Source organism: Streptomyces sp. NPDC050121 (genome assembly GCF_044460385.1).
Lineage (GTDB): Bacteria > Actinomycetota > Actinomycetes > Streptomycetales > Streptomycetaceae > Streptomyces > Streptomyces soliscabiei.
Window position 1 is genome coordinate 67,443 of the sequence record NZ_JBITJV010000027.1, and the last position, 56,938, is coordinate 124,380.

Below are 56,938 nucleotides of genomic sequence, written 5' to 3' on the forward strand. Positions count from 1 at the left end.
AAGACAAAACAACCAAAAAAAACCAACCCCAAAAAAAACCCCCCCCCCCCCCCCCCCCCCCGCCGGCCCCCCCCCCCCCCCCCCCCCCCCCCCCGCGGCTGAGTGACGTCATGCAGGCTCGCGGGTCAGCGCGTCGCCGCCGCACGCAGTCGTACGTCCGCGCGGCGCTCGGCGGCGGCGTCGCCCTCCGCCTTCGCGCGCTCGAGCTCGCGCTCCACGCGCTGGACGTCGATCTCGTCCGACAGCTCGGCGATCTCGGCCAGCAGCGACAGCTTGTTGTCCGCGAACGAGATGAAACCGCCGTGCACCGCGGCGACGACCGTTCCACCATCACTCGTACGGATGGTCACCGGGCCCGACTCCAGCACACCGAGCAGCGGCTGGTGACCGGGCATGACGCCGATGTCGCCGGACGTGGTGCGCGCGACGACCAGGGTGGCCTCGCCGGACCAGACCTCTCGGTCGGCCGCAACCAGCGCGACGTGCAGCTCAGCAGCCAAGGTGGCTCCTCGGGTCACCACCCGGCGGGTCTTGCCGGGTGTTGGTTACAAGTCTAAGGGGCGTGCGTGAGGGGGCGGGACGCGCCCGCCCCCTCACCAGAACTCAGGGAGTTCAGGAGACGCCCAGCTCCTTGGCGTTGGCCTTCAGGTCCTCGATACCGCCACAGAGGAAGAACGCCTGCTCGGGGAAGTGGTCGTACTCGCCGTCGATGATCGCGTTGAACGCGGTGATCGACTCGTCCAGCGGGACGTCCGACCCGTCGACGCCGGTGAACTGCTTGGCGACGTGGGTGTTCTGGGACAGGAAGCGCTCCACGCGACGGGCACGGTGGACGGTGAGCTTGTCCTCCTCGCCCAGCTCGTCGATACCGAGGATCGCGATGATGTCCTGGAGGTCCTTGTACTTCTGCAGCACCGTCTTGACGCGCATCGCGGTGTTGTAGTGGTCCGCCGCGATGTAGCGCGGGTCCAGGATGCGGGACGTGGAGTCCAGCGGGTCCACGGCCGGGTAGATGCCCTTCTCCGAGATCGGACGGGAGAGCACCGTCGTCGCGTCGAGGTGGGCGAACGTGGTGGCCGGAGCCGGGTCGGTCAGGTCGTCCGCGGGGACGTAGATCGCCTGCATCGAGGTGATCGAGTGACCACGGGTCGAGGTGATGCGCTCCTGGAGGAGACCCATCTCGTCGGCCAGGTTCGGCTGGTAACCCACCGCGGAGGGCATCCGGCCGAGCAGGGTCGACACCTCGGAACCGGCCTGCGTGAAGCGGAAGATGTTGTCGATGAAGAACAGCACGTCCTGCTTCTGCACATCGCGGAAGTACTCCGCCATGGTCAGACCGGCCAGGGCCACGCGCAGACGGGTGCCCGGGGGCTCGTCCATCTGGCCGAAGACCAGGGCGGTCTTGTCGATGACGCCCGAGTCGGCCATCTCCTCGATGAGGTCGTTGCCCTCACGGGTGCGCTCACCGACACCGGCGAACACGGAGACACCGTCGTGGTTGTTGGCGACGCGGTAGATCATCTCCTGGATGAGCACCGTCTTGCCGACGCCGGCACCGCCGAACAGACCGATCTTGCCGCCCTTGACGTACGGGGTCAGCAGGTCGATGACCTTGACGCCGGTCTCGAACATCTCGGTCTTCGACTCGAGCTCGTCGAAGCGCGGGGCCTTGCGGTGGATGGACCAGCGCTCGCCCTCGTAGGTCTCGTCGACGTTCAGCACCTCACCGAGGGTGTTGAACACCTTGCCCTTGGTGAAGTCGCCGACCGGGACGGTGATGCCCGTACCCGTGTCGGTGACCGCGGCCTGGCGGACCAGACCGTCGGTGGGCTGCATCGAGATGGTGCGGACCAGGCCGTCACCCAGGTGCTGGGCGACCTCCAGGGTCAGCGTCTTCTTCTCGCCGGCGAGGGCCGGGTCGGCCACCTCGACGTGAAGGGCGTTGTAGATCTCCGGCATGGCGTCGACGGGGAATTCCACGTCGACGACCGGGCCGATGACCCGGGCGACGCGGCCCGTGGCAACGGCCGTCTCAACTGTCGTCGTCATTACCTGTCACTCCCCGCGGTCGCGTCGGCCAAGGCTGCGGAGCCACCGACGATCTCGCTGATTTCCTGGGTGATTTCGGCCTGGCGGGCCGCGTTGGCGAGGCGGGAGAGCGTCTCGATGAGCTCTCCGGCGTTGTCGGTCGCCGACTTCATCGCGCGCCGCGTGGCGGCGTGCTTCGAAGCTGCCGACTGGAGGAGAGCGTTGTAGACGCGGCTCTCCACATAGCGCGGCAGAAGGGCGTCGAGGACGTCCTCCGCCGAGGGCTCGAAGTCGTACAGCGGAAGGATCTCGCCCTTCGGCGCCGCGGACTCCGTGGCCACCTCGTCGAGGCTGAGCGGCAGCAGACGGTCGTCGAGCGCCGTCTGCGTCATCATCGAGACGAACTCGGTGAAGACGATGTGGATCTCGTCCACGCCGCCGTCCGCCGTGTCCTTCTCGATGGCCTCGATCAGGGGGGCCGCGACCTTCTTGGCGTCCGCGTACGACGGCTCGTCCGTGAAGCCCGACCACGACGACGCGACCTTGCGCTCGCGGAAGTTGTAGTGCGCGAGACCACGTCGGCCGACGATGTACGTGTCGACCTGCCTGCCCTCGGCCTCGAGGCGCGCCGTCAGCTGCTCCGCGGCCTTGATGGCGTTGGAGTTGAAGGCGCCGGCGAGACCACGGTCGCTCGTCAGGAGCAGCACCGCGGACCGCACGACCGTCTCGGCCTGCGTGGTCAGCGCGTGCTTCGTGTTCGAGCCGGTACCGACCGCCGTGACCGCGCGGGTGAGCTCGGTCGCGTACGGCGCGGAGGCCGCCACCTTGCGCTGCGCCTTGACGACACGCGAGGCGGCGATCATCTCCATCGCCTTGGTGATCTTCTTGGTCGCGGTGACGGATCGGATGCGACGCTTGTAGACCCGGAGCTGGGCTCCCATGAGTCAGGTCCCTTCCTTACGTCACTTGGCCGCGGCCGGGGCGTCCTCGCCGAGAAGCTTGCCGTCCGAGGTCTCGAACTGCTTCTTGAACTCGGCGATCGCGTCGGCAACAGCGATGAGGGTGTCGTCCGACATCTTGGCGCCCTCCTTGATGGAGGTCATGAGGCCCTGCTCCTTGCGGTGCAGGTACTCCAGCAGCTCCGTCTCGAAGCGGCGGATGTCGGCGACCGGAACGTCGTCCATCTTGCCGGTGGTGCCGGCCCACACGGAGACGACCTGGTCCTCGGTCCGCATCGGCTGGTACTGCGGCTGCTTGAGCAGCTCGACCAGGCGCTGGCCACGCTCCAGCTGGGACTTCGACGCGGCGTCCAGGTCGGAACCGAAGGCGGCGAAGGCCTCCAGCTCACGGTACTGGGCGAGGTCGAGGCGCAGTCGGCCGGACACCTGGCGCATCGCCTTGTGCTGGGCGGAGCCGCCGACGCGGGACACCGAGATACCGACGTTCAGGGCCGGACGCTGGCCGGCGTTGAACAGGTCGGACTCCAGGAAGCACTGGCCGTCGGTGATGGAGATGACGTTGGTCGGGATGAACGCCGAGACGTCGTTGGCCTTCGTCTCGACGATCGGCAGACCGGTCATCGAGCCGGCGCCCAGGTCGTCGGAGAGCTTCGCGCAGCGCTCCAGCAGACGGGAGTGCAGGTAGAAGACGTCACCCGGGTAGGCCTCACGGCCCGGCGGGCGGCGCAGCAGCAGCGACACGGCGCGGTAGGCGTCGGCCTGCTTCGAGAGGTCGTCGAAGATGATGAGGACGTGCTTGCCCTCGTACATCCACTGCTGACCGATGGCCGAACCGGTGTACGGCGCCAGGTACTTGAAGCCGGCCGGGTCGGACGCCGGGGCGGCGACGATGGTCGTGTACTCCAGCGCGCCGGCCTCTTCGAGGGCGCCACGCACGGAGGCGATGGTCGAGCCCTTCTGGCCGATGGCGACGTAGACGCAGCGGACCTGCTTCTTCACGTCACCGGAGCGCCAGTTGTCACGCTGGTTGATGATCGTGTCGACGGCCAGGGCGGTCTTGCCGGTCTGGCGGTCACCGATGATCAGCTGACGCTGACCACGGCCGATCGGGGTCATCGCGTCGACGGCCTTGTAGCCGGTCTCCATCGGCTCGTGCACCGACTTACGGGCCATGACACCCGGAGCCTGGAGCTCCAGGGCACGGCGGCCGGACGTCTCGATCTCGCCGAGGCCGTCGATCGGGTTGCCGAGCGGGTCGACGACGCGGCCGAGGTAGCCCTCGCCCACCGCGACCGACAGGACCTCACCGGTACGGGTGACCGGCTGGCCCTCCTCGATACCGCTGAACTCACCGAGGACGACGGCGCCGATCTCGCGCTCTTCCAGGTTGAGCGCGAGGCCGAGGGTGCCGTCCTCGAACTTCAGCAGTTCGTTGGCCATGGCCGAGGGCAGGCCCTCGACCTTCGCGATGCCGTCGCCGGCAAGGGTGACCGTACCGACCTCCTCGCGCGAGGCCGCGTCCGGCTTGTACGACTGGACAAAGTTCTCCAGCGCGTCCCGGATCTCCTCCGGCCGGATCGTGAGCTCCGCCATCTGGGTTCCCTGCTCTCCTTGTTGGGCCCGAAGTTTCACTTTGGGGGGATGGGGACTCCCCCCTGAAAGAGGTGAATCCTCTGCACGGCCCAACCAGGGCCGCCATCAGTTCGTACTGCGGTCTTGAGTTGCTGCTAGCTCGCCATGCGGCGGGCGGCGTCCTCGATGCGGTCCGCGAGGGAGCCGTTGATCACCTCGTCGCCGACCTGCACCCGGATCCCGCCGAGGACCTCGGGGTCCACGTCGAGGTTGAGGTGCATCGGGCGGCCGTAGAGCTTCGCGAGGGCGGCGCCGAGGCGCTGCTTCTGCGGGTCGCTCAGCGGCAGTGCCGAGGTGACGACGGCGACCATGCGGTCCCGGCGCTCCGCGGCGAGCTTGGACAGGGCCTCGAGGCCCGCTTCCAGGCTACGTCCCCGGGGCGCGGTCACGAGGCGCGTCACCAGTCGCTCGGTGGCCGCGTCGGCCCGGCCGCCGAGCAGGCTGCTCAGCAGCTCGCTCTTGGCCGAGACGGTGGCCTTCCGGTCGGTCAGTGCGGCGCGCAGCCCGGTGCTGGAGGAGACGATCCGCCCGAAGCGGAACAGCTCGTCCTCGACGTCGTCGAGCGTGCCGGCCTGCTGTGCGGCGGTGAGGTCGGCGATGTTCGCCAGCTCCTCCAGCACGTCCACCAGGTCGCGGGACTGCGACCAGCGGGAACGCACCGTGCCGGACACCAGATCGGCGGTGGTGGCGCTGATCTGGGCGCCGAGGAGGCGCTGGACCAGGTCGGCCTTGGCGTCGCCCGCCTGCGCCGGGTCGGTGAAGACCCTGCGCAGGCCGACCTCGCGGTCGAGCAGCGCGGTGACGGCCGCCAGCTCGCCGGCCAGCTGCGCCGCGTCCACGGACGTGGAGTCCGTGAGCGCGTCGAGACGCTCACGGGCTGCTGCGAATGCCTCGCGGCTCGCTCCGTGTGCGGTCATCGAGACGCCTCGGCCTTCTCCTCGAGCTCGTCGAGGAAGCGGTCGATGACGCGGCTCTGGCGGGCGTGGTCCTCGAGGGACTCGCCGACGAGCTTGCCGGCCAGTTCAGTGGCGAGCTTGCCGACGTCCTGACGCAGCGCGGACGCGGCGGCCTTGCGGTCCGCCTCGATCTGGCTGTGTCCGGCGGCGACGATCTCCTCGCGCTGGCGCTGGCCTTCCGCGCGCATCTCTGTGATGAGCGCGGCGCCCTGCTCCTGTGCCTCCTGGCGCAGTCGCGCGGCCTCGTGACGGGCCTCGGCAAGCTGTGCCTTGTACTGCTCCAGAACGCTCTGAGCCTCGGTCCGAGCAATCTCGGCCTGTTCGATCCCGCCCTCGATGGCGTCGCGGCGCTCTTCCAGAACCTTGTTGATGTTCGGAAGGAGCTTCTTGCCCAGGACGAAGAACACGATCGCGAACGCGATCAGACCGATGACGAGCTCGGGGATCTCCGGGATCAGAGGATTCTGGGACTCCTCCTCAGCCGCGATTTGCAGCAAGGGCGAGATCACATCAGTTCCTTCCGTGGAATTCTCTCGTCGGCCGAGACCGTCAGGCAGACGGGTAGACGAAGCCCATGACCAGACCGATCAGGGCGAGCGCCTCACAGAGCACGAAGCCGAGGATCTGGTTCTGGCGGATGAGGCCGGCGGCCTCGGGCTGGCGGGCCAGCGCCTGGGTGCCGTTACCGAAGATGATGCCAACGCCGACGCCGGGGCCGATGGCCGCGAGACCGTAGCCGATGGCAGCGAGGTTGCCCTTGATTTCGACCGCGGCGAGGGTGTCGAGAGCGGACATGCCGTAACTTCCTTCTCTTTACACAGGCCGGTGGGGGTTGGCCACCGGAAGTTCAGGGGATGGTGATCAGCGTGCTCAGTGGTGCTCGGCGAGCGCGCCCTGGATGTAGCTGGAGGACAGGAGGATGAAGACGTAGGCCTGGAGGGCCTGGATGAACAGCTCGAAGACCGTCATCACGAGCACCATCAGGAACGAGACCGCCGAGTAGGCGATGCCGATGCCGTTGAGCAGGTACCAGGTTCCGATGGTGAAGATCAGGATCAGCACGTGGCCGGCGAACATGTTGGCGAAGAGCCGGACGGCGTGCGTGAAGGGCCGGATGAACACGTTCGAGAGGAACTCGAAGAACATGACCATCGGGAACACGGGGCCGAGCGAACGGTCGTAGCCGGTGATGTTCTTGAAGCCGCCGACGAAGCCGTGGCGCTTGAACGTGATGCTCATCCACACGATGTAGACGAGCGCGGCGAGACCGGCCGGGAAGGCGATGACCGCCGTGGCCGGGAACTGGGCGACCGGGACGATCGACCAGAGGTTCATGATCCAGATGAAGAAGAACAGCGAGAACATCAGCGGGACGTACTTCTCGCCCTCGCGCTTGCCGATCGTCTCGTAGACGACCCCGCGGCGTACGAAGTCGTAGCCGGCCTCGCCGATCATCTGGAGCTTGCCCGGAACCAGCTTCGGCTTGTTGAAGGCGGCCCAGAAGAATCCGATGACGAGGACGGTGCTCACCAGCGAGAGCAGCATCGGCTTGTTGAATTCGATGCCGCCGACGGTGAAGAGCGGCTCGAACATGAACGAGTGCAGGCCGGGGGTCGGGAAACCGCACCCGTCGAAAATATGACAGTCGGTCTCGAAGGCGAGCGTCTTGGCGTTACTCACCGCGAGCTCCTTCAGCGTGGCGCATGGGTACGGCAACCTCGATGTGTCGGCGCGGCCTGCGACCGCGGGACGGCACTGGACTGGACTTGCGGATAAGGGGGCGGCGACTGGGCTCCGAACCGTGAGACGTCACAGGCACGCTTGCCGCCCGCGCCAGCTCTGCCGCAGTTGTGGCGAGACCATAGCAAAAGAGCGGAAGTCCCTTTACACCGGCCCTACAGGTCACGACGACGTCCGAGCGGAATCCGGCTCGACGTAGAGGATCTTGGCTTTCATGTGCGAGCGCACCTGGGCCGCCATCCACACCAGGGTGGACGCGAGCAGCGTGAAGGCGAAGCATTTCGGGTTGAAGGCCGAGGTCCCCTTGAACGTGATCAGCACGATCATCAGCAGCAGGATCTGGGTGGTGTAGAGCAACAGCCCCATCGACTGGAACAGATGAGGAAGTTGGCGCGCGGTGCGCAGCAGCACCACCAGTCCGCCGCCCATGAACAGCAGCACGAGTACCGCGCCGAGGACGGCGCCGAGCGCTCCCTTGCCGCCGGCAACGGCGGCGCTCACCGCGACTCCCGCCGCACCCGCGAGCGCGGTGGGCAGGGCACAGTGCAGGAGCGTTCGTACGTCGTTGGACTGCATGGCGGCAACTCCGCATTCAAGGGGGGCAGGTGTCGTCATGGACGAGCGTAGTCCCGGCCCGAGGGGCGAGAGACCTCACGCCACCTCGCTCCGAAAGACCGTCGCACTGAGGCCTTTCGGCTCTATCCGGGGGTTCTCGTGAACCGTATCACAAACTATTTGATGAGGTCTTTACCTGGAAGGTGTGCTCGGCGTCACACATGAGAGTGACAGTGCGCGTCTGTGCAGGAACCGGGGGAGGTTGTCTGGTAATGGGGGACTTTGCCCCCTCCCGCTTCTCCCACGAGTTGGCAATGCTCTAGTCAGATTCTTACCTTGGAGCTGCGGCGGCCACCGATCGCGGTCGCCCCGTTGACCCTCGCCACACCCACCCCGACCGGCGTCTGCGGCTCCTCGGCGACGGCGGCCGGACAGAGCGCGGGCTGCTCCTGCGCGGCGGCCACGGCGGCACGACGGCGTCGGTAGCGCGGCGGGACGAAGGCCTCGGCCCAACGCGGCGCACGCGGCGTGAAGCGCGGAAGCAGAAGCAGCGCCAGCCCGATCGCACTGAGGAACACCACACCCAGCACGATCCACATGGAAGCCGAGTTGACCGAATAGGCGAGCGCCCCGAACCCGATCAACGCCGACCAGAAGTACATGATCAGCACCGCGCGGCTGTGCGAGTGGCCGATCTCCAGCAGCCGGTGGTGCAGATGCCCGCGGTCCGCCGCGAACGGCGACTTGCCGCGCCAGGTGCGGCGCACGATCGCCAGGATCAGGTCGGCGGCCGGGATCGCGATGATCGTCAGCGGCATCAGCAGCGGGATGTAGACCGGCACCATCTGGTGGACCGCGTTGCGCTCGGACCCGGAGAACAGCTTCATCACATCGGGGTCGACCTGGCCCGTCACGGAGATCGCGCCCGCGGCCAGCACCAGCCCGATCAGCATCGAGCCCGAGTCACCCATGAAGATCCGCGCCGGATGCATGTTGTGCGGCAGGAAGCCCAGACACATCCCCATCAGGATCGCCGCGAACAGCGTCGCCGGGGCGGCGGCCTCGATGCCGTACGAGTACCAGATGCGGTAGGCGTACATGAAGAACGCGGCCGCCGCGATGCACACCATGCCGGCGGCGAGACCGTCGAGGCCGTCGACGAAGTTGACCGCGTTGATGGTGATGACGACCAGGGCCACCGTGAGCAGGGTGCCCTGCCACTGGGTCAGCGCGACCGTGCCCACGGTCGGGATGGGCAGCCACAGGATCGTCAGACCCTGCATCACCATCACACCCGCGGCGATCATCTGCGCGCCCAGCTTGATCAGGGCGTCGATCTCGAACTTGTCGTCCAGGACGCCGATCAGCCAGATCAGCGCGGCTCCCGAGAGCAGGGCGCGCGGCTCGTTCGACTTCTCGAAGACCTCGTTGAGGTTGGTGAGATGGTCGGCGACCAGCAGACCGGCGCACAGGCCGAAGAACATGGCGATCCCGCCGAGTCGCGGAGTCGGTTCCCGGTGCACGTCACGGGCCCTGATCTCCGGCATCGCTCCGGCCACGATCGCGAACTTCCGTACCGGCCCGGTCAGCAGATACGTCACCGCGGCCGTGATGCAGAGCGTCAGCAGGTATTCACGCACAGGCTTCCCCACAGGTCTCGCTGGCCATCTCAGTCCCACACCCTAGCGATCGACTCCTACACGGCGCATATGTGTGAGGACTTCCGGGTAGTGACGATGGTTTCACGTGAGGCTGTGCGAAGCGGCGTACGGGGGGTGCGCCCCAGGGTGTGCACGGGGCGCGCCTACCCCGGTTCAGCCCGGATACGGCGGAAACGCCAGGCTCAGCTCGCGCACCTCGTCGCGGGCCTTCTTCGCCTCGATCTCCTCCCGCAGCACCCCCGCCAGCAGCGCCGCGACCCGGGTCATCTCCTGCTCCCCCATGCCCTGCGTGGTCACCGCGGCGGTGCCCAGACGCAGGCCACGGGCGTGATCGTGCGGCAGCGCGCAGCAGTCCAGGACCATTCCGGCGGCCGCGAGCAGACCCCGCGCCACGCGCCCGTCGACCCCGAGGGGCGCCGGGTCGGCGGTGATGAGATGGGTGTCGGTACCGCCGGTCGTGACGACCAGCCCCTCCCCCTCCAGGGCGGCCGCGAGAACCCTCGCGTTGGCGACGACCTGATGGGCGTACGCCGAGAACGCCGGGGTTGCCGCCTCGCCGAACGCGACCGCCTTCGCGGCGATCGTGTGCATCTGCGCGCCGCCCTGCGTGAACGGGAACACGGCCCGGTCGACCCGTTCGGCGAGTTCGCTCCCGCAGAGGATCATCCCGCCGCGCGGCCCCCGCAGGACCTTGTGCGTGGTGGCGCACACGATGTCGGCGTACGGCACCGGGCTGGGCGCCGCTCCCCCGGCGACCAGGCCGATGGGGTGGGCGGCGTCGGCGATGAGATAGGCGCCGACCTCGTCGGCCACCTCCCGGAAGAAGGCGTGGTCGAGATGGCGCGGGTAGGCGATGGAGCCGCACACGATCGCCTTGGGCCGATGGCTGCGGGCCAGCGTCCGCACCTGGTCGTGGTCGATGAGCCCGGTCTCCGCGTCCACCCCGTAGGGCACGAAGTCGAACCAGCGCCCGGAGAAGTTCGCCGGCGAACCGTGCGTGAGATGACCGCCGTAGGGCAGCCCGAGCGCGAGGACGGTGTCGCCGGGCCGCAGCAGCGCCGCGTAGGCGGCCAGCATGGCGGACGATCCCGAGTGGGCCTGGACGTTGGCGTGTTCGGCGCCGAACAGCGCCTTGGCGCGGTCCACGGCGATGCGCTCGGCGACGTCCACGATCTCGCAGCCGCCGTGGTAGCGGGCCCCCGGATACCCTTCCGCGTACTTGTTGGCGAGGGGCGAGCCGAGAGCGGCCAGCACGGCGGGCGAGCTGAAGTTCTCCGCGGCGACCAACTGCAGCGTCGTCGCCTGCCGCTCCCGTTCCCCGAGCAGGATCTCGGCCAGCTCGGGGTCCTGCCGGCGCAGGACATCGGCCTCGGGGGCATGGGTGACCGACATATGACACTCCGGGCGTCGACGGTGACGTACGTCCAATGTAGGCCCGGGGAGGGTGAGGTGCGCGGCTTGTTGCACCCAAGCGCGCACCGCGCCCCCTGTCGTCACCGCCGGGTGCCCTCCCCGCCCCCCGTCAGGTCCGCGCCGGCACTCCCGTGAGTGCTGTCACCACCGGGATCCATCCCCGAACGCACCCCTCGCACCGCTCGGCCCCTGCGGGCCTCCCGGGCAGCGGGCCGCTGCGGCGGCCTCCGACCGCCGGCTCCACCCGCCCGCCTCAGGTCCGCGCCGGCACTCCCGTGAGTGCTGTCACCACCGGGTCCAGGGCCTGGTGTATTTCGTCGCCGATCGAGCGGAAGAAGGGGAGGGGGGCGCCGTAGGGGTCGTAGACCTCGTCCGCTTCCAGGGTGGGGGCCAGGAGCCACCCGCGTAGCGCGGCCGCCGCGCGGACCAGGGCACGGGCGCGCATCACCACGCCCTCGTCGAGCGGGGGCAGCGTGGCGGGGTCGATGGCGTTCACCAGGCGGGTGAACTCCTTGAGGGTGAAGGTGCGCAGGCCCGCCGAGTGGCCCATGGAGATGACCTGGGCGCGGTGGTCACGAGTCGCCGTCAGGACCAGATCGGCCATGATGACGTGCTCGTCGAGGAGCTCGCGGCCGGTGAACCCGGTCGCGTCCGCGCCGAAGTCGGCCAGCACGGTCTCCGCGTTGGCCTCCATCGGCGCGCCCTCGTGGCCCCAGGTGCCCGCACTCTCCACGATCAGCCCGCCGCCCAGCACCCCGAGTCGCTGCGACACGAAATGCCTGGTCAGCCGCTCGGTGATCGGCGAGCGGCAGACGTTGCCGGTGCTGACGTGGAGGATGCGGAAGGTGTCGCGCGGAAACCCGAACGTCGTCGTCTGTTCCGCGGCACGTTCCCCGTTGCCTATGCCACGCCCCGCGTCAGGGGCTGTCAATTCGCCACCTCGAGGTCGGGTACGACCTTGCGCAGCTCGTCCGCGGAGATCGCGCCCGCACGCAGCAGCAGCGGCACCTCACGGCTGACGTCGACGATCGACGACGGGACGTTGCCGGGGGTCGGGCCGCCGTCGAGGTACACGGAGACCGAGTCGCCGAGCATCTCCTGCGCGTAGTCGCAGTTCTCCGGCGCCGGGTGGCCGGTGAGGTTGGCGGAGGACACCGCCATCGGGCCGACCTCCGTCAGCAGCTCGATGGCGACCGGGTGCAGCGGCATGCGCACGGCGACCGTGCCACGGGTGTCGCCGAGGTCCCACTGCAGGGACGGCTGGTGCTTGGCGACGAGCGTCAAGGCGCCCGGCCAGAACGCGTCGACCAGCTCCCAGGCCAGCTCGGAGAAGTCCGTGACGAGACCGTGCAGCGTGTTCGGGGAGCCGATGAGGACGGGGGTGGGCATGTTGCGGCCCCGGCCCTTGGCCTCCAGCAGGTCGGCGACGGCCTCCGAGGAGAACGCGTCGGCGCCGATGCCGTACACCGTGTCGGTCGGGAGGACCACGAGCTCGCCACGGCGGACGGCGGAGGCTGCCTCGCGCAGACCGGTCACGCGGTCGGTCGCGTCGTTGGTGTCGTATCGCCGTGCCATTTAGCGAGCCTCCTCGTACACGTACTGCTGCGGGTCGAACGTATGGGGCGCGCTCACGGCATCGCCCTGCGGGCGGTGGCGAAGCGCGGACGGTTGTTGAGGTCGGGGTGGTCGGCCGCGTCGGCCCAGCCCCGCTCCTCGGTGAAGATCCACGGCACCTGGCCGCCCTGTGTGTCGGCGTGCTCGATGACGACGACGCCGCCCGGACGCAGCAGCCGGTGCGCGGTGCGCTCGATGCCGCGGATCAGGTCGAGGCCGTCCTCGCCCGAGAACAGGGCGAGTTCGGGATCGTAGTCCCGGGCCTCCGGCGCCACGTACTCCCACTCCGTGAGCGGGATGTACGGCGGGTTGGAAATGACCAGGTCGACCTGGCCGTCGAGGTCGTGGAAGGCGTCCAGGGCGTCTCCCTGACGCAGGTCGACCCTGGACCCCTCCATGTTCTTCCGCGTCCAGCGCAGGGCGTCCTCGGACAGCTCCACGGCGTGCACACGCGAGCGCGGCACCTCCTGGGCGAGGGCGAGCGCGATGGCGCCGCTGCCGGTGCACAGGTCGACGATGCGGGGCTCGACGACGTCCATGGCGCGTACGGCGTCTATGGCCCAGCCGACCACGGACTCGGTCTCGGGGCGCGGCACGAAGACCCCGGGCCCGACCTGGAGCTCCAGATACCGGAAGAAGGCCCGCCCGGTGATGTGCTGCAGCGGCTCGCGCTGCTCACGCCGGGCGATGACCTCCCAGTAACGGGCGTCGAAGTCGGAGTTCTTCACGGAGTGGAGTTCACCGCGCTTCACGCCGTGCACGAACGCGGCGAGCTCCTCCGCGTCGTTGCGCGGCGAGGGCACGCCGGCGTCGGCCAGCCGCTGGGTGGCCTGGGCCACCTCTGCGAGCAGCAGGTTCACGCAAGTCCTCCGTGTCGTACTCGTCGTGCGTACGTCCTACAACGCTTACGCGGCTGCGAGCTTGGCGGCCGAGTCCGCGTCGACGCAGGCCTGGATCACCGCGTCGAGATCGCCGTCCAGGACCTGGTCCAGGTTGTACGACTTGAAGCCGACCCGGTGGTCCGAGATGCGGTTCTCCGGGAAGTTGTACGTGCGGATCTTCTCGGAGCGGTCGACCGTGCGGACCTGGCTGCGGCGGGCGTCGGCGGCCTCCCGCTCCGCTTCCTCCTGCGCCGCCGCGAGCAGCCTGGAGCGCAGGATACGCATCGCCTGCTCCTTGTTCTGCAGCTGACTCTTCTCGTTCTGACAGGAGGCGACGACTCCGGTCGGAATGTGCGTGATGCGCACGGCGGAGTCGGTGGTGTTGACGGACTGCCCGCCGGGGCCGGAGGACCGGTAGACGTCGATGCGCAGGTCGTTGGCATTGATCTCGACGTCGACCTCCTCGGCCTCGGGCGTCACGAGCACACCGGCGGCGGAGGTGTGGATCCGGCCCTGGGACTCGGTCGCGGGCACCCGCTGCACCCGGTGCACGCCGCCCTCGTACTTCAGCCGTGCCCACACGCCCTGTCCGGGCTCGGTCGCGCCCTGACCGCCCTTGGTCTTCACGGCGACCTGGACGTCCTTGTAGCCGCCCAGCTCGGACTCGGTGGCGTCGATGATCTCGGTCTTCCAGCCGACGCGCTCCGCGTAGCGGAGATACATGCGCAGCAGGTCGCCCGCGAACAGAGCGGACTCGTCACCGCCGGCGCCGGCCTTGATCTCCAGGATGACGTCCTTGTCGTCGGACGGGTCCCGGGGGACGAGCAGCAGCCGCAGCTTCTCGGTCAGCTCCTCGCGCTGCTTCTCCAACTCCTTGACCTCGGCGGCGAAGTCGGGGTCGTCGGCGATGAACTCGCGGGCGGTCTCGATGTCGTCGCCGGTCTGCTTCCAGGAGCGGTACGTGCCGACGATGGGGGTCAGCTCGGCGTAGCGCTTGTTCAGCTTGCGCGCGTTGGCCTGGTCGGCGAAGACCGACGGGTCGGCGAGCTTCTTCTCCAGGTCGGCGTGCTCACCGAGCAGTTCCTCGACGGCCTCGAACATGGTGGGCTCCTGATGACGTACGTGGGGGAAGGGCGGGCGACCAAAAACGCCGGTCCCGGTGTGCCCCTGGGCGGGGACACGACCGTGGACCGGCGCTTGGGGCTCGCTACTTCTTGGAGCCTGCGGCGGCCTTGCCGAAGCGGGCCTCGAAGCGGGCCACACGGCCACCGGTGTCGAGGATCTTCTGCTTGCCCGTGTAGAACGGGTGGCACTCGGAGCAGACGTCGGCGCGGATGGCACCGCTCTCGATCGTGCTACGGGTGGTGAACGAGGCGCCACAGGTGCAGCTGACCTGCGTCTCGACGTACTCGGGGTGGATGTCGCGCTTCAAGGTGTCTCCTAGTTTCGGGAGGGCGCCGGGTCGCTGCCGCGGGATACGACAAACGTGAACCGGAGCCGACGTACCAGTCTGCCAGCACTGGCCGCATCCCCCAAAACCGGGGGCGGGTGTCATCTATTCCCTGGGGGTGGTGCGCGGTCCGAGGCGGCTTCCCCGTGGACGGCAGCCCGATCTCCACGTATGACGTCACGATGTCACGACGCCCGCTGCCTCGCCCGTGGCGTTGCCTTCCGTGGCTGTCTTCGGGATGGCCTGGTCGTTCTTGAGGGCCGTCCAGACCTGCTTGGCCTTCGTCTCGGCGACGATGACCCGGTTGGGGTTGGAGGGGTCGTACCGGACCGGCATCGTGACCATGTTCATGTTGGTCGAGCTGATGCCCTTGAGGCCGTTCGCGAAGGACATCAGGGAGTTCAGCGAGCCGAGGTCGGAGTCGGTCGTGACGGCCTTGGTGGCGGTGTTGGCGAGGTCGTACAGCTTGGTGCCGCTGCTGAACAGGCCGATGTGCTTCACCTGGTTGACCAGGGCCTTGATGAACGCCTGCTGAAGCTGGATGCGGCCCAGGTCGGAGCCGTCGCCGACGCCGTGCCGGGTGCGGACCAGGCCGAGGGCCTGCTTGCCGGTGAGCGTGTGCGTGCCGGCCTTGAGGTTCAGATGGCTGTCGGAGTCCTTGATGGCCTTGGTCGTGGTGACCTGGACGCCGCCGAGTTCGTCGATGAGCTTCTCGAAGCCCGAGAAGTCGACCTCCAGGTAGTGGTCCATACGGACGCCGCTGATCGACTCGACCGTCTTCACCGCACAGGCCGCGCCACCGGTCGAGTACGCCGAGTTGAACATGACGTCGGAGGCGGCGTCGTGGGTGACGCCCTTGGTGTCGGTGCACGAGGGGCGGTCTATGAGGGTGTCGCGCGGTATGGAGACCACGCTGGCCTTCTGGTGGCCCTCGTACACGTGGATGATCATCGCGGTGTCGGAGCGGGCGCTGCCGTCGTCGGTGCCGCCGCCGAGCTGCTTGTTGGCGCCGGAGCGGGTGTCCGAGCCGAGGACCAGGATGTTCTCGGAGCCGTTGTCGACCTTGGTCGGTCGGTCGGTGCCCAGCGCCTGGTCGATGTCGACGCTCTTGATGTTGCCGTTGAGCTTGAAGTACAGGTAGCCCATACCCGTGCCGCCCAGCACGACGATGCCCGCGGCCGTCCACGCGGCGATCAGCAGCCCCTTGCGCCTGCCCCGCTCCTTGCGGTGGCGCGGACCGTTGCTGTCGGCCGCCCCGCTCGTTGTGCCGGCCTCACCCGGTATGCCGGGCTCCGGCGTGCTCTCGGCGGACACTTTGCTCCTCTGTTGTCGTGCAACCTCACCATCGTCACTCCGCCAGGTCAGACGGGGAAACTCGGGACAGGGTTGCACAACGCTCCGTGCCCGATCCGCTGGGGACCGGGCACGGAGAGTGACGCGAGCGAGCTGGGAGCACCCCCGCTCACCTGCGGTTTCGGCCGGACTCAGCCGAAGATGTCGTACTGCTTGTAGGTCGTCCCGAGTGAGACCCTTGTGGCAAAGATCGCACTCGTGGCCTTTCCGGTGCCCTTGAACAGGTACAGCGTGCCGGCCGGGGTACGGGCCAGGACGTCGGCCAGACCGTCGCCGTTGACGTCCCCGACGGTGGCGATGACGTTGTACGTCGTATTGGTCCAGGTGGCGACCTTTATACGGGCCGCGAAGGCCGCCGTGGCGGTGCCGTTGCCCTTGTAGAGGAACAGCTCGCCGGTGGTTTTGTTGCGGGCCAGCAGGTCCGCTTTGCCGTCGAAGGTGAAGTCGCCGTGACCGCGCACGACGTTGTACTGGTTCCAGCCCGTGCCGTTCTTGACGGGCGCGGCGAAGGTGCCGTTGCCCTTGCCCGGGTAGACCCACAGCGCGCCGGCCGAGTCGACGGCGAGCAGGTCGGGAAGGTAGTCGCCCGTGACGTCGCCGGGGGCGACGATCTGCGTGCGGGTCTTCCAGTTGTCGCCGACCAACTTGGTGTCCCAGGTCGCACTGGAGGTCACCCAGTGCTTCCAGAAGACGTCGCCGTCCGAGGCGCGGCGCAGGATCAGGTCCTGGATACCGTCCCGGTCCAGGTCGGTCTGCACGACGAGGTTGTAGGCGCTCATGTTGCCCCACGAGTCGCCGCCGGCCAGCGAGGCGCCCTTGGAGTACAGCTCACGGCCGGCCTTGCTGGACGCAGTGCGCACCCACAGGTCGGCGAGGTGGTCGTCGTTGAAGTTGGTGTCGTCGACGCGCGGGTAGGCGCTGGCGGCGTACGTGGAGATCTTGCTGAAGACGCTGAACGCGCCGCTCTCCACGCAGTTCTCCACGCCCCAGGAGACGACGCCCACGATCCGGTACTCGCCGGCTGTGTTCTTGACGACCAGCGGGCCGCCGGAGTCGCCGTTGCAGGCGGTGGTGGTGCCCTCGTCGCTGCCAGTGGCGGGCGTGCCCGCGCACACCATGTGGCCCTTGATGTAGTAGCCGGCGGGGAAGGCGGCCGCGCAGGTCGTGTTCGACTGGATCGGCAGCTCGGCCGTCTTCAGGGTGTCGGAGATGTCCTGAGAGGCGGAGCTGGTGCGGCCCCAGCCGTACAGCGTGGCCTTGGTGCCCGTCGCGTACGAGGCGCTGTCGGTGTTCGTCGTCATCTTGATCGGCGTGGCCTTGACCGGGGTCTCCAGCGTCAGCACGGCGATGTCGTTGTCGAGGGTCGAGTCGCTGTACGACCAGTGGTTCCACTGCCGCGAGACGAACGAGACGGTGCCGCCGTGCACGTCGCCGTCGGCTGACATCAGTTGCGTGCTGCCCGTGACGGCCCAGCCGTGGGCATACCAGTTGTAGCCCTTCACGCAGTGCGCGGCGGTGAGGATCTTCGTCGGCGAGATGACGGAGCCGCCACAGAAGAAGCCGATGTCGTCGCTGGTGGTATCGGTGCCCCGGTCGTCGGAGTACCAGAGCTGGGCCATCCACGGCGCGGTGGTGATCGTCGTCGTGGTGCCGCCGATGATCTTCGGGCTGACCTTGGCGGCGCTCGTGCTCGCGCTCAGGGCCGCCTTGGACCTCGCCCCCGGCGTTTCGTCGCCGGCCACGGCGAGAGGGGCCCGTTCCTTGAGCTCCTCGGCCGACATCGTCCTGGCGGGCGCAGGCGTCGGCGGCGTCTCCGCGGCCTGGGCCGACGACAGGAACAGCGCGCCGGCGACCGCCGCGGCCAGCCCGGCCGCGACAACGGGCAGGGCGATCCGTATCCGGCGTCTGTGTCGACCGCCGCTGTCCCCGGACGTGGGTGTACCCACTCGAGTCCCCCCTCGGGATCAAGAAGTTCGTTTCAGGAAGTTCGGGTCAAGATGTTTGAAGAGCGAGATCGTATCCCGCGTGTGAAGAACCGATGAGGGCCGCCCCCTGCACAGGGGCGGCCCTCATGGATGTGGTGCGTGACGTCAGTCGTTGTTGCCCGGCGACGGCGTCGTCTTCTGGATCTGCAGCAGGAACTCGCCGTTCGACTTCGTCTGCTTCATCTTGTCGAGAAGCAGCTCGATCGCCTGCTGCTGGTCGAGCGCGTGCAGCACCCGGCGCAGCTTCCAGACGACGGCCAGCTCGTCGTTGCCGAGCAGGATCTCTTCCTTACGGGTACCGGACGCGTCCACGTCCACCGCCGGGAAGATCCGCTTGTCGGCGAGCTTGCGGTCGAGCTTGAGCTCCATGTTGCCGGTGCCCTTGAACTCCTCGAAGATCACCTCGTCCATGCGGGACCCGGTGTCCACCAGGGCGGTGGCGAGGATGGTCAGCGAGCCGCCGTCCTCGATGTTGCGGGCCGCACCGAAGAAGCGCTTCGGCGGGTACAGGGCGGTCGAGTCGACACCACCGGACAGGATGCGGCCGGAGGCCGGGGCTGCGAGGTTGTACGCACGGCCCAGACGCGTGATCGAGTCGAGCAGCACGACGACGTCGTGGCCCAGCTCCACCAGACGCTTGGCGCGCTCGATGGCGAGCTCGGCGACCGTGGTGTGGTCCTCGGCCGGGCGGTCGAAGGTCGAGGAGATGACCTCGCCCTTCACCGACCGCTGCATGTCGGTGACCTCTTCGGGACGCTCGTCGACCAGGACGACCATCAGGTGGCACTCGGGGTTGTTGTGCGTGATCGCGTTGGCGATCGCCTGCATGATCATGGTCTTGCCGGTCTTCGGCGGGGCCACGATCAGACCGCGCTGGCCCTTGCCGATCGGCGACACGAGGTCGATGATCCGCGTGGTCAGCACGCCCGGGTCGGTCTCCAGGCGGAGCCGGTCCTGCGGGTAGAGCGGGGTCAGCTTGTTGAACTCCGGGCGTCCGCGGCCGTGTTCGGGCGCCATGCCGTTCACGGAGTCCAGGCGGACCAGCGCGTTGAACTTCTCGCGCCGCTCGCCTTCCTTGGGCTGACGGACCGCGCCGGTGACGTGGTCGCCCTTGCGCAGGCCGTTCTTGCGGACCTGGGCGAGGGAGACGTACACGTCGTTCGGGCCCGGCAGGTAGCCGGAGGTCCGGATGAACGCGTAGTTGTCGAGGATGTCCAGGATGCCCGCGACGGGGATCAGGACGTCGTCGTCGGCGAGCTGCGGCTCGGCGGTGCCGATCTCGTCACGCCCGCGACGGCCACGACGGTCGCGGTAGCGGCCGCGACGGCCACGGCGGCCGCCATCGAAGTCGTCGTCGTCCTGCGGGCCGTTGTCGCGCTGCTGACGGTCCTGACGACCGCCGCTCTGCTGCTGGCCCTGCTGCTGGCCGCCGCGCTGGGGCTGGCCGGCCTGCTGGTCCTCGCTCTTGCGACGGTCACCGCGGTCGCCACGGTCCCCCCGCTCGCCACGGTCGCGACCGCGCTCACGGCGGTCGCGGCGGCGGCCCTCGCCGCCGTCGGCGTCGCTCCTGGCGTCGCCCTGCGGCTGCGCCTGGGCCTCGGCCTGCGCCGGGGCGGGCGTCTCGGCCTTCGGGGCGCTCTTCGCCTCGGCGACGACCGTCTCCGGGCTGCCCGCCTCGGCGGTGGCCCGGCGGCGACGGCGCTCGACCGGAGCATCGTTGCTGGCCGGCTGGCCGGGGATCTCGATCTGCTGCTGGGCCACGGCCTTCTCGGCGGGGGCCTCGGCCGGGGCGGCGTCCGCCTTCTTCTCGGCGGCGGCATCTCCCGTACGGGCCTTGGAGGTGGCGCGGCGCTTGGGCTTGGTCTCGGAGACGGCGGCCTCGGCCTTCGCCGGGGCGCTGCCGCCCGATGCCTGCGCCTCCTTGATGACCTCGATCAGCTGGCTCTTGCGCATGCGCGCGGTGCCCCTGATGCCGAGGCCGGATGCGACCTGCTGCAGCTCGGCCAGCACCATGCCCTCGAGGCCGGTACCGCGGCGCCGCCGGGAGCCGGCACCGGTGGCAGGCGCGGAGGCGTCCGTGGCGGGCGCGGCAGCGGTCTCCTCGACACGTGCGCCCATCAGATCGGTGGTGTCGCTCACGAAGGGTCCTTCCCTGGAGCGGACGTCGGCCTGTCTGGCTCGGCGACCGGTTGTGCTGTCCGACTTCGGTCCTTGCTGTGGCGAAGCCGGGGCGGTGGTCCGCCAAAACGGCGGAAGAGAGATTTGCTGGTGATGGCGCTTCCTCGACGAACCGTGACACTCAGTGTCACGTGGCGTGGTCGCACCGATTCCGGAGCGTGCCCTGTGGACCGCTCAGCGTCGCTGCACGGCGTACTGCCCAGGTACGACGTACGGAACGCAGTGCGGCTTGGGGAGCTCCCGGAAGAATGTCTGTCCCGGACGGGGACACGAAGCACCTCGCCGTGGTGGGGTCGGGTGCAGACTTGAGATTAACACTACCGGATCCAACAAACATTCCCCCTCTCGAAATCCGGCAACCGTGTGCTTTCAGAGGTCGCCGGAGGGCGCAAGGGGCAGCACGCTCGCCCCTTGCAGGTCCAGGGCCAGGCGGTTCGCGGCCCAGTCCGTGCCGGCCGACGCCTCGATCTTGTCGGCCGTGCCCGCGTCGGCCAGCGCCATCACGGTGGGTCCGGCACCGGAGATCACCGCGGGGATCCCGTCGGCGCGCAGCCGCTCCACCAGAGCCGCGCTCTCCGGCATGGCCGGGGCGCGGTACTCCTGGTGCAGCCGGTCCTCGGTGGCGGGCAGCAGCAGTTCGGGGCGGCGGGTGAGGGCCTCGACGAGCAGTGCGGCACGGCCGGCGTTGGCGGCGGCGTCGACGTGCGGCACGGAGCGCGGGAGCAGACCGCGCGCGGTCTCGGTGAGGACCGGCTTTCCGGGCACGAAAACCACCGGAACGATGGAATCGGCGGGCTCCGTCCTGATCGCCCGCGCGGCGCCGGACTCCATCCAGGACAGGGTGAACCCGCCCAGCAGACAGGCCGCCACGTTGTCCGGGTGGCCCTCGATCTCGGTCGCGAGCTCCAGCAACGCGGCGTCGTCGAGCTTGCTCTCGCCGCCTATGGTCACCGCGCGCGCGGCGACGATGCCGGCGCAGATCGCGGCGGAGGAGGAGCCGAGGCCCCGGCCGTGCGGGATGCGGTTGGCGCAGACGATCTCCAGGCCGCGCGGCTGGCCGCCCAGGGCGTCGAAGGCGGTGCGCAGGGAGCGGACGAGGAGGTGCTTCTCGTCGCGCGGCAGCGTCTCGCTGCCCTCCCCCGCGATGTCGATGTGCAGCCCGGAGTCGGCCACCCGGACGACCACGTCGTCGTAGAGCCCCAGCGCGAGGCCGAAGGCGTCGAAGCCCGGGCCGAGGTTGGCGCTGGTGGCGGGGACGCGCACCCGGACGGGGGCGGCGCGGAAGGCGGGACCGGCCATCTCGCGATGACTCTCCTTGAGCTGCGGGACTGTCGAATGACATTCGATGGGTATGTGAGGACCCTTGAGGCCCGACGGCGACGCGGTGACGACGCGGCACTGCGGCATATGCGGCGGGCGGGTTCAGTACAGCCTATCGAAGGAAGGTTCTGCGGCGACATAGGGCGCACAGGAGGCGCACGATGCGTGTCGTAAACCCCCTGTGCACCCCTTACAGGGATTACCCGGCCGAGGACGACCCGGCCCGCCCGGTCCGCCCGGTCGAGCCCGGGTTTGTCGCTCAGGCCAGACCGAGGCGCTCGGCCGCCGTGGCCGCGTCGACCGGGACGGTGACCGGCTGCGGGGCGCCGGCGACGGCCCAGTCGGGGTCCTTCAGGCCGTTGCCGGTGACGGTGCAGACGATGCGCTGTCCCGGGTCGACCTTGCCCTGCTCGGCGGCCTTCAGCAGACCGGCCACGGACGCGGCGGACGCGGGCTCCACGAAGACGCCCTCCTGCGCGGCCAACAACCTGTAGGCGCGCAGGATCTCACGGTCCGTCACCTCGTCGATGAAGCCGCCGGACTCCTCCTGCGCCGCCAGCGCGAACTTCCAGGAGGCGGGGTTGCCGATGCGGATCGCGGTGGCGATCGTCGACGGGTCCTTGACGACCTCGCCGCGCACGATGGGCGCACTGCCGGACGCCTGGAAGCCCCACATGCGAGGCGTCCGCGCGGCGATGCCGTCGGCGGCGTACTCCTTGTAACCCTTCCAGTACGCGGTGATGTTGCCCGCGTTGCCGACCGGCAGGACGTGGATGTCGGGGGCGTCCCCGAGCATGTCCACGATCTCGAACGAGGCCGTCTTCTGACCCTCGATGCGCACCGGGTTGACCGAATTGACCAGCGCCACCGGGTAGTTGTCCGACAGATCACGCGCGAGCGTGAGGCAGTCATCGAAGTTGCCGTCGACCTGGAGGATCTTCGCGCCGTGCACGAGGGCCTGGCCCATCTTGCCGATCGCGATCTTGCCCTGCGGGACGAGCACGGCACAGACCATGCCGGCGCGCACCGCGTAGGCGGCGGCGGACGCGGAGGTGTTGCCGGTGGAGGCGCAGATGACGGCCTGCGCGCCCTCCTCCTTGGCCCGCGTGATGGCCATGGTCATACCGCGGTCCTTGAAGGACCCGGTCGGGTTGGCGCCCTCCACCTTGAGGTGGACCTCGCAGCCCGTGCGCTCGGAGAGCACCTGCGCGGGCACGAGGGGCGTGCCGCCCTCGCGGAGGGAGACGACCGGCGTGCTGTCGGATACCGGCAGCCGGTCCCGGTACTCCTCGATGATTCCGCGCCACTGGTGGGTCATTGCTGGTTACTCTCCTTCAACCCGCATGATGCTGGCGACACCCCGCACGGTGTCGAGCTTGCGCAACGCCTCGACGGTCCCGGTGAGGGAGGCGTCGGACGCGCGGTGGGTGACGACGACGAGGGAGGCCTCGCCGTCGCCGTCTTGGCGTCCTTGCTGCCGCACGGTATCGATCGACACCCCGTGCTCGGCGAACACCGTGGCGACCTGGGCGAGAACGCCCGGTTTGTCGGCGACGTCGAGGCTGATGTGATAGCGGGTGACGACATCGCCCATCGGCGACACCGGCAGGGCGGCATACGCCGACTCGCCGGGCCCCGTTGCCCCGCTGAGCCGGTTGCGGCAGACGGCGACCAGGTCGCCGAGCACGGCGGAGGCGGTGGGAGCACCGCCGGCGCCGGGGCCGTAGAACATGAGCTGCCCGGCCGCGTCCGACTCCACGAACACGGCGTTGTACGCGCCGCGCACGGAGGCGAGCGGGTGGGTGAGCGGAATCATCGCCGGGTGGACGCGGGCCGTCACGGACCCTCCGTCGGCGGCCCGCTCACAGATGGCGAGCAGCTTGATGGTGCAGCCCATCGCCCTGGCGGAGGCGAAGTCGGCCGCGGTCACCTCGGTCATGCCCTCGCGGTAGACGTCGTCGAGGCGCACGCGCGTGTGGAAGGCGATCCCGGCGAGGATGGCGGCCTTGGCGGCGGCGTCGAAGGCCTCGACATCGGCGGTGGGGTCGGCCTCGGCGTAGCCCAGGGCGGTGGCCTCGTCGAGGGCCTCCTGGTATCCGGCGCCGGTGGAGTCCATCTTGTCGAGGATGAAGTTGGTGGTGCCGTTGACGATCCCGAGCACCCGGTTGACCTTGTCCCCGGCGAGGGACTCACGCAGCGGCCGGATCAGCGGGATGGCGCCGGCGACGGCGGCCTCGTAGTAGAGGTCCTCGCCGTGCTCCTCGGCGGCGGCGTGCAGCGCGGCGCCGTCCTGGGCGAGGAGCGCCTTGTTCGCGGAGACGACGGAGGCGCCGTACTCGAAGGCGGTCGTGATGAGCGTACGAGCGGGCTCGATGCCGCCGATGACCTCGACGACGACGTCGATGTCCCCGCGTTTGACTAGGGCGGTGGCGTCGGTGGTGACGAGGTCCGGGTCGATGCCGTCCCGGACCTTGGAGGGCCGCCGCACCGCGACGCCCGCCAGCTCCACCGGCGCCCCGATGCGTGCGGCGAGGTCGTCGGCGTGCGTCGTCATGATGCGCGCCACCTCTGAGCCGACCACTCCACAGCCCAGCAGCGCCACCTTCAGCGGACGCTTACGCATCATCCGACCTCGTTTCCTCATACCGTCTACGGTTGTTTCCGGTTGCCCCAGTCTCACTCACCGGACCGGACTTTCTGCCCCTGGTCCGGATCGTGAGACGTCTATTTCATTTCCTCAGGGACGGCAGACAGGAGATCTTCCGCCCTGTTCTTCCGCGTCCCCCTCCATGTTCCCTTCTGCGTCCCCGTCCGCCATTCCCGGCGGCAATCCTCGTCCGCAATCCTCGGCCGCAACCCTCGTCCGCGGTTCTCGTGCGCCGTTCCCTGTCCGTCGGTCAGCCGACGTCGAGGCGCAGCAGATCGTCCTCGGTCAGCCGACGTCGAGGCGCAGCAGATCGTCCTCGGTCTCCCGCCGCACGATGACCCGCGACTCCCCCTCGTGCACGGCCACCACCGGCGGCCGCAGCGCATGGTTGTAGTTGCTGGCCATGGACCGGCAGTACGCGCCCGTGGCGGGCACGGCGATCAGGTCACCCGGTGCCAGGTCGGACGGCAGGAACGCGTCCTTGACCACGATGTCGCCGCTCTCACAGTGCTTGCCGACCACCCGGGCCAGCATCGGCGCCGCGTCGGAGACGCGGGAGACGAGGGCGACGCTGTACTCGGCGTCGTACAGCGCGGTGCGGATGTTGTCCGACATGCCGCCGTCGACGGAGACATAAGTGCGGAGCCCGTCGAGAGGCTTGATGGTGCCGACCTCGTAGAGCGTGAAGGCGGTGGGCCCGACGATGGCGCGGCCGGGCTCGACGGAGATACGGGGCGTGCGAAGGCGGGCCCCTTCACACTCGCGCGTGACGATCTCGGTGAGGGACTTGGCGATCTCATGGGGCTCGCGCGGGTCGTCGTCGCTGGTGTAGGCGATCCCGAGGCCACCGCCGAGGTCGATCTCGGGCAGTTCGACCCCGTGCTCGTCACGGATGTCCTTGAGCAGTCCGACCACCCGGTGCGCGGCGACCTCGAAGCCGGACATGTCGAAGATCTGCGACCCGATGTGGGAGTGGATCCCGACGAGCTCGAGCCCGTCGAGCTGGAGCGCCCGGCGCACGGCTTCGGCGGCCTGTCCCCCGGCCAGCGGAATCCCGAACTTCTGGTCCTCGTGGGCGGTGGCGATGAACTCGTGCGTGTGCGCCTCGACGCCGACGGTGATCCGGATCTGAACCCGCTGCCGCTTCCCGAGAGACTGCGCGATGTGGGCGACCCGCACGATCTCCTGGAACGAGTCGAGAACGATCCGCCCGACCCCGGCGTCGACGGCCCGGTGGATCTCGTCCGTGGACTTGTTGTTGCCGTGGAAGGCGATGCGGTCGGCGGGCATACCGGCGGAGAGGGCGGTGGCCAGCTCGCCGCCGGAACAGACGTCGAGGTTGAGCCCCTCCTCGTACAGCCACCGCACGACGGCCCGGGACAGGAACGCCTTGCCGGCGTAGAAGACATCGGCGTCGGCCCCGAAGGCGGTACGCCAGGCACGGGCCCGGTCCCGGAAGTCCGCCTCGTCGAGGATGTAGGCCGGGGTGCCGTGCTGCTCGGCGAGGGTCTTGACGTCGACCCCGCCGACGGTGACGGCACCGTCGGTGTCGCGCGTGACCGTCCGCGCCCACACCTTGGCGTCGAGGGCGTTGAGGTCGGTGGGCGGAGCGGAATAGTGCCCCTCGGGAAGGACGTCGGCGTGACGGGGCCCGGCGGGGTGGGCGGAACGGCTCATGTCTTAAGTCTCTTCTTGGCTCAGAGGTGGTCGGGTGCGTCGATGCCGAGCAGGGACAGGCCGCCGGCCAGCACCGTCCCGGCGGCTTCGGCGAGCGCGAGCCGGGCACGGTGGGCGGCCAAGGGTTTCTCGTCACCACGGGGAAGGACGCTGGGAAGCAGAACGAGCGTGGCGTCGGCGAGGGCCAGCAGGTGACGGGTGAGACGGGAGGGGGCACAGGGGTCGAGGGCCGAAGACGCCGCGGGTCCCGGCGATCCCGGCATTCCCGGTGTTCCCGGCGTTCCCGACTGGTGCGGGGGGCTCGGAAGCCTCGGGGGGCTCGGGGGGCTCGGGAGTCTGACGGTGGTGGCAAGGATGCGGGGGTGATCCGCGAGCAGGGCGACGAGGTCATCCGCGTGCACCGCATCCACCGCGCCCAGTGGGCCGGGCTGCCCGGTGAAGCCGAGATCGGCTGCGTTACGGCTGACGGCCCGGGTGCGGGCGTGGGCGTAACGGACCCGGAAGAGGGGGTTGCCCTCACGCTGGACCAGATGGTCGGCGGTGATCCTGGGTCGGTCGTGCGGGGCGGGGTGGAGCAGCGCCCACCGCGCGGCGTCGAGACCGAGTGGAGCGGGATCCTCGGGAGCGGGCACCGGCCGCAGGGTGACGGGGTCCCCGTGCCCGATGTCGACGCGGCCGCCCTGCGCCCCGATGATCCGCCCGAGCGCGTCGGCGAGGACCTCGGCCCGCACCTCGTACGGCACCCGCACCGCGAAAACCTGTCCGGCGAGGCGGTCGGTGTACCCGTACCGCAGACCCTCGAGCTGAATCCGCCGGACGAGGGCGGAGGCGGCGGAAGCGTCGAGGCTGATGTTGAGGAACCCGGGCCCGGTGATCTCGACGCCGGCGACGCCTTCGGCCCGGGCCAGATACGGCCGAAGCACCTCGGCAACCCAAAGCGGTGGCCGCCCGGCCGGCCGGGCGAGCTGCAGAGCGATGTTGGTGGCGTAGTCCCCCCGCCCCCCGGGCCCCGGCGGCGTGACCACTGCCCGCTCCGGAACGCCCACGCTGAGCTCCCCGTCCTCCACAGCACAACGCACCGCGCGCAGCACGGTACGGGAGAGCTCGACGAGGGTCACGGGACAAGCGTAGGGGAGGAGGGGGGCGGGTAGGCGAGCAGGTTTGGACAGGTCCCGGGATGTGGACGCAGGGGGTGAGGGCGGCGAAGGAGGACGAGGTCGCGCCCGACACATCTCCGGGAGGCCTCCGGCACATCGCCGACAGAGGGAGCAGCGGGAGCAGACAGGGCCAGAGGAAGCAGAGGAAGCAGAGGAAGCAGACGGCGGAGTCGATTCCCTCTCTCGGCCTGCTTCCGGTCCTACGGGCAGGGAGGCTCCATCCGGTGCCCCACGGGCAGGACAGTGCTACTCGGCCGCAGACCCAGCGCCCGGCCCGCCGCCTTTCCCCGCACCCACACCCTCCCCCGCTCCCAGCACAGGCCCGATCCCCAGACCCAACCCCAGATCCACCCCAGCCCCGCTTCCGCCGTCCCCCTTCCTCCGCTCCATCAACTCCCGTACGACGGAGACGAGTTCGGCGGGCTCGAAAGGCTTGGCGAGAAAGGCGTCAACGCCGACTTCGAGGCCGGCCTCGACCTCGTACTGCGTACAGGCGCTGATGATGACAAGGGGAAGATCATGCGTCCGCGGATCGGCACGCAACCGAGCGGCGGCGCGCAGCCCGTCCAACCGGGGCATGACGACATCGAGGGTCACGAGATCGGGCTGCACCTGATGAACGACATCCAGACACTCGGCACCATCGGACGCGGTCACGACCTCGATGCCCTCCAGCTCGAGATTGACCCTGATCAGCTGCCGGATGACCTTGTTGTCGTCCACAACAAGCACCCGGCCCGACGTGCCCGGCACAACTCGAGAGTAGGTCGGGACCGGCCACCGCGTCCGGGTTTTCGCCACTTCCACCCCGTGCGGGCGACCCCGACCCCCACGGAAACCCGTTCATGAACACCCCGGGCAAGCTGGTAGTGTTCTACCCGTCGCCGCGAGCAACACCGTCGCAGCCGACACGCCCCCGTAGCTCAGGGGATAGAGCAACGGCCTCCGGAGCCGTGTGCGCAGGTTCGAATCCTGCCGGGGGCACCTTGTATGAGGTGCCCAAAGACCCCGCCATCAGCACTTTCGCTGAGGACGGGGTCTTGGCGTATGTGCAGGCGTATGCCGCTCGGAGCGACCGTATGTCGGAGTCCGCGGCCTATTCGCGGCCAGGCCGTAGAGCGTAAATCCGCAGGTAGACCCCCGGAAACGACGAGGCCCCCGGACAGGAAGTCCAGGGGCCATCATGCCGCGTGTGGGCGGTCTCAGGTGTGTCGGGATCAGGTCTCGTCGCCGGGCTCGCCCTCCTGGTCGTCGTGCTCCTCCAGGAGCTCGGCAATCCGACGGTTGGCAACGTCCTGCCGACCGTCGAGGCACTTGGCGTACCGGCTCAGAAGCACTTCGACGCTGTTGCCCGCCCGCTCGGCGACCTCGGTCGGGTCCACGCCGGCGTTGAGCCACGAGGAGAGCGCTGCGTGCCTCAGGTCGTACGGCCGAGCCGCGAGCGGTGATGCCGCCTGCTCCGGTGTGAGCGCCAGGTGCCGCGCCTCATCCCAGACACGCCAGTACGTGGTGGAGGCGACCACTCCCCCACGTTCGTTGGCGAACAGCCGGCCATCCTTGGCGGTGCCGAACTCCTCGATGTGCGCGAGGAGCATGCGCACGAGGCGGGGCGGAATCGGAACGATGCGGGTCTCGTTCGCTGCTCGGTTCTTCAAGCCGCGGTCGTCGTGAACGGCGCCGGTCCCGGTCCAGCGCTTACCGACGGTCGGGCGGCTCTTCTCCAGGATCAGCGAGCCCCACCCGCTGTCCGGCAGCGTGCAGTCCTGACGGCGCAGCGCCACGGCCTCAGCTGGACGAAGACCACCGAAGTACATGCAGGCGAACAGCGCGACGAGCCGACGCCCGCGAGCCCGGCGGTAGCCGCCCACGTACGAGACCGCGGCCAGGAGCTCCCCGGCCTGCCGAGGGTTCACCACAACCCGGCGGTCTACTTCCTTGGTCACCTTGGGTGGTTTCCATTTCACGAGCGTGACCGGGTTCTCGGGGAGCTCCCCCAGCTCGACGGCGTAGGCGAGCGCATTGAAGAGGACGGCCCGCTTGCGCCGTACAGTCTCGGCGGCAGCCGTGGCCCCGGACAGCGTGAGCTTGAGGGAGTCGAGGACGCGCCGGATGTCCGCAGGGTTCTTGAGTGTCGCCAGCGGCAGCGACGCTTTGGCCACCCAGCGCAGGGCATTCGCGATGTCGACGGGCGGCGGTTCCTCGTCCCCGCCCTGGACGACGAAGGCCCAGCCACGCAGCGCACGTCGGAGCACGTCATCGGCCGGCCGACCCGGCCTGTCGTCGAGCAGCTGTGTCGTGACGAGCGTCATCGTCTCGTTGGCGCTGTCTCGGGAGTTCGGCGCAGCATGCGGCCACTTCATGGCGATGTACGCCCGCGCGAAGTCGTACCAGGTGAGGGACGGTTTGGCGGTTGCCATCGAGTCCGGCAGACCGGTCTCCGAATCGAATGCCTCCCCGTTCTGAACGGCCCTGAGTAGCTGCGCCCGGAAGTTGTCCGCGAGTGCCTTGGTTCGGAAGGTCTCGGAGAACGGCAGCGTGCTGGCGACCCTCCAGCGCACCTCATACGAAGCCTTCTTCGTTGGCCTCTTGCGAATGCCCCAGATCCGCACGTCGTAGGACTTCACGCGGCCTCCCCGAGCCCGTGGAGCCACGAGGTGAAGTCACTGCGCCAGAAGCGAAGTTCACCGTTCGGAAGCTTGATCGCTTCCGGAGCATGCCCCAGTTCGCGCCAGCGGTAGAAGGTGCGGCGAGAGACTCCGCCCAGCTCGGCAAGGATCTGCGGGACGGTCATCAGTTCGTCTCGTCGGCGGTCCACGACGAGTCTCCTTCCGTGTCCGGGGTGTCGGGTCGCCGCGAGGTGGCGAGCCAGGATTCGGCGGCGGTCAGCCCGGTACCGACGAAGCGCCAGTGAGAGAGGACGAGGACGGTGTCCGGGTCGGGCAGCGGGTGACCCGCCTCAGCCGCGCGTTCACGGGTGAGTGCTTCGTTGTGGTCAGCGCGTTCCTGGCGGAGGGCGCCGAGGGTGACGGAGTACGCGCGGGACTTGGTCGAGAAGTGACCGCGGAAGCCGAGCATGTGAGCCCACTTGCGCAGGCGCAGGTCTTCGAGCTCAGGGAGCGCGCCGAGGTGCCAGCAGGTGAGGATCATCCGTCGGGCGTGGTCGGTGACGTCGGTGCCGATGAGGTCGATGACTGGGTTGCGGATCGGGCGGTCGAGGGTGCCGGTCGCGCTCTCCGCGCCCTTGGTGGCGTACTTGGCGATGTAGGAGGCGACGGCTCGGCTGCTCAGGTCGGTAGTGCCCGTGAAGTCGGCGGAACGGATGGGCCGGACGTCGAGCTCTTTGCCGAAGCGGAAGGTGTAGGCGCGACCGTCGAGGATCGGACCAGGCGCCTCGGCGAGACGACCTGCCGAGCGGATCGCATCGCTGAGGAGCTCTGTCGTCGCCCAGGCCGGCGGAGTGTCCTCGGCACCTTCCGGACCATCGAGCCGGATCACGGCGTGAAAGTGGACGGCACCGCGCCGCTGGTACTCGGCGACCTTGGCGTACGACACCTTGAGGCAGTCGCGCAGTTCGGAGCGGCCGATGCCCGCGCGGGAGGCGAGCTGCTGACGCAGGTAGGTGGTGAACCGAGCCCAGAGGGCACCGGCGTGCACGTTCCAGAGGACGGCCGCGCGGTAGTCGTAGCGCTCCGGGTCGAGGGGCGTGCCGAGGATGGAGTCCCCTTCCGGGTGGACACGACCACAACGGCAGCGGCCGACGGAGGGACGGTTATGGACCGGGCCGAACGACGGGGCTGTGAAGGTGGCGAAGACGCGGGGGTGTCCTGCGACGACCGGGCCGATCCCCTTGCCGCCGCTCAGCCCGGCCGTAACCAGGTGGAACGTGTCCTTGCGGTAGACCTCGGCGCACGCGGCGCACCTGGTGGCGCGGCGGTTGTTGCAGCGGATGAGGAGCTGTCCGACCGGAAGGTCTCGGTCGACGACCTCACGGACGATCTCGCCCGTAGCGGCGTGGACGTCTAGGCGGTGACCCTCCATCCGTACGGGCTGCTCGCAACCACCGAGACGTTGGATCTGCCGTGCGTAGCCGCTGAGGTCGCCGTGCAGGGCGAGGGCCGCCAGCTGACGGATGGCTCCGGGCGGAGCCTCGGGACGCATGTGCGGGTTCCTCCTTGGAGGGGCTGGAGTTTGGGGCCAGACCTCGGCTCGTCCAGGGGGCTAGACAGTGTGGGCAAGCCGAGGCAGAGAAGTGGATGAGGTCAGCGGCGGTCGCTCCGGAGGATGGAGCGGATGACGACCGCGCAGACGGCCACGGAGGCGGCGGTTATCGCAACAGCGAGGAGCATGGAGACCAAGACCGCACCGACGACGAGGACGGCGGCACTGCCACCAGCGATGAGGGCGAGCGTGCTGCCGGGCGTGAGCTGGACAGTCGGACGGTTGGAGGTCGGGGTGGACGGAACGGGGACGGAAGCCGGGGCATAGGCCGCCGGGCTGTACGCGGTCGTGCTGTAGACGGTCGGAGCCGGGATGGTGTGGACCGGGGCGGTGTCCTGCGGCGGGTACTTCGGGGTGAACACGTGGGTGATCCCTTCTGCGGGCGATCAGTCGAGGAGGGCGGCGACGGCGGGGGCGAGGACGCTGTCGGCGACGAGGTAGCCACCCAGGAGGAGCAGGGCGACCAGCCACCACGGCGGGCGGGCGAGCTGGATGCCCAGGACGGCGACGACGAGCACGGCGAACCAGAGCGGGACGGTCATGGCGGCGGTCTCCTGTCAGGCCTTGCAGCGGTGGGTGCGGGCGGCGAGTTCGGCGGCGGCGCGGCTGTCGTACTCGGTGGAGAAGTCACAGCGAGGTGCGGTGCAGGCGGCGAGGTGGCGGTTGCGGCCACGGGCGAGGTAGGAGGCGACCTGTACGGGGCCGATGCGGCGGACGTTGCGGAACCTGGGGTTGGTCATCGCGGGGTGTCCTCTCCGGTGAAGTCGTGGGCGTGGTCGGTGAGCCACTGCCTGATCTCGGGGAATTCGTCGTGGGTGGCCTGGTAGAACGCGGCTTCCGCGACGGCGACGGCTTCGACGAGCCGATTGCGGCGGGTCAGCTCTGCGGCGTACTCCAGCGCGGAACGGATAGCGGGACGCATCGCGTGCGTCTCCTTTCAAAGGTGGGCGGCGACGGACGGCGTCATGGACGGGGGCAGGCCGAGCCGGGCTCGGACGGTGTCGGGGTCGGCGGGGTGGCCGGTGGTAGCGCGGTATTCCTCGGCCAGGACCCGGACGCGGTCGACGAGGGCGGGCGGCAGGGAGACGGCGGGAGCAGTGGGCGCCGGGGCAGGAACGGGGGTGGTGATCCGTTCGATAGCGGACTCCGGAGCCGGTTTCGGGTCGGTGGACGCTGCCGGGAGCGCGTCACGGTCGGGCTCCTCGACGGCGACCGGGGCAGTGGGCGTCCCCGTCTCCGTCGGTGCCTCTGGCATGCGAGACGTGTGCGCCAGAAGCGTTCCGCCGAAGAAGGCGACGGCGGGCCAGCCGGCCACCACGACGCGGAGCGACGCGGGAACGTCGTCCAGGTCGAGGAGCCCGGCGGTGGCGACGTTCGCGCCGAGGGATGCGGCCAGGGCCACCAGGAACCACAACCGGGGTCCCCCGGCGGGTTGTACAGCGCCCTGCTCCTCGCGCATCCGACGCCATGCGGCGACCAGCAGCAGGTCGACACTGACGGGGTAGGCCCACGCCTTCCAGCCGCCCTGTCCGGCCGCCTCAGCGAGGTCGTGCAGGTGCGAGAAGGACAGGGCACCCGCGATGACGGCCTGGACGATCACGGCGTCCACCCGGGCCAGTTGGGCACGCATCGACTCGGCTTCCTTCCGGTTCGAGGCATGGGAGGGGTAGGGACTTGGCGCGAGGCGGTCACGCCGACCGTGGGGAAAGGGGTGCGGCTACTCGGTCACCGGGCGAGCGGTCGGCGCGCCAGCGGCGGGAGAAGCCGACCCGGCGGACTCGACGCCGACGGCGGGCCGGAAGGAGTCGAGGCGGGGCAGTTCCGGCACGAGGCCGGAGGTGGCGCGGCAGATGGCCGCCGCTTCGTCGAGGGTGAGGTGGGGTGAGCGGGCGCGGGACCAGCCGCCGGAGGAGTCGCCGACGATGGCGACGCCGGGCCGTTCGGCCGGGATAGAGGTGGCGGCGAGGGCCGCTTCCGGGGAGATGTCGGCGAGCGCCATGTTCGCCGAGGACTCGTCGTTGACACGGTGGCAGATGCGGCCGGTGAGCTGAGCGCGGAGCATGGTCGCGCCCTTGCCGAGTTCGGAGCCGAAGCGCTGCCCGCACACTTCGAGGTAGATGCCGACCGCGCGGCCGAGCTGGGCGATGCGGATGAGCTTGGTGACCATCGCGTCGCGCCGCTTCTCGTCGTCCCGGCTTGCGGCGAGGAAGAGCTCCGCGACCTCGTCGACGACGACCACGACCGGCACCGGCCGCACCGCGTCCGGCAGTCCCCACACGTCCGAGGTGAGCACGGCATCCGCACCCATTCCGGACCGGAGACCGATGAGCCGAAACCGTGCCTCCATCTCTTCCAGCAGGACGTCGAGGAGGTCATTCGCCCGGTCCGAAGTGTCGGCGAGCGCCGACAACCGGGGCGCGAACGGGGCGAGTTCGACGCCCCACTTGCAGTCGATCCCGACGAGCACGACCCGTTGCCGGGCCAGGCCGCACAGCAGGTTCCGCAGGTACACGGACTTGCCGGACTGCGTTGCGCCGAGGATGAGTTCATGCGGCACAGCGCGGAAGTCCCGTACGTGCCACCGCCCGTCATCCCGAAGCGCCATAGGCAGGCAGAGCGGACCGCTCTTCTGCCGCCGCCGGGCGGGCTGCACGTCGGCGAGCACGTCCCAGCCGATCAGCCGCAGTTCGAGCCAGCCCGGCTTGGTCGGCCGGATGTGCACGGCGTGCGCGGCCCAGGCATGCCGCAGCCGGTCAGCCGACGTGATGAAGTCCTCAGGAGCCTGCCCGGTCGCCATGCGCAGCCGCATCACGAGCCCGGACCCGGTCGGGAGCGGAAGCGTCCGGCGAGGCGGTACGGGAGCCGCCTCGCGCCCGATCACCCGGGCCGTGGCCCGACGGACGGCCGAAGCCGGAACCGTCAGACCACAGGCGTCCATCGTCGCCCGGTACGTGGCGAGCACTCGCAGCGCGACGAACGGATAGCCCACGAGCCACCAGAACGCGACCGGCAGACGACGGCGGAGAACCAGCAGCGCGGCCACGGCCAGCAGGCAGAGCGCCAGAGCCCAGAGGGTGTCAGTCATGGTGATCAGCCCTGCGCCGACGCCGGCGCGTTGACCATGACGGCGTCCGCCCGGTAGGCGATGCCGTGACGCATCCGCCCGCCGAACTCACTCTCCCAGGGGCGGGCGATGAGGCCGGACATGATGACCGGAGCACCCATCACCAGGCCCTCACCGATGCCCTGCTCCGGAACGGTCACCTTGATCATGTCCGAGCCGCCCTGCGCGATGAACACCAGCTCCAGCACCATGAGCCGCTGGTTGGTGACCGGGTCCACGGCGACCTCACCGGTCTGACGGTCCTTCACCTTGACCTCAGGCAGCTTGGTGACGAGCAGCGTTGCGGTAGAGACGTCCACGGGGATGACACGCATTTTTTGAACCTCACTCGTTGGCGACGCGTTCGGTCCGCGCCGCTCCGGTCTGGATACCCCCCTAGACAGCAAAAGGGGCGGCCCGCCCTAACTGTCTAGGGGGGTTGACGACTACGTTAGACCGACATCCCGTCAACTGTCTAGGGGGGTATGCAACATGGGTGTCTCTGGCAATGTCAGACCCCTGCCGGATCATGACGCCCGAGGGCCGGTCGACCTTGCTGGAGGGAACGTGATGGACACCGACTTGATACGGGACCTCGGGGTGCCGGACCGACGCGAAGCGGCGGCTGACACGTTGGCCGCTCTTGGCCCCGACGCGGTGGAGCACCTGGTGCGGGAGCTGACGGACGAGGAATCCCCTGTGGACTGGCGGCCGATCGCCAGCGTGCTTGAGCGGATCGGGGACGCAGCCTTCGACGGCCTACTTCGAGGTCTCGCCTCCGCGTCCACCGAGAGCTCTCGCAAGCGCGTCGGCTTCGCGTTCTCCTGCCTTGGCGCGGCGGCCCTGGACCGCTACACCGCAGCCCTCTCCCATCCCGTGCCGCACGTGCGCGCGACGGCCATCCGCGGGCTCCAGCACTGCGGCGACGATGCCCGGTCTGTCATTTCTGCCCTGATGCCCCTGCTCGGGGATCCCGACCCGGGGGTTGCCCGACAGGCGCAGGACGCCCTGATTCTTCAAGGCGAGCACGTCATTCCCCTTCTCCAGCGCATCCGGGAACGAGGGCCGGGCCGGCAGCGGGCGCGGGCGTTGACCGTGCTCGCCGAGCTGGGCGGCGAACCGGCACTGTCCCGCGCCGACGTGGCCGCGATCGAACGACTCATCCGCGTCAAACTCCCGGACGACCGGCCCGAAGGGATCTGGGCGTGCTGGAATCACTGGATGGCCGTCCCGAGCGGTGACCAGGCCGGAATCATGCAGACCCTTGGCTTGGTCGACCCAAGACCGGTGACCTTCGCTCTCGGCAACGACATCGTCGACGCCGACGGCCACGGCTGCGGCGCGGACGACCCCCACAACGGCTACGAACGGGTCTTCGTGACGCCCGAGCTCGACGGCTGGACCCTCATCCTCGGCGCATGGTGCGACCCGTGCGGCGAGGAGCGAAGCGAGGACGTTCTGCGCCTGTGCACCGAACTCAGCGCCCGCTACGGCCAGGCACACGCGTACTACTACGGCGGCCAGGGCGACGGCTCTGCCTGGCTCATCGCCGAGCACGGCACGGTGATCCGGCGGTACTGCGAAACAGGCGAGGGAGAGGATGAATTGCTCACCCTGGGCGAGCCCCTGCCGTACGAGCGGGCCCGCCGTGTGGAACTGGGCCTCACGCCCGACTGGGACGCCGCGCAAGAGAGCCAGGACGACGAAGACGAATGGCGGTGGGCCACTCACGATATGGCCGCCGACCTCGCCCACTCCTACGGCGTCAGCCCCCTGCACATCGGCCCCGACACACCGTCACAGGGAACCGGCGTCATCGCCCTGACTCCGCATGGCGTCGCCCATGGCGTACCAGCGGGGGCCCACCGCATCTGAGCAAGCGAGAGCAGGGGCAACGCCGGTTACTTCGGCAGCACCCAGTGCAGGGCGGTGGCGTCATCCTGTGCCTTGCCCCGCGGCCAGCGACGACCGTCGGGGTCGTCGGCCTCGGCATCCCGTACTCGGCGGATCAGCCCGTCGGGCCCGGACTCGCCGAGGACGTCCAACGCCTCTTGCCAGGTGGCGAGTTCGAAGAGATCGACGAGTCGCGTAGCGCCGTCGCTGAGCAGCGTCACGGAGGTCAGCGATTCCAGCGGCACAGACCCGGTAAGGGCGTGTTCGGCCGCTTGAGGATCGGGTCCGGCGATCCAAAAGCCACCCGGCCGGTTGCGGAGCCCCGTCAGGGCGTCGCGGTACTCGGCCAGGGCGGCAGCGTGCTCGGGGGAACCGGTAGGCAACGCGTCGACTGGCCCACGCAACTGCACGCTGACGTCGTCCAGGCGCAGATCCGTGACGGCGGTCGTCTTCGCGTCCTTGTCGGCGAGGAGGACGGTCGAGTCACCAAGTACGACGTACTCCAGAGCTCCCGCACCGGCCCGGACCGCGACGACCGTACTGGTCGGACTGGCCCGATGGGTCAGGTCGCAACTGTCCTCGTGCAGGGACCGAACGACCCGGATCGAGTCGGCGAGACAGTCGGCGAGCGACCGGGTGGGGTGCGCCGTGATGGTGCTCAGCAGCAGGCCGCCCAGCGTCGAGGAGAACCAGGCGACGCCGTGCGTGCACCCGGTTTCGGCCCCGGCCACGCCGGCACCGTCCAGGAGCACGGCGGCTCCGGGGGCGACGGCGGCGAAGTCCTCGTTTTGCTGGCCGGGTTCGGCGGGCAGTGAGCCGAGGGCGACGTTCACGCCGTCGTCTCCTCGTCGTGCAGGTAGAGGGGGGTAAGCAGTTCGACGGACTGCGGTTCGTCGGTCTCGGGGTCGTACTCGACGCCCACAAGTGTGGAGAAGTGACGCTCACCCACCTGCCCCCAGAGCGCGCTGAGGTCAGAGGCGAGCAGGTGCACGACGCCGAGCGAGCCCGCAGTGTGGACTCCCGCGATGGCGAGCACCGAGCCGTTGCCATCCGGGCGGGGCAGCCGGCCGAGGTACCCGACGTCGTGCGGACGGTACGGCTCGGTGTCCGCTCCCGCGCGGTACGACGTGCCGGCACGCCGGTCCACCAGAGCCCACGGCTCACCCTCCGGGTGCTCCCAGCCGAGTACCGGATCCTGGGCGTACAGGTCGCTCATGGCCTGAGACATACCCGGCCCGCAGACGACGACCAGGCCGTCTCGGTTGAGGTCGACCTCACCGCTCACCTGGACGTGACCGGAGCTGACGTCGAGCCCGTACGACTTGGCCAGCTCTTCGAGTCGCTTCCCGGAGTTGACGTCAGCCATGGCGACGACCGGACGCTTCTTCTCGCCGTCCCACCGCAGCGGAGTCACGATCGTGACGGCGCCCGCACCGAGGAAGGCCCCTTCGGGCGCCGGACCGGTGTGCCGGATCTGGTGAATCCGCCCGCGACTCAGGCCGGCCTTCTCCGCGATCTGCGCATACGACAGCCCTTGAGCGTGGAGGTCCTGGACCACACGGCGACGGAGCCGGGCGAGTTCGGTCACCTCCTGCTGCGCGTCGGCCAACCGCGTCGTGACCTCACGCAGGAGCAGGTACGGATCATCGATCGCCATGATCCGCTGCAACTCGTCCGACATGACCACACCTCCTAGAAGTACCCAGGAGTCTAGGGCCCTAGACGGAATGGGCGAGAGTCGCCTGCCCGAATGAACACCGATCACATAGAAGCCGGCCCGCCGCCGAGGCACACCACGAGGACTCACCCTCCACTGCCCACGAGGCAGCCGCGGCCACGGATCACCACCGGGCAGGAGGTCATGACGCGCCGTTCCGCGGCAGCTCGGCCCAGACGCAACGCCCACCGGCGGGCCGGTCCTTCACGCCCCAGTCCTTGGCGCAGGCCGCGATCATCATCAGCCCGCGGCCGCCCTCTTCCACCTGGCTGTTCACGCTGCGGAGCAGGGGCTCCTCGTCGCCGCCTTGGTCGGTCACCTCGATGCGGACCAGATCGTCGCCGAAGTGGACGACCACGAGGAACCATCCTCGGTACCAGCCGCTTCGCGTGTGCCGGACGGCATTGGCCGCCAGCTCACCGACGACCAGCTCGGCGTCGTCCACAAGGCCTGAACCCTCGTCCTCAAGCAGGGCGGCAACGAAGTGTCGGGCCTCCGCAACCTGCCAGGCCAGGCCGGGAAAGATGCGGCACCACTTTTTGGGCATGGGAACTCTCCTCTTCGTCTAGGGGGCTAGACGGCATTGCGAGCAGAGTATTCCTACGCATGACTGATGAGCCAGGCATTCAGAGGAATTATTCCTCTAACGAGTGGTGAAGTCCTCCAACTCCCGGAACTCCTGCATCACCCGGAGCAGCATCTCCCGCGCCTCGATCCCGAAGATCGCAGCCTCTTCGAACCGGACGAAGGTCTCCTCGTACGCGGCAACCTCGGCGGAGTCATCCAGGACCCGTTCACCTCGGAAGGTCTCGACGACGACCGCCCGCCGGTCGCACAGGGTGAACCCATGCCGAGGCATGACCGGCACCGCCCGACGCCAGGGGATGACCCCGAGGCGCACAGTGCTCAGACTCTCGACGGCCAAGAGCCGGTCGAACTGGGCCAGCATCAGCGAGGGGTTCCCGGGCCAGGTCCGCAACACGGCTTCCGTCAGCACGAACACCGACTCCCGCCCAGGCTCGTACAGGAGGCTCTGCCGCTCCACACGGGCAGCCACGGCACGGCCGACGGCCTCAGGGGTCGAGTTCGGTGCGCTGTCGACAACGTGCCGGGCGTACTCCGCGGTCTGGAGCATGGCGGGCAGGACGACGCATTGGAACGAGCGCACCAGCCGTGCGGACCGCACCGCGTCATCGAGGGCCGCCCCCGCGGGGGCCTCATCGCCGGTTGTCTCGTCGACATCCGGCGCAGCCTCAACGGCGGCCAGGAGGTCGCGCACCTCAAGAGTGGTCGGCTCGTCGAGGTCGAGGGCAAGCGTCAAGCGCCGCAGGACGTCGAGGCTGGGAACCATGCGACCGTTCTCGACCTTGGACACGGTTGGCTGCCCCACCCCAGCGCGCTGCGCCAACACGGCACCCGTCAGGCCGGCCTCCGCACGAAGTCCCCGAAGACGCACCCCAAGTGCCTTCATCCGCTGCTGCCGCTCACTCCCCATACCCAGGGTTCTACACCACGGAGCAGCGGTCTCCCGATGCGCCGAGGTCTGTCCGTCCCGCGGAGCTCAGGAAGCGTCCTCTTCCGATCGCACCCAGGCCAGTTGCACGTCACTGAGCGGAGGGGAGAACCCTTCCGGGAACGCCATCATGAGGGGCTGAGGCCACATGTTCTCGGACCCATGCCGTTCGCAGTGAAGGGCGATGAGATGCGCCCCTTCCCCGCAGTCGTCGTGCCAGTAGTAGCGGTCATGGGTCTGACAGAAGTACGAGAACGTCGAGCAGTCGTCCTCGTCCACCGGCTCGTAGAAGTCCGGATCACACACAATCTGCGTCACCGGATCCTGCCGGTTGAACCTGGGGATGGGCCTGGGATCACACCACAGCAGTCGGGAAGGAAGCACGCGACCATCTTCCCTCCAGGCCCCGCGCTGCAACGACGTGCACAGCAAAACCGATCACGGCCACCGTCGACCATCAGCTGGGACCGAAGTGTCAAGCATCTACCGGAACCGGACACACCAACAGCCAGACCATGATTCAAACTTTCTCTACTGGTTCAAGGCGGCTCGCTCCGCTCCCCGCGCGCGGCCCGGCCCCCGGCCGGGCCTGCGCTCATGCCTTCGTCCCGCTCCAGCCCGGCCGACGCCCGTGCCGCGCGCACAGCGATCAGCCACCTGATGCCAGAGAAGGGGTACCTGCGTCTGGGGCTTGGCTGTCAGCTCCACGGCTTCACGGAGCCACTTTGGCGCAAGCCTCGAAGATCATGGCCCCAACGTCGTGCTTCACCGGGCAGGTCCACGGACTGCCCGGGGCGCCGGAGGCTTATGGGGTCATGATGACTTGCGCCGAAGCAGCGCCAACCCGATCTGGGCTGTCTACAACAGGCAGCCAGAAATGCGTACTGACTACTAACGTGCATTTAGGAAGTGTGGTGTCGAGTTCAGTAGCCGGCATCAGGGGTGTTCATATAGTCGGGCCACACCTTATCACGCTCAAGCTGATACCCATCGATACGTGCCGCAGTAACAAGAAAGATTCCACTACGGGATGACAGTCGACGATATTCTCGCTGCCTATACATCTCTTCCTGTGACAGATCTGTCAGAGCTCTAGCTGCAGCTAGCGTTCCGAATGCGTAAACACCCCACAAGACGACGAAAGGAATGTCCCGGCTAGTCCTCCCCGAGAGGATGAAACCGTAATCCTTCAACAAAAGGCCATCATCGCCTGGCTCCGTTTCACAACAGCGCTTTCCGGAGATGAAAACCTTGTGCTCCGGATACCTTATCTTAAAGTCGGGGCGATAACGCTTGATCAAACGCCTACTAACCGGATTGACACTTGGGCCGCCAATGCAGATAAACGGGGCTTCCGCAAGGTCTTCGTTAAACTCATCACCGGGAGAGAGCTCTATCTGTAGCGCCTCTTCGTTGCGCTGACGCAGTATTCTAGCGAGACGCGGAATGGACCCGACGAATTCCTTGCGAGCGTCATGCAGCGCCCGATACACGTGTGCGACGGCCGCCCCTTCAATTGCAGGACCAAAGAGAACATTTCCAGGCTGCTTCCTGAAGAATTCCCAGGCATCATGCGCCTTCTCTGAGTTTGGAGTTGATTTCTGAGTCTTGGTAGAGGAAAACCTCTCGCGCAGATTTCTCGGCCTCCCATTGAACGAAGTTTCGGCGAATCGGGCGAGCGCCCGAAGCTGACGCGATGAAGCAGACAGGACCACTGTGGCGTGCTTACTCTCATCAAGAAACTCTTCTAGATGTCCTAGTCTCTTTTTGCGGCGACTCCATCTCGCGAATTCTGCAAAGAGGTGAGCAAGTATTCCCACTACGATCGTGGCTGCAATCGTCACCAGGACTGTTATGAGCAACTCCATGGGGTGGCTCCGACTCTGCGCGTGTAAAGAGTCAACAGAAGGACCGCGCTGTACAGGCATGGCCTAAGAAGGAAAACCTTCTCTTCTCATGTTGCGACTCCCCTTTGCCCCGTGCAAGCTGACGATCAAAGTTGCAGAATGGCGGCGCAACCAACGACGCCGTACAGCCGTCAGCGGCTGGCTGACCATCCCACCAGCCCGAATGGACCTTCAGCGAAGGGTTCGAGACCAAGCGGTCCACCCGTGCCGGATGCGTGGGGAGGCAACGGGGAACACTCGGGTATCACGGAAGAGACGGTCAGGCCGTGGGTCCCGCTCCGACACACGTCAGAGCGGGAAGCCACGTGAGAACACCCGCTCTCAAGCTGAGGGCCCCTGGCCGTCGTCACGGGTCGGCGGTCGTCGCGTGCTCTTGTCGACGACACACCCCGATAGCGGGGCTGAGGCCGGTGGGGGTGCAGCAAGGCACACGCGCGCCTGGTCGGTCGGCGCACCCGCCGTCGTGGCTGGCTGTCGTCGGCTGAGGTTCGTGCCACTGCCGTGCCAGATGCAGCGGTCAGCCACGGTCAACATGAGTGTCTGACGGTTGAGTTGCCGGGCATCTCACCAGGCATCGAAGCCGCAGGTCACCGGTCCGACGCCCTAGCCTCTCTCCTAAAGTGGTTGTCCAACCCTGTCACTGAGTCCACACTCGCTGGAACTCTTCGGCCGGGATGGCTTCCAGCGGGTCCTCTTCAGGGTCGAGCGCCTGGTCCGTCAGGAAGCCGTGCTCGTCCTCCAGGTGCTCCCAGCTGTACCGGTGGAGTCGGCCAGCCGGAGTCAGCTCAGCCTGCTTGATGGCGATCAACTCACCGCGGTCGAGTACGGCCTCGAAATACCACAAGCCGCCCTCCTCGTCGGCATGGCGGAAGTGGTGCCGCAGAGTGGCCCCCTCATCAAGAGATCGGAAGTACGCCACGCTTTCTGCTTTGATGCGCTCCAGGTCAACCACGACGTCATCGTGCCAGCGAGCTCGCGCGGCTGCACCGCTCTGACATCCAGAGGTGACATCAACGACCCCGGACGCCAGCACCCTAGGCGGTCCTGCACAGCTGGCGTGGCCGGGTGGCTCCCCGGCAACGATCGAACTCCTGAAGCGACTGTCAACCGCTCGTCTGTGACGATGCGCCGGTCGTCGGCGGACAACACCAACCATCTGCACAGCGAGGCATTCCGACTGCCGGTCGCGCCTGATCTGCGGCATGATGCCCATCTGCGACCCAAGGGGGACTGTGGCAATGGAAAGAGCGCGCGCTGCCCTACTTTTGGATCGCCAACACAGGCCCCACAACGGAACCGCCCGACTACACGACACCCAGCGAACCAGCCGTCGTGTGGACGCCGTCGCCGGTGCAGAGCGTTCCGGAAACGCTGGAACCGGACGAGACGCTGAGTCAGTCCGCGCTCGTGCTCGCAGACGTTGCGTCTGCTGTCCAAGACATACCGCAGAACAGAACTCGACGATGCCAGGGTACGGACCCGTGACGACATCAGCCGCCTGTTCAGAGCAGCCAAGCAACACCTCTAGTCCTAATCAGTTTCCCTCCGGTAGCAGCTTGAAGAGCTGTTAGAGGAGTGGAACTTGGGCAGATCATCACGGAAAAAGAAGATCTGCCGTTGGTCTGCGCCGTTGATTTCGTCAACGGCTCTCCTTGAAACAGTGAGGCAGAATTTCCTGACCAAAGGGCTATGATTCCCCGACCGGCTCAACTGTAGTGATCCCTCGTACTGGCCTGGTTCGAATCTCCAGTTATCCGCCCAGAATACGAGCGTCGGCTGCTGAGGTTTATCTTGGCTGACGATGAATGGGGCAGGATCACTGCTCCAGCTATAGTTGACCTGATCCGAACCGAAATCATATACATATGTTCCGGTCTCGTGCCAGTAAAAAATTGGTTTCTTTTGAGGCGAAATCGAGCCGACGGGAGTCAGTTGCAGACGTGCGTCACGAATCACTTCGACATCCTGGGTCTTGAACCTGGTGGACACCGTTGGCTGAATTTGAAAGACGGTTCCGTTTTCCACTGGTCCAGTGCGCAAAAGGTGAGGAAGTGACACATCGATTCTTGGCTTCTTTTGGGCTTCAGTGAAGTTATAGATCGAGAGCGCAAGCGCGACAACAGCGGCCAGCGTGGCGGCCCACTTGTGCACATGTTCGAATCGTGCTCTTCGAGGCTCCGCCCCCGTCTCATCCGTTCCGTTCACGCTCCTACTCTCTCTGAGATCAGAGTCGTCGGCCTGCGGTGTTGGCCCATTTGGACAGCACACTTAACCTCTGAACCGCCGCCGGCGAATCGCCCCCTCTCACAGTCGGCGATGTCGGAACGATCCGCTCGCGGTGAGGTTTGCTGATTATCCCTCGGTCGGCGAGGCTTCACGGGATGAAAGCGGCAGTGAGCCTCTGCGGCTTTGGGCTGCTTCCTCGTGGCCGGCGTGGCTGAGGCCAGTGCGGGTGCAGCGGGGCATACGCGTGTGTGGTCGGCTGGCGAGCCCGCCGTCGTGGCTGACTGTCGTCGGCTGATGTATCAGACGGGCAATGCCTACGGTGTACTCAGCTTCCAGCAGTCACTGACATCGCCTGTCTCAGGGTCTTGGGCGCACTCCCAAGGAGTGGCGAAACTCGTGGAGGTGGGTGAGTCCGTTGGTCCCCGTGGCCCGTCACTGGGTGACACCAACATGACCACGGCCGCGAACGCGGCAACCACCAGGATCGCGGCCGGGATGAGCAGTAGCCCCTTAAAGGTGAACTCCTGGAAGAACCACCTCACCGACTTCACAGCGATCCCTTCTTGTGCCAGAGGTGATGAACAGGCGCACCTTCTGAGGCGGTTGCATGGGCGGCGTGGCCTCGGCCCAACCCTCCCCAAGGCTGCTGACAATGTCCCGGACCGAGTTCGACCCTAGCCTGAGGTAGCAGCCTGAGTGTCTAACTGCGTGACAACGTCCACGCACAACGGCGAACAACCGCGGACGTCTGCGGACCATCTGCGCAGGTGAGCAGCACACCGGCTCAAGGCAGAGCCCCCACCCGAGTTGCTTCGGGACGAAGAGGTCACGCTCCCAAACCGCGTCCAGAGTCAATTCGAGGGCAGGGGGCGGAGCGCGTAGACGATCGTCACCGCGTGCTGAATGGCCTTAGCCGCCTGATCCACCGTCGGGCTTCCCCTGCATGAGCTGCGCGGTTCCTGACATTGGCAAGCTGGTAAATGACCTTGCTCTTCGACGAGACGCCCGGCTCTCCTCCGAGGTGTTTACTCAAGACGTACAGGTTTGCGATCATCCGGATCTGCGAATGCCAGGGCATCCCGGTCCTTGCCGTCCGCGCCTACATGGGAGCCGGCCCGTGGGTGACGACACCCCTCAGACGTCCCCGGGCCGTGGCCTCACATCCACCCAGCAAACCGTCAACCGCGCGCTCTCGGCGGCGCGGGCACCGGTTGAGCGCGGCGTCGCACGACTGAAGTCATGGCGGATCTTCTGCAGCCCGATGCAGCCCGAAATCGAATGTCGTCAATCGCCGCCGCCGTCCTCACCCTGGAGCGGCAACGCTGAAAGAGTTCACTAAGTAGTTCCGGGCGCCGGCTAGGAGCCTTGAGCAGCCGACACGCGGCTACGGGCGCGGGCGGCCCCGGCTTAGGGTGTCCAAATGCCGCGCCTCCCGTTCAGCGCCCACGGCCGTTAGCGCGCGAATGACCTCGGCTAGGCCGAAGGTGCTTGTCCCTAGATCTGCTGCGGTCCAGCTCGTCAACTGTGCCAGGACGTCCATGACGCCGCCCAATTCAGGAGTGCCGAGCAGGTGATGGACGGCAACGTCGATCCGTTCGGCGATATCCGTCCACGGCCGGTCCGAGGGCTCCACGGTGAGCAGCTCTTGCAGGGAGTCCGCCAGGGCACCTGCCCCCTCCTCCCGGCGGTCGGCAACGAAGAGAAGCCGCGCCATGCGCAGGTGGTCCCGGGACAAGTCCCGTCGGATGCCTCCCACATAGGTGTTGCGCGAGGCCGCTTCGAGGCTGACGATCTCACGTTCGACCTCCTTGGTCAGGCGGGCAATCTCTGCCGGGATGTCGAGATCCTGAGGGGTTGTGGGAGTCGTGTCGGCGTCACGGTCGGATGTACCGAATGCCGGATCGACCGGCTGAATGCCGTACACCGTCCAGCCGTCGAGTAGCAGATCGAGAGTCTGGCCGTACCCCCACCACGGTTGCCGGTAGTACTGGTTGAGCTGGTAGAGACGGTAAGTCATGTTCGTGTAGTCGACCACGCATAGCAGGAACACGCTGTTCACATCGACGTCCACGATCAACTCGATCTCCACCTCCTCCTGCTCCACTGGGAAGGAGACGACGCCGATCTCGACGTCCTCGTCCGACGTCTTGGACTTCTCGATGACAGGCAGGACGACCTCGTCGCCCGGAGCTCCCACGAAGGTGAAGACATCGCTGCGTTTGGTCGGAATGGTCGTCAACCGCTCGACCAGGACTTCAGTGTGGCCGTCCCCTTCCGGTGCCTTTCTCATCCGCTGCGACGCGAGATCTCCCACGGGCGAACATCTGATGCCGATCCCACGGTGGCTGAGGTCGAGGAGCAGAGGTACGGCTCCGGTCATTGCGGCCGAGGCGCCAGCGAGCAGCGACGAGTACAGCGCCAAGCCGCGGCTGACGGCGAGATCCTGGTACTGCTCGATGAACTCCACCTCGTCGAGCATCTCTCTGAGACTCTCCCGTACAGTGAAGATCTTGCCGCCGAGCCCAGTGAGCAGGACCACGCTGATGGGCTCGGTCATCAGCCGGTCGTTGTAGGCGTCGTCGATAGCTGTCCGCACCACCTCCCTGAAGCGTGAGGTCAACTTGGCGCAGGCTTTGCGGAATTCGGCCCGGTCAAGGGTGAAGCGGTACGACAGCACCTCGGAACCGATCTCCATGTCGTGGATGACGACGGTGGCCCTCTCGTCCTCGGTGAGCACGTGTTTGGCCCGCTCCGCTTCCCTTAGGACCTGTGCCTCAAGCCCGGCATCGAAGATCACCGCATTGTTCCATGCCCTCAGTCGCTCCTTGAACAAGTCCGCCAAAGCCTCGTCGAAGTCCAGGCCGCCAAGGTGGTTGTCGCCGTAAACCGACTTGATTTCGTGGACCTGCTCCATCACATCGGCGACCGCCACGTCGAGGGTGCCCCCGCCAAGGTCGATCACCAGGGCGACCCCCTCCCAGTCCGGTCGGTCCAAATGCAGCAGGACACACGCGATGTTGGGCTCTCCGACCATCCGCAGCACTTTCAGCCCCGCCAGTTCGAACGCGTGCAGCAGGCTGTTGTTCTGGCGGATGCTGAAATTGGCGGGGTAGGAGACCATCGTCTCCCGCGGTAGCGTGCCCAGCACTTCCTCCGCATTGGTGCGCAGGCTCCGGATCACCAGTGAGGCCACGAGGTCAACCGGCAGTTCCGCGCCGTCGATGGTGACGGGGGCTTCCATCCCCAGGTGACGTTTGATCGCCCGTACCGTTCGTCCCGCGAAGTACCGCTCCAGGTCGACCGCGCGTGAGCCGACCAGATAGTCGAGATCCGGGGCGAAAGTTACGACGGAAGGCACGAGCTGGCGTCCATCGCCGCCGGGTATGACGTGGACCCTTGCCTCGTCGTCGGCCACCGCGATAACGGAGTTGGTTGTCCCGAAATCGATAGCGAAGGACGCCCATTCAGGTATCTTCGCGCTGTTGATGCGAATAACTGACCGCTGTCTCAGTTCCTCCCCGACCCGCGCGGAGGCCCGCCACTCGTTCCGCTTGCGCGGTGAGATGACTTCAAGGTCCATGAGTGCCGCTGGCTCGAGACGGGAGTACGGCTCCTGAGGCGGCTTGTCGTAGTCTCGAGCGAGGCGCGGTACATGGGCCGCCAGAAAGCCGTCGAGCTGTCCGACCGTGATGCAGCGGCCATCGTCGCCGAAGGCACCGCAGAGCGCCTCGGTGAAGATGCCGGACTTCAACCGGTTGCTCTCGTAGGAGCTGGTTCCCGGCGCGCACGAACAGAATGAGACCACGCCGGGCGGGCAGAGCCGCTCGACGTCGACCTTCCGCGCCGTCGCGAAGAGCGACTTGCCGCCGGCGACTGGGGTGCGACATGCATCCAGCAGTAGCACCACGTGTCGGGCACCGGTCGCCTGCAGCATCCGCAGCAGGAAGGCGAAGTTTAGGCTGGTGTCCTCCAGGGCGTCGGTGAGCGCCTCTCGCGTGATCAGGTAGTCTTCGCCGTCCGCCGTCGAGTGGAAGCCATGGCCGCTGAAGAAGAAGTACAGCCGATCGATGGGGTCGGCGGCGTGCTTTGCCAGCTTCGACAGGGTGCGGATGACGTTGTGCCGGGTCGGCTCAGAGCCGGTCAGGTCGTCGGCGAAGGTGAAGACGGCCTCCTCAGGGACGTCCATGGCGTCCCTGAACACCTCGCCGATGCGCAGTGCGTCGAGATGGGCGAACCGCAGGTCGGCGATGTCGTCGTCCTCGTAGTGGGAGCAGCCGATGGCCAGCGCCACGTTCAAGGCGTGCCACTCTGCCTGCGCTGGAAGATCAATTTCATGCCGCCGTTGATCTCCGCGGACGTGGCGCCTACGAGGCGCACCTCACCTTTTCCGGTGACTTGGACATGGACCTCAAGGCCGGTCAGTTCGAGAGTGTCCGAGGCGGTAGACGCCTGGTCAAAGACCCCACCGACGTATTGGCAAAGGTCGGCAACACCGCGGGCGAGGACATCAGTGCTGATCCGGGAGACCTGGGTGACCGCTGCCCGGGTTCGGGTGAACACGGACTTCTCACCGTCGTCAACGCCGTAGTCGACCGTGATGACCGGCACCTCAACGCTGGGCTGCTCGTTCCTCATACGCAAAAGTCTGCTGCCCGATGGGCCCGGTGTCTCGTTGTAGCGTACCCCCCCCTCTTGGGTTTGATTGCAGCTTGTTGCCCCATGACATGGCATTGAACGCAGTTCCGCATAAACCCGCCCCCCATCCGGTGGCTTGTTGACTGATCTCTGGAGAGCTACGGATCAGATGCTGCTCTTCCCCAAGCGCCCCCACGAGCCAGCAGCAGTGAGTGTCTAACTGCGTGACAACGCCGGCGGACGACGGTGGACAAGCGCGGACGCCTGCGGACCATCAGTGCAGGTGAGCGGCACACCAGCCCCTGGCAAGGGGCTGCTCCAGTTGGTCGGGACGAAGAGGTCCTGTCACCCAGGCCAGCCGTAGGGTGAGGGCGTGCGAAACGACCGACACGACGAACCTCTCTCCGGCGAGGAACTGGAACTCTTCTTGCAGTACCTCCCTCGCTTCACCAACCACGACGTCGATCAGTTCGTACTCATGGAGGTAGGTGACCCCGACTACCCGTGTCACATGGACCTGTCCCGGGCTCCGGTACCCGGAACCGACCGCGCCGCCTACCGTCGCCCATAGCCGAACCAGGCGGAATCGCCTGACATCCACGGCTGACATCAACAGCGCCGGAGGCCGACAACTTCGGGCGGTCGTAGGCGTCAGCTCAAGCCGCGCAGCAGCCGACCGCTGAAGGCGTCGGATCGAACTCCTAAAGCGGTGGTCCTGTCCAGGCACCCTCTCTACCCTGTCGGCATGTGCCGATACGCGACCCCCTATAAGCCGCATTTCGTGTGTCTGGTGTGCCGCTCCTCGTTCAAGCAGAACCCGCTACCGCCGCGAGAGCATCCATGCCCGCGCTGCCGCGCTCCGATGATCAACGCTGGGTTCGACCTTGCCATCCCTCGCCGTAGAGATAAGGGGGCCTGGGAGGCACTTGGGGCCGCGTTGCACGCCGGCCTCACCTTCCATTCATGCGGTTGTGGTGGCCCCGGCTACCGACCGCGGTCGACTGCAGAAGTCCGGGCGCGACGCCGGGCCGCTCAGCGGCTCGGGCTGCCAGACCAGAGGGCACTGAAGCGCTACGACCCCTGGGATCCAGAGCCCGGGGAGGAGAGCGCATGACGGACAGAGAGGCTGCAATCCGCGCTGTGGCGCGCCGCGCTGACCACGTGTACTGGGTGCGGGATTGGCCCGACAAGCCGACCTGGCGGGACCGGCTTCGCCGATGGATGGACCCCGCGTCGTACCACTTCGACCGGACCGCCACCCCACCGGAGCCCTGGGTTGACCGGCCCGCCGGATATTACGAGCGAACAGGCTGGCGCATCCGTGCGGCCTACGTAAGATCCGACCTCGCTTTCGAGGTCGAGTACGTGGTCTGCAATCCGTGCAAGATCGGCTGGGTGGAAGCACCTCACTCCTACGAGGGCTATAAGCGCTGTGGCCTCGCCTCAGCCGCTCTCCGCTCCCTGCGCCAGGTCTACCCAGGAGTCCAGTGGCACACGGGCGGCGGCCATTTCCGCGATGCCGAGCCCTTCTGGAGTTCCGTCAGCGTCGACGTACCCGGCGGCTACACCCAGCGGGGAAGATGCCGTCATGTGGAACCGTGGCGAGCATGAGGACACTCCCAGGTCCGTGCACCAGGGAACCCGCGATGGCCGCCCGTCTCAGTTTCCGTCTCATTCAGCGCCGTTCACAGCCGTTCAGGCGAGACCGCTCGCCATCATCACGCCGTCAGCCATCCGCCCATGAACGCAGGTGAACGACCCCGCGCACACCCCATGCCCTCACCACCACAGTTGGAAAGCGTGTTGGTCCAAAGCCCGGAGTGAAGCGACGGTTGTAAAACGAGTGCCGGCACATGGTCCATCGTCGAGGATGCCCTCATGAACAACGACCTGGTGGCGTTCCTCAAGGTGCGCCTGGACGAGGAGGCCGAACTGGCCCAGCGCTGCGAGGCGGCCGGATGCTGCGGGGAGTGGACCGCCCGCGGGGACACGGTCGACTTCCGCCAGGTGGACCTCACCGGTTTCCATCCCGCAATCGCGCAACACGTGGCCCTGCACGACCCCGTCCGTGTGCTGCGCGAAGTCGAAGCCAAGCGGCGCGTACTGAACCGTCACAGCATCAGCCCCGCCGAAGGCGACCCCGAGCGTCCCTGGGACGATCATGACGACTGCCAGTTCGACGGCGACCTATGGCCGTGCGACGACCTGCTCGACCTCACACTCCCCTACCAGGACCACCCCGACTTCCCCGAGCGCTACAAGGCGAGCCGAGATACCGAGGGACGCGGCGACCACACCACAGGCGCACCGATGGGCGGGGGACCACGGTGAAACCAGCAGAGCCCGGTGAGACACCAGTACACACATTTTCCCAGGTCAGCGCCCAACCAGCCGCATATGCCCGCAGCTTCCCAAGCTGAGGATTCCGAAGCTCGGCGCCGACTGGCCCCCGCAGTTTTGCTCTAGTCGGAGCGTAATGCAGCCAGAAATCCCATGCTTGACATGGCATCGCGCTCTAGTCTTCGAGTATGGCGAGCACGACATGCGGATGGTGCGGACGGCTAGCTCACATGAGACCTGTCGGCGGTGCCGAGGTCATCTCTGATCCGAACAGCCGTCTCAATGTGGGATTCGAACCCTATCAATGTGCTAACTGCCGCCGGCTGCTCCTCGCCTACGGATGGACTGACGTTCAACCGACGAACGGATGGGACGACACTCCTTCCGACCTCTGGGACCACCCTCAGGCCCAGGAGCCACGATGGCTGCCGCCAGCCAGGTCCAACAAGACGTTCCCAGATGTCCCGGCAGCCATCGAGTCGCTCGCGGTAGAGGCACACGATTGCCTTGCCATCAAGGCAGACCGAGCTGCCGTCACGCTCGCCCGTGCAGTCGTCGAGGCATCTGCGAAGGAGAAGGGCGTGACGAGGGGGAGTCTGATCGCGAAGATTGATGAGCTTCACAACCGGGGGCTACTGCGCGGGCACATCAAGGAAGCAGCGCACGAAGTGCGCTTCGGCGGCAATGGGGCAGCCCATGGCGATCTCACCCCAGGTGACCACGAGGCGGCTGAAGAGATCTTGACGCTCATGGATGAGGTGCTGAACGAGCTGTTTCAATCCCCAGCCCGGGTGGCACGTGCCCGTCAGCGGCGTATGCAGCAGTCCCAAGCCCTCCCCGAGTCGGTGAATGCCGCGGCACCAGAAGAAGTGTCGAAGAACTGACTTCCTGATGGTGTACTCACAGCGTTTCCGCGCTTCGGCGTTCGTGGACTATCCGTGGACTAAGGAGCGCCGCTTAGTTGGTGAGGAGCATGTGACCTGCGTTTATGTCCAGAACCCAAGCGGCCTCCGGAGCCGTGTGCGCAGGTTCGAATCCTGCCGGGGGCACCGCAGATCAGGTGCCTAAAAGGCCCTCTGATCAGGCAATACGCCAGATCGGAGGGCCTGCTGTTGTATGCAGCTATCTGCCACCGAAAGCAGCCCCAGGACGGGCGCTGCGGGACATACGCGGGATCGGACATCGATAGACGAACCGACCGATCTCGCACATAAGAAACACCCCGAGGCGGGCACCTCGGGGTGTTTGGTGTGATCATCGTCACGCGTATTCGAGCAGCAGATCTTCGATCCGCTTGTTGGCCACAACGTGACGACCGTGGAGGCATTTCGCATAGCGCGCCAAGAGCACCTCCACTGTGTTGCCTGCACGCTCAGCAACTTCCGTGGGGTCGACCCCCGCGTTGAGCCACGTCGAGAGCGCCGAGTGGCGTAGATCGTACGGGCGGTCGGCCAACGGACTATTGGCAAGCTCCGGCGGCAGCCCGAACTCCCGCGCCTCTCCCCACACGCGCGAGTAGGTCGAGGAACCAACCAGTCCGCCGCGCTCATTGAAGAAGAGTCTGCCGTCGTCCGCCGTGCCGAACATGTCGATGCCGTCTCGCCAGATGGCCACGAGGATCGGCGGTAGCGGCGTCGGCCGCACTTCCTCGGAATCACGATTCTTCAGCCCGCGATCGTCGTGCACCTCGCCGGTCTTGGTCCACTTCTTGCCCGCTGTCGGCCGGGTTCGGTGGAGATTCGCTAGCCCCCAACCCTCCTCAGGGAGGTAGCAGTCCTGGATCGCGACTCCGACGGTTTCCGCCGGACGCATCCCGGCGTAGTACATGCCGGCGAACATGCCCACCAGCCGCCTGCCCCTGGCGCGGTGGTAACCGCCCACGTACGAGACGGAGCCGATCAGGTTGCTGGCCTGCTTCGGGTTGGCCACGACGCGAGGGTCGACAGGGACGATCCTGTACTACAGCCGTGACTCGCGATCTCGCTTGTCGCGGGTGGCGTAGTGGCAGCGTTGTGCGCGTGATTGGTGGGTTCTGCGCCAGCGTGACTGGGTGATCACGATCGCGGGTGGAGGCGGTGTGGTGGCCCAGACGAGCCGGTTGAGCAGGCGGCGGATCTCCTCGGCGGTGTAGCGGATCAGCTTTTCAACGCGGCCCGACGGGCCCCCTTTTCCGGTGCCTGGGCCGGTGCGGGCAACAGGTCGTGTTCGTCGGGTTCAACGTTCGCAATGATCTGCCCTGCCGCTTCAACGAACTCGACGTGCTCCGACGGCACTGGGCGCGTTTCGCGGCGGTGTCGCAGGGCTCGGTCGTGCCGCCGTACGAAGTCCTGATCCACCCCTCCAGCGGGTGCAACCTGCGATGCGCTTGGTGCATAGGAGACCATGTCCCCCTCGAGTTATGGGACGAACAGCGCGAGCAGCTGGTCATGCTCGACGCGGCCAAGGACGCTGTTGATCTGCTCCCGGACCATCTGACGACACCGGCGAACATGCTCAAGCTCATAGGCGACATCGTCGACTACGAGGTGGAGGCGCCCTACCGGCAGAGCGGCGAGGACTGCTCGGGCGTCTTCAAGGTGGAGGCCGTGTCGTTCTCCGGGTTGATAGGCGAACCACTCGTCGCCCGCAAAGCCCTGATACCGGCATTCGGTCTCCTGGCCGAGCGCGGCATGAGCGATAGTCAAGAGCTGTGGATGGGACCTTTCGACGGGGTGATCTCAGCAGCCGCGAGCCGAGCGTTTTCGCGCACCTTCGAGGCGGTATTGGCGGACAACAGCGCGGCGGTAGCCCTCAGCGTGACAACATCAACGTATGGGCATCTTCAACTCCATCGCGCGTGGCCTCGGTAGCCTCCGCCCGCTGTCCGACGCGGAACTCGCAGACGAACGCGAGGCGCTGCGAGAGCGTTACGTATCCGCTGGGGATGTCAACGAAGCGGATAAACTGTACGACGAGCTGCACCGCTACGACGCAGAGATGATTCGCCGTGCAAACGAGGCCTATGCCCGCGAGAACCCGAACCCACCAGAGCCCAGGCATCGCGAGCACGGGTGGTACCTGCCGAACGACGACTAGGCGGGCGTCTGCAGGCGGAGAGTAAGCGCTTTTGCACGCAGTTCCGGCGAACCCGCCTACCGCGCAGGGTCGTTGGGCGACAATCTCTGCATGCTGGCACCGATCCCCCCGCCTCCGCCGTCGCAGCGGAGCGTCATCATCAAGAAGCCCCGCAGCCCGGCCCGACGGCTCATGCAGGAGGCCGGCAGCGGGCCGCTGCCCGTTTTTGCCCTGCGCATCCAGGACCGCGCCCGCGCCACCGCCAATGACTTCCTTCGCGAGCACGGGTACCGTGAACATCGGCTCTACGTCCTGGAGATCGCCGGACACACACCCCGCATCGAGATCGGGTACAGCAGCGCTCCATGGGAACGCCTCACCCGGCACATCGGGGAAGTCAATCGCTGGCAACACACGCTGATCCAGGCCCATTTCTCCGACGCTCTGCCCGACAAGGCCACGGCCAAGAGCGCCGAGCAGCAGGCGCACGCGTTCATGAGCAAGTTCTATGACTGCGTGCCGGGCTCTCCGGAGATGTTCGTTGGCAGTGACTTCCGCGCCGGGAAGACCTGCGTGGAGACTGCCGTGGCCTGTGCGTTGTGCGGACGGTCGGAGCAATTGTCAAGATCTGTGGATCGCTGAAGTTATGGCGCCACACACGCGAAGGCGGCCAGGCCCCCGAGCGCCTTCGGGGCGCGGTGGGGGTGGTGGTCAGCAGCAAGGTCCGGCATGGCGGTTCTCCTCGGCGAGGTCGGTGTAGGGCCGGAAGGCCGCTCCGGAGCACGGCGGGCCCTGGTGACGTAGCCCTTGCTGGTTGATGTCCGCCAGCCGTCCCAGTACGGGCCCTGGACGCCGCAGGAGGAGCAGACCCGGGCCCGGTTGACCAGTTCCTCCTCCCGCTGCGCCCAGCGGTCCAGGAGCTCGATGTAGGCGCGGGGCAGAAGCCACCCCTCCCCGGACCAGGTCAGCAGCTCCAGCGGTCGGGTGCCAGCCATGTTCTGCGAGTGCCGGTAGCGGCTACTGGCAGCGACGAATTCCTCCCACGTCAGATCCCCGGGCAGCCCGTTCACCCCGACCCGCTGCCAGGCGTCGTTCCACTCGTCATACGGGATCCCGTCGTGGGCTTTGTGGCGGGCCAGCCCGAACATCCATGACACCAGTCGGCGCCGCCAGTCCACGCGCTGCCACTCCTCCGGGTCGCTTTGTCCGAAGTCGCGGTACGCGGGCAGTTGGACGTCGACGACGTCGTCCAGGTCCAGGCGCAGCTCCGCGAATGCCTGCCCGGCCCGCCGGATGTCCCGCAGCGCGGGTCTACTCTTCGCCGTCGAAGCCGTGGTCGAAGCCCTTGAGTACCGGATCCAGTTCGGCGGTTATGTAGCTTTCTTTGCTTGTTGTTGACCTGACCCGCGGTGAACATGATGAGGCAGGCCAGCACCCATGAAGGACAAGTGCTGGCCTGCAACAATTCAGAGGGACGGTCGTTGCCCGGTTCTAACGTGCCGTATCAGGCAACATTTGCCCTGTCCACCACCTCGCGTAGGCGTTCATTGGCGGCGTGTTTGTTCCGCCAGACGATGTAGCGGCGGATCATGCTGCCCTGCTCCTTGTGGCTGGCGTGGTCGGTGCCGTCGAGGGCGAAGTTGCGCAAGGCGGTGAACTGGGCCTCGATGCGGTTCAGCCAGGAGCTGTTGGCTGGCGGTCCACCCCCGAGCGCCGCTCGATGGTGTACTGGGCCCGCCGCCGGGCCGAGGAGATCCGCCAGCTCAAGGGCTGCGGCGCCGAGGTAGGCGCAGCCCTTACAGGGCTCGCGGGTGGTGCGTCGTCGAACGGGACGTAGACGACGTCCGGCCGTGGTAGCGGTCATGCTGGTCAGAGGCATTGCCGTCCTGTGTTGGTGCCCACGTTGCATGAACTATGCGCTGAGCATCGGCAATCGTGGTTCCCGAACCCGGGAGTCGGGCACGGGGCAGCTTGGGTCCTTCTCCCATCGTCGGGAGCGGATCTCAGCACTTCTCGCGGCTGCGCCCCGCCTCAGTCCGTTGTCTCGGTCGCCAGCTCACACGCACGCACGTACTCCTGCACCAGCGGGCGGCGGTCGTCGGCGCGCCAGGCCAGGGCGAAGCGGCTGGGCGAGATGCCCCTCACCGCACGGGTGACGACTCCGCCAAGGGTGATCAGAGGGGTGTTCCCGGCCGCCAGCAGGACCACGCCGAGACGCGCGACGAGCGCCTCGTACGTCTCCTCGGTGCTTGCCACCTCCGCGCCGATGAGTGCTGGCTGCCCGCCGCGGGCGTCGGTGGCAAGCCAGTAGTCCCGCAGTGGCCCGGCGCTGTCAGGTAGAGCGAGGAAGGGCTCGTCCAGCAGGTCGGTGAAGTCGATGATCTCCTTGTCGGCGAGCGGGTGAGTGTCGGCCATGGCGACCAGGCGGGGTTCCTCGGCGACCACCACCCACCGGTAGCGGTCCGGATCGGGCAGCGGGAGCCAGACGAACGCCGCGTCGCACGTGCCGTCGGCGAGCCCGGCGGTCGAGTCGTGCCAGGGGACCTGGCGAAGTCTGAGGCGGGCGTCGGGGCGTGCGGCGGTGAAGCGGGAGCGGATCGCCGGCAGAACGCCCCCGCGCCCCGGGCTGGTACTCATCCCCACGACGAGGACGGCCGCCCGGTCGGCCACGACTCGGGCGACTGCCTCCTGGGCTGCGTCCCACTCGGCGAGAATGCGCTGAGCATGCGGGAGCAGCGCTGCACCGGCCGCGCTCAGGCGTACTTCGCGCCGGTCGCGCTCGAACAACGCGGCCCCCACCTGTTTTTCCAGCATCCTGATCTGTTTGCTCAGCGCGGGCTGCGAGACGTACAGCCGCTCGGCTGCGCGCGTGAAGTGCAGCTCCTCGGCCACTGCGGCGAAGTACCTCAGGTCCCGTCCGTGAACGTCCATAACCATCGGCTATCACAGCGGATCTTGGACGGGCAACCGGTGTGCCCCGCAAGGTAGTTCACACACGGACCGCCGAGAACAGCGGATCACCCGGCACAAGGAGAAGAACATGAACAAGGTATGGCTGGTCACCGGGGCGAGCAGCGGGTTCGGCCGGGCGATCACCGAAGCGGCGGTGGCTGCGGGCGACATCGT

General features: G+C 67.6%; 56 protein-coding genes, 2 tRNA genes and 3 pseudogenes (1 of these 61 running past the window's edge). 12 read left to right on the plus strand and 49 right to left on the minus strand.

What is annotated here, in order from left to right:
- Positions 1–125: 125 nt before the first annotated feature.
- From ACIBTS_RS33150 to ACIBTS_RS33270, 25 genes are all read right to left on the minus strand, one after another.
- Positions 126–500, minus strand: a complete 375-nt coding sequence (locus tag ACIBTS_RS33150) for a F0F1 ATP synthase subunit epsilon (protein ID WP_079659511.1) — start codon at positions 498–500, stop codon at positions 126–128.
- Positions 501–612: 112 nt separating this feature from the next.
- Positions 613–2,049 carry a F0F1 ATP synthase subunit beta gene (gene atpD, locus ACIBTS_RS33155; protein WP_319676024.1) on the minus strand — a complete coding sequence of 479 codons (1,437 nt, stop codon included), beginning with the start codon at positions 2,047–2,049 and terminating at the stop codon, positions 613–615.
- Complete coding sequence (locus ACIBTS_RS33160; RefSeq protein WP_399324351.1) at positions 2,049–2,969, minus strand: F0F1 ATP synthase subunit gamma; 921 nt, start codon at positions 2,967–2,969, stop codon at positions 2,049–2,051. Before ACIBTS_RS33160 ends, atpD begins: the two co-directional genes overlap by 1 nt.
- 21 nt (positions 2,970–2,990) lie before the next feature.
- Positions 2,991–4,580, minus strand: a complete 1,590-nt coding sequence (gene atpA / locus ACIBTS_RS33165; protein ID WP_079659514.1) for a F0F1 ATP synthase subunit alpha — start codon at positions 4,578–4,580, stop codon at positions 2,991–2,993.
- A gap of 134 nt (positions 4,581–4,714) precedes the next feature.
- Positions 4,715–5,536, minus strand: coding sequence for a F0F1 ATP synthase subunit delta (locus ACIBTS_RS33170; RefSeq protein WP_399324353.1), 822 nt, complete (start codon positions 5,534–5,536; stop codon positions 4,715–4,717).
- A complete protein-coding gene (locus ACIBTS_RS33175; RefSeq protein ID WP_079659516.1) occupies positions 5,533–6,084 on the minus strand; it encodes a F0F1 ATP synthase subunit B in 552 nt (183 codons plus the stop codon). The genes ACIBTS_RS33170 and ACIBTS_RS33175 overlap by 4 nt, the downstream gene beginning before the upstream one ends.
- Before the next feature lie 40 nt (positions 6,085–6,124).
- Positions 6,125–6,370, minus strand: coding sequence for an ATP synthase F0 subunit C (gene atpE, locus ACIBTS_RS33180; protein ID WP_067259277.1), 246 nt, complete (start codon positions 6,368–6,370; stop codon positions 6,125–6,127).
- Between the two features lie 75 nt (positions 6,371–6,445).
- Positions 6,446–7,255 carry a F0F1 ATP synthase subunit A gene (atpB, locus tag ACIBTS_RS33185; protein WP_079659517.1) on the minus strand — a complete coding sequence of 270 codons (810 nt, stop codon included), beginning with the start codon at positions 7,253–7,255 and terminating at the stop codon, positions 6,446–6,448.
- Between the two features lie 222 nt (positions 7,256–7,477).
- Positions 7,478–7,891: a hypothetical protein gene (locus tag ACIBTS_RS33190; RefSeq protein ID WP_079659518.1), complete on the minus strand. Its 414-nt coding sequence runs from the start codon at positions 7,889–7,891 to the stop codon at positions 7,478–7,480.
- A 302-nt stretch (positions 7,892–8,193) separates the two neighbouring features.
- Positions 8,194–9,510, minus strand: a complete 1,317-nt coding sequence (locus ACIBTS_RS33195; RefSeq protein ID WP_399324356.1) for an MraY family glycosyltransferase — start codon at positions 9,508–9,510, stop codon at positions 8,194–8,196.
- A gap of 174 nt (positions 9,511–9,684) precedes the next feature.
- Positions 9,685–10,923, minus strand: a complete 1,239-nt coding sequence (gene glyA, locus ACIBTS_RS33200; protein ID WP_399324358.1) for a serine hydroxymethyltransferase — start codon at positions 10,921–10,923, stop codon at positions 9,685–9,687.
- A 274-nt stretch (positions 10,924–11,197) separates the two neighbouring features.
- Positions 11,198–11,875, minus strand: a complete 678-nt coding sequence (locus tag ACIBTS_RS33205; RefSeq protein WP_319675502.1) for a protein-tyrosine-phosphatase — start codon at positions 11,873–11,875, stop codon at positions 11,198–11,200.
- Entirely contained in the window at positions 11,872–12,519 is a 648-nt protein-coding gene (locus ACIBTS_RS33210; RefSeq protein ID WP_319675503.1) for an L-threonylcarbamoyladenylate synthase, read from the minus strand. Before ACIBTS_RS33210 ends, ACIBTS_RS33205 begins: the two co-directional genes overlap by 4 nt.
- Positions 12,520–12,572: 53 nt before the next feature.
- Positions 12,573–13,418, minus strand: a complete 846-nt coding sequence (prmC, locus tag ACIBTS_RS33215; RefSeq protein ID WP_079659525.1) for a peptide chain release factor N(5)-glutamine methyltransferase — start codon at positions 13,416–13,418, stop codon at positions 12,573–12,575.
- Positions 13,419–13,463: 45 nt separating this feature from the next.
- Positions 13,464–14,540 carry a peptide chain release factor 1 gene (prfA, locus tag ACIBTS_RS33220; protein WP_079659526.1) on the minus strand — a complete coding sequence of 359 codons (1,077 nt, stop codon included), beginning with the start codon at positions 14,538–14,540 and terminating at the stop codon, positions 13,464–13,466.
- Positions 14,541–14,646: 106 nt separating this feature from the next.
- Positions 14,647–14,871 carry a 50S ribosomal protein L31 gene (gene rpmE, locus ACIBTS_RS33225; RefSeq protein ID WP_079659527.1) on the minus strand — a complete coding sequence of 75 codons (225 nt, stop codon included), beginning with the start codon at positions 14,869–14,871 and terminating at the stop codon, positions 14,647–14,649.
- Positions 14,872–15,066: 195 nt separating this feature from the next.
- Positions 15,067–16,203, minus strand: coding sequence for an LCP family protein (locus tag ACIBTS_RS33230; protein WP_399324361.1), 1,137 nt, complete (start codon positions 16,201–16,203; stop codon positions 15,067–15,069).
- 170 nt (positions 16,204–16,373) lie between these two features.
- Entirely contained in the window at positions 16,374–18,188 is a 1,815-nt protein-coding gene (locus ACIBTS_RS33235) for a trypsin-like serine protease (RefSeq protein WP_399324362.1), read from the minus strand.
- A 144-nt stretch (positions 18,189–18,332) separates the two neighbouring features.
- Positions 18,333–20,366: a transcription termination factor Rho gene (gene rho, locus ACIBTS_RS33240; RefSeq protein ID WP_399324364.1), complete on the minus strand. Its 2,034-nt coding sequence runs from the start codon at positions 20,364–20,366 to the stop codon at positions 18,333–18,335.
- A gap of 408 nt (positions 20,367–20,774) precedes the next feature.
- Positions 20,775–21,704, minus strand: a complete 930-nt coding sequence (thrB, locus tag ACIBTS_RS33245; RefSeq protein ID WP_319675507.1) for a homoserine kinase — start codon at positions 21,702–21,704, stop codon at positions 20,775–20,777.
- A gap of 280 nt (positions 21,705–21,984) precedes the next feature.
- Complete coding sequence (thrC, locus tag ACIBTS_RS33250; protein WP_099935928.1) at positions 21,985–23,043, minus strand: threonine synthase; 1,059 nt, start codon at positions 23,041–23,043, stop codon at positions 21,985–21,987.
- A 6-nt stretch (positions 23,044–23,049) separates the two neighbouring features.
- Positions 23,050–24,348, minus strand: coding sequence for a homoserine dehydrogenase (locus tag ACIBTS_RS33255; RefSeq protein ID WP_099937125.1), 1,299 nt, complete (start codon positions 24,346–24,348; stop codon positions 23,050–23,052).
- Between the two features lie 309 nt (positions 24,349–24,657).
- The gene (lysA, locus tag ACIBTS_RS33260) at positions 24,658–26,049 is read right to left on the minus strand and encodes a diaminopimelate decarboxylase (RefSeq protein ID WP_399324367.1); all 1,392 of its coding nucleotides are present in this window, start codon (positions 26,047–26,049) and stop codon (positions 24,658–24,660) included.
- Positions 26,050–26,069: 20 nt separating this feature from the next.
- Positions 26,070–27,167 carry an ArgS-related anticodon-binding protein NrtL gene (gene nrtL / locus ACIBTS_RS33265; protein ID WP_399324369.1) on the minus strand — a complete coding sequence of 366 codons (1,098 nt, stop codon included), beginning with the start codon at positions 27,165–27,167 and terminating at the stop codon, positions 26,070–26,072.
- A gap of 285 nt (positions 27,168–27,452) precedes the next feature.
- On the minus strand, positions 27,453–27,929 hold the full coding sequence (locus tag ACIBTS_RS33270; RefSeq protein WP_399324371.1) for a response regulator: 477 nt from the start codon (positions 27,927–27,929) through the stop codon (positions 27,453–27,455).
- A 189-nt stretch (positions 27,930–28,118) separates the two neighbouring features.
- Between ACIBTS_RS33270 and ACIBTS_RS33275 the strand changes: the two genes are divergently transcribed.
- Positions 28,119–28,190 (plus strand) — tRNA-Arg (locus ACIBTS_RS33275).
- 233 nt (positions 28,191–28,423) lie between these two features.
- On the opposite strand, the gene ACIBTS_RS33280 is transcribed toward ACIBTS_RS33275, so the two are convergent.
- The 10 genes from ACIBTS_RS33280 to ACIBTS_RS33325 all read right to left on the minus strand — a co-directional run bounded on the left by ACIBTS_RS33280 (position 28,424) and on the right by ACIBTS_RS33325 (position 34,862).
- Complete coding sequence (locus ACIBTS_RS33280; RefSeq protein WP_399324372.1) at positions 28,424–29,830, minus strand: tyrosine-type recombinase/integrase; 1,407 nt, start codon at positions 29,828–29,830, stop codon at positions 28,424–28,426.
- A complete protein-coding gene (locus ACIBTS_RS33285) occupies positions 29,827–29,997 on the minus strand; it encodes an excisionase (RefSeq protein WP_328436064.1) in 171 nt (56 codons plus the stop codon). Before ACIBTS_RS33285 ends, ACIBTS_RS33280 begins: the two co-directional genes overlap by 4 nt.
- The gene (locus ACIBTS_RS33290) at positions 29,997–31,364 is read right to left on the minus strand and encodes a replication initiator (RefSeq protein ID WP_399324374.1); all 1,368 of its coding nucleotides are present in this window, start codon (positions 31,362–31,364) and stop codon (positions 29,997–29,999) included. Before ACIBTS_RS33290 ends, ACIBTS_RS33285 begins: the two co-directional genes overlap by 1 nt.
- Positions 31,365–31,465: 101 nt before the next feature.
- Positions 31,466–31,786, minus strand: a complete 321-nt coding sequence (locus tag ACIBTS_RS33295) for a SpdD protein (RefSeq protein ID WP_399324376.1) — start codon at positions 31,784–31,786, stop codon at positions 31,466–31,468.
- Between the two features lie 24 nt (positions 31,787–31,810).
- A complete protein-coding gene (locus ACIBTS_RS33300; protein WP_328433989.1) occupies positions 31,811–31,966 on the minus strand; it encodes a hypothetical protein in 156 nt (51 codons plus the stop codon).
- Between the two features lie 15 nt (positions 31,967–31,981).
- Positions 31,982–32,164, minus strand: coding sequence for a mobile element transfer protein (locus ACIBTS_RS33305; RefSeq protein WP_328433990.1), 183 nt, complete (start codon positions 32,162–32,164; stop codon positions 31,982–31,984).
- Positions 32,161–32,346: a hypothetical protein gene (locus ACIBTS_RS33310; protein ID WP_398427767.1), complete on the minus strand. Its 186-nt coding sequence runs from the start codon at positions 32,344–32,346 to the stop codon at positions 32,161–32,163. The genes ACIBTS_RS33305 and ACIBTS_RS33310 overlap by 4 nt, the downstream gene beginning before the upstream one ends.
- A gap of 15 nt (positions 32,347–32,361) precedes the next feature.
- Positions 32,362–33,054 carry a DUF2637 domain-containing protein gene (locus ACIBTS_RS33315; RefSeq protein WP_399324377.1) on the minus strand — a complete coding sequence of 231 codons (693 nt, stop codon included), beginning with the start codon at positions 33,052–33,054 and terminating at the stop codon, positions 32,362–32,364.
- An 87-nt stretch (positions 33,055–33,141) separates the two neighbouring features.
- Positions 33,142–34,509 (minus strand): FtsK/SpoIIIE domain-containing protein, encoded by a 1,368-nt coding sequence (locus ACIBTS_RS33320; protein WP_399324379.1) that lies wholly within the window; start codon positions 34,507–34,509, stop codon positions 33,142–33,144.
- Between the two features lie 5 nt (positions 34,510–34,514).
- Positions 34,515–34,862 carry a hypothetical protein gene (locus ACIBTS_RS33325; RefSeq protein WP_399324381.1) on the minus strand — a complete coding sequence of 116 codons (348 nt, stop codon included), beginning with the start codon at positions 34,860–34,862 and terminating at the stop codon, positions 34,515–34,517.
- Between the two features lie 235 nt (positions 34,863–35,097).
- On the opposite strand from ACIBTS_RS33325, the gene ACIBTS_RS33330 reads away from it, so the two are divergent.
- The gene (locus tag ACIBTS_RS33330) at positions 35,098–36,402 is read left to right on the plus strand and encodes a HEAT repeat domain-containing protein (RefSeq protein ID WP_399324383.1); all 1,305 of its coding nucleotides are present in this window, start codon (positions 35,098–35,100) and stop codon (positions 36,400–36,402) included.
- Positions 36,403–36,428: 26 nt separating this feature from the next.
- Here ACIBTS_RS33330 and ACIBTS_RS33335 read toward each other — a convergent pair whose 3' ends face one another.
- From ACIBTS_RS33335 to ACIBTS_RS33370, 8 genes are all read right to left on the minus strand, one after another.
- Positions 36,429–37,253, minus strand: a complete 825-nt coding sequence (locus tag ACIBTS_RS33335; protein ID WP_399324384.1) for an integrase — start codon at positions 37,251–37,253, stop codon at positions 36,429–36,431.
- Positions 37,250–38,101, minus strand: a complete 852-nt coding sequence (locus ACIBTS_RS33340) for a sigma factor-like helix-turn-helix DNA-binding protein (protein ID WP_399324386.1) — start codon at positions 38,099–38,101, stop codon at positions 37,250–37,252. Before ACIBTS_RS33340 ends, ACIBTS_RS33335 begins: the two co-directional genes overlap by 4 nt.
- Before the next feature lie 178 nt (positions 38,102–38,279).
- On the minus strand, positions 38,280–38,684 hold the full coding sequence (locus ACIBTS_RS33345) for an ATP-binding protein (protein WP_399324388.1): 405 nt from the start codon (positions 38,682–38,684) through the stop codon (positions 38,280–38,282).
- Positions 38,685–38,780: 96 nt separating this feature from the next.
- Positions 38,781–39,632, minus strand: a complete 852-nt coding sequence (locus ACIBTS_RS33350; RefSeq protein WP_399324390.1) for a helix-turn-helix domain-containing protein — start codon at positions 39,630–39,632, stop codon at positions 38,781–38,783.
- 66 nt (positions 39,633–39,698) lie between these two features.
- Positions 39,699–39,968, minus strand: a complete 270-nt coding sequence (locus tag ACIBTS_RS33355) for a hypothetical protein (protein WP_399324392.1) — start codon at positions 39,966–39,968, stop codon at positions 39,699–39,701.
- A 605-nt stretch (positions 39,969–40,573) separates the two neighbouring features.
- Complete coding sequence (locus ACIBTS_RS33360) at positions 40,574–41,518, minus strand: hypothetical protein (RefSeq protein WP_399324394.1); 945 nt, start codon at positions 41,516–41,518, stop codon at positions 40,574–40,576.
- Between the two features lie 676 nt (positions 41,519–42,194).
- On the minus strand, positions 42,195–42,509 hold the full coding sequence (locus ACIBTS_RS33365; RefSeq protein ID WP_399324395.1) for a hypothetical protein: 315 nt from the start codon (positions 42,507–42,509) through the stop codon (positions 42,195–42,197).
- 578 nt (positions 42,510–43,087) lie between these two features.
- Positions 43,088–43,762 carry a hypothetical protein gene (locus ACIBTS_RS33370; protein ID WP_399324397.1) on the minus strand — a complete coding sequence of 225 codons (675 nt, stop codon included), beginning with the start codon at positions 43,760–43,762 and terminating at the stop codon, positions 43,088–43,090.
- Positions 43,763–44,814: 1,052 nt separating this feature from the next.
- Between ACIBTS_RS33370 and ACIBTS_RS33375 the strand changes: the two are divergent.
- Positions 44,815–45,109: pseudogene (locus ACIBTS_RS33375) on the plus strand (transposase family protein); the annotation flags it as partial.
- A 58-nt stretch (positions 45,110–45,167) separates the two neighbouring features.
- Here the strand turns inward: ACIBTS_RS33375 and ACIBTS_RS33380 are convergent.
- Positions 45,168–48,074, minus strand: a complete 2,907-nt coding sequence (locus tag ACIBTS_RS33380) for an Hsp70 family protein (protein ID WP_399324399.1) — start codon at positions 48,072–48,074, stop codon at positions 45,168–45,170.
- Positions 48,075–48,076: 2 nt separating this feature from the next.
- Positions 48,077–48,418, minus strand: coding sequence for a hypothetical protein (locus ACIBTS_RS33385; protein WP_399324401.1), 342 nt, complete (start codon positions 48,416–48,418; stop codon positions 48,077–48,079).
- A 373-nt stretch (positions 48,419–48,791) separates the two neighbouring features.
- On the opposite strand from ACIBTS_RS33385, the gene ACIBTS_RS33390 reads away from it, so the two are divergent.
- The 5 genes from ACIBTS_RS33390 (at position 48,792) to ACIBTS_RS33410 (ending at position 51,807) form a co-directional block, all read left to right on the plus strand.
- A complete protein-coding gene (locus ACIBTS_RS33390) occupies positions 48,792–48,989 on the plus strand; it encodes a hypothetical protein (RefSeq protein WP_399324402.1) in 198 nt (65 codons plus the stop codon).
- A 539-nt stretch (positions 48,990–49,528) separates the two neighbouring features.
- Entirely contained in the window at positions 49,529–50,029 is a 501-nt protein-coding gene (locus ACIBTS_RS33395; RefSeq protein WP_399324404.1) for a hypothetical protein, read from the plus strand.
- A 267-nt stretch (positions 50,030–50,296) separates the two neighbouring features.
- On the plus strand, positions 50,297–50,749 hold the full coding sequence (locus tag ACIBTS_RS33400) for a DUF6221 family protein (RefSeq protein WP_399324405.1): 453 nt from the start codon (positions 50,297–50,299) through the stop codon (positions 50,747–50,749).
- A gap of 239 nt (positions 50,750–50,988) precedes the next feature.
- Positions 50,989–51,642, plus strand: coding sequence for a DUF4145 domain-containing protein (locus ACIBTS_RS33405; protein WP_399324407.1), 654 nt, complete (start codon positions 50,989–50,991; stop codon positions 51,640–51,642).
- 68 nt (positions 51,643–51,710) lie between these two features.
- Positions 51,711–51,807 (plus strand) — tRNA-Ser (locus ACIBTS_RS33410).
- Between the two features lie 211 nt (positions 51,808–52,018).
- Here the strand turns inward: ACIBTS_RS33410 and ACIBTS_RS33415 are convergent.
- Positions 52,019–52,702, minus strand: a pseudogene (locus ACIBTS_RS33415) (site-specific integrase); the annotation flags it as partial.
- Positions 52,703–52,959: 257 nt separating this feature from the next.
- On the opposite strand from ACIBTS_RS33415, the gene ACIBTS_RS33420 reads away from it, so the two are divergent.
- From ACIBTS_RS33420 to ACIBTS_RS33430, 3 genes are all read left to right on the plus strand, one after another.
- Positions 52,960–53,607 carry a hypothetical protein gene (locus tag ACIBTS_RS33420; protein WP_399324408.1) on the plus strand — a complete coding sequence of 216 codons (648 nt, stop codon included), beginning with the start codon at positions 52,960–52,962 and terminating at the stop codon, positions 53,605–53,607.
- Positions 53,570–53,833 (plus strand): hypothetical protein, encoded by a 264-nt coding sequence (locus ACIBTS_RS33425; protein ID WP_307080270.1) that lies wholly within the window; start codon positions 53,570–53,572, stop codon positions 53,831–53,833. Before ACIBTS_RS33420 ends, ACIBTS_RS33425 begins: the two co-directional genes overlap by 38 nt.
- Positions 53,834–53,923: 90 nt before the next feature.
- Entirely contained in the window at positions 53,924–54,454 is a 531-nt protein-coding gene (locus ACIBTS_RS33430) for a hypothetical protein (RefSeq protein WP_399324410.1), read from the plus strand.
- A 2-nt stretch (positions 54,455–54,456) separates the two neighbouring features.
- On the opposite strand, the gene ACIBTS_RS33435 is transcribed toward ACIBTS_RS33430, so the two are convergent.
- The 3 genes and pseudogenes from ACIBTS_RS33435 to ACIBTS_RS33445 form a co-directional block, all read right to left on the minus strand.
- The gene (locus ACIBTS_RS33435; protein WP_399324412.1) at positions 54,457–54,990 is read right to left on the minus strand and encodes a hypothetical protein; all 534 of its coding nucleotides are present in this window, start codon (positions 54,988–54,990) and stop codon (positions 54,457–54,459) included.
- A 326-nt stretch (positions 54,991–55,316) separates the two neighbouring features.
- Positions 55,317–55,508 (minus strand): annotated as a pseudogene (locus ACIBTS_RS33440) (transposase); the annotation flags it as partial.
- 335 nt (positions 55,509–55,843) lie between these two features.
- Positions 55,844–56,749: a LysR substrate-binding domain-containing protein gene (locus ACIBTS_RS33445; protein WP_399324413.1), complete on the minus strand. Its 906-nt coding sequence runs from the start codon at positions 56,747–56,749 to the stop codon at positions 55,844–55,846.
- Positions 56,750–56,852: 103 nt separating this feature from the next.
- Here ACIBTS_RS33445 and ACIBTS_RS33450 point away from each other — a divergent pair, with 103 nt between their 5' ends.
- On the plus strand, positions 56,853–56,938 hold the beginning of the coding sequence (locus tag ACIBTS_RS33450; protein WP_399324414.1) for an oxidoreductase. Its footprint extends 748 nt past the window's final position; only the first 86 of its 834 coding nucleotides appear in the window; its start codon is at positions 56,853–56,855; its stop codon lies beyond the right edge, outside the window.

Coding starts and splice junctions, on each gene's coding strand:
- glyA (WP_399324358.1), bottom strand. CDS start 10,923: ATGTCGGTCACCCATGCCCCCGAGGCCGATGTCCTGCGCCGGCAGGAC.
- ACIBTS_RS33320 (WP_399324379.1), bottom strand. CDS start 34,509: ATGACTGACACCCTCTGGGCTCTGGCGCTCTGCCTGCTGGCCGTGGCC.
- ACIBTS_RS33405 (WP_399324407.1), top strand. CDS start 50,989: ATGAGACCTGTCGGCGGTGCCGAGGTCATCTCTGATCCGAACAGCCGT.
- ACIBTS_RS33160 (WP_399324351.1), bottom strand. CDS start 2,969: ATGGGAGCCCAGCTCCGGGTCTACAAGCGTCGCATCCGATCCGTCACC.
- ACIBTS_RS33255 (WP_099937125.1), bottom strand. CDS start 24,348: ATGCGTAAGCGTCCGCTGAAGGTGGCGCTGCTGGGCTGTGGAGTGGTC.
- ACIBTS_RS33170 (WP_399324353.1), bottom strand. CDS start 5,536: ATGACCGCACACGGAGCGAGCCGCGAGGCATTCGCAGCAGCCCGTGAG.
- ACIBTS_RS33425 (WP_307080270.1), top strand. CDS start 53,570: ATGGGCATCTTCAACTCCATCGCGCGTGGCCTCGGTAGCCTCCGCCCG.
- ACIBTS_RS33445 (WP_399324413.1), bottom strand. CDS start 56,749: ATGGTTATGGACGTTCACGGACGGGACCTGAGGTACTTCGCCGCAGTG.
- ACIBTS_RS33360 (WP_399324394.1), bottom strand. CDS start 41,518: ATGGAGTTGCTCATAACAGTCCTGGTGACGATTGCAGCCACGATCGTA.
- atpD (WP_319676024.1), bottom strand. CDS start 2,049: ATGACGACGACAGTTGAGACGGCCGTTGCCACGGGCCGCGTCGCCCGG.
- ACIBTS_RS33345 (WP_399324388.1), bottom strand. CDS start 38,684: ATGCCCAAAAAGTGGTGCCGCATCTTTCCCGGCCTGGCCTGGCAGGTT.
- ACIBTS_RS33340 (WP_399324386.1), bottom strand. CDS start 38,101: ATGTCGGACGAGTTGCAGCGGATCATGGCGATCGATGATCCGTACCTG.
- ACIBTS_RS33290 (WP_399324374.1), bottom strand. CDS start 31,364: ATGCGTCCCGAGGCTCCGCCCGGAGCCATCCGTCAGCTGGCGGCCCTC.
- ACIBTS_RS33190 (WP_079659518.1), bottom strand. CDS start 7,891: ATGCAGTCCAACGACGTACGAACGCTCCTGCACTGTGCCCTGCCCACC.
- ACIBTS_RS33305 (WP_328433990.1), bottom strand. CDS start 32,164: ATGACCAACCCCAGGTTCCGCAACGTCCGCCGCATCGGCCCCGTACAG.
- thrC (WP_099935928.1), bottom strand. CDS start 23,043: ATGACCCACCAGTGGCGCGGAATCATCGAGGAGTACCGGGACCGGCTG.
- ACIBTS_RS33315 (WP_399324377.1), bottom strand. CDS start 33,054: ATGCGTGCCCAACTGGCCCGGGTGGACGCCGTGATCGTCCAGGCCGTC.
- ACIBTS_RS33385 (WP_399324401.1), bottom strand. CDS start 48,418: ATGAGGAACGAGCAGCCCAGCGTTGAGGTGCCGGTCATCACGGTCGAC.
- ACIBTS_RS33325 (WP_399324381.1), bottom strand. CDS start 34,862: ATGCGTGTCATCCCCGTGGACGTCTCTACCGCAACGCTGCTCGTCACC.
- ACIBTS_RS33350 (WP_399324390.1), bottom strand. CDS start 39,632: ATGGGGAGTGAGCGGCAGCAGCGGATGAAGGCACTTGGGGTGCGTCTT.
- ACIBTS_RS33330 (WP_399324383.1), top strand. CDS start 35,098: ATGGACACCGACTTGATACGGGACCTCGGGGTGCCGGACCGACGCGAA.
- lysA (WP_399324367.1), bottom strand. CDS start 26,049: ATGAGCCGTTCCGCCCACCCCGCCGGGCCCCGTCACGCCGACGTCCTT.
- ACIBTS_RS33400 (WP_399324405.1), top strand. CDS start 50,297: ATGAACAACGACCTGGTGGCGTTCCTCAAGGTGCGCCTGGACGAGGAG.
- prfA (WP_079659526.1), bottom strand. CDS start 14,540: ATGTTCGAGGCCGTCGAGGAACTGCTCGGTGAGCACGCCGACCTGGAG.
- thrB (WP_319675507.1), bottom strand. CDS start 21,704: ATGGCCGGTCCCGCCTTCCGCGCCGCCCCCGTCCGGGTGCGCGTCCCC.
- ACIBTS_RS33395 (WP_399324404.1), top strand. CDS start 49,529: ATGACGGACAGAGAGGCTGCAATCCGCGCTGTGGCGCGCCGCGCTGAC.
- atpA (WP_079659514.1), bottom strand. CDS start 4,580: ATGGCGGAGCTCACGATCCGGCCGGAGGAGATCCGGGACGCGCTGGAG.
- atpE (WP_067259277.1), bottom strand. CDS start 6,370: ATGTCCGCTCTCGACACCCTCGCCGCGGTCGAAATCAAGGGCAACCTC.
- ACIBTS_RS33310 (WP_398427767.1), bottom strand. CDS start 32,346: ATGCGTCCCGCTATCCGTTCCGCGCTGGAGTACGCCGCAGAGCTGACC.
- ACIBTS_RS33210 (WP_319675503.1), bottom strand. CDS start 12,519: ATGGCACGGCGATACGACACCAACGACGCGACCGACCGCGTGACCGGT.
- ACIBTS_RS33430 (WP_399324410.1), top strand. CDS start 53,924: ATGCTGGCACCGATCCCCCCGCCTCCGCCGTCGCAGCGGAGCGTCATC.
- ACIBTS_RS33300 (WP_328433989.1), bottom strand. CDS start 31,966: ATGACCGTCCCGCTCTGGTTCGCCGTGCTCGTCGTCGCCGTCCTGGGC.
- ACIBTS_RS33285 (WP_328436064.1), bottom strand. CDS start 29,997: ATGACCGTCCCGCAGATCCTTGCCGAGCTGGGCGGAGTCTCTCGCCGC.